Annotated in this window: 62 protein-coding genes and 1 tRNA gene (2 of these 63 cut by a window edge); 45 read left to right on the top strand and 18 right to left on the bottom strand. The window is 60.4% G+C overall.

From position 1 onward, the window contains the following. Positions 1 to 238 carry the beginning of a Maf family protein gene (locus HX868_RS24375; protein ID WP_177004641.1) on the bottom strand. It extends 341 nt beyond the left edge of the window, so the window shows 238 of its 579 coding nt (coding positions 1-238); its start codon is at positions 236 to 238; its stop codon lies beyond the left edge, outside the window. A 105-nt stretch (positions 239 to 343) separates the two neighbouring features. Between HX868_RS24375 and HX868_RS24370 the strand changes: the two genes are divergently transcribed. The 20 genes from HX868_RS24370 (at position 344) to HX868_RS24275 (ending at position 17,972) form a co-directional block, all read left to right on the top strand. Beyond that, positions 344 to 874 carry a YceD family protein gene (locus HX868_RS24370; protein ID WP_177004640.1) on the top strand — a complete coding sequence of 177 codons (531 nt, stop codon included), beginning with the start codon at positions 344 to 346 and terminating at the stop codon, positions 872 to 874. A 13-nt stretch (positions 875 to 887) separates the two neighbouring features. Then, a complete protein-coding gene (gene rpmF / locus HX868_RS24365) occupies positions 888 to 1,070 on the top strand; it encodes a 50S ribosomal protein L32 (protein WP_008152339.1) in 183 nt (60 codons plus the stop codon). Between the two features lie 4 nt (positions 1,071 to 1,074). After that, positions 1,075 to 2,085 carry a phosphate acyltransferase PlsX gene (gene plsX, locus HX868_RS24360; RefSeq protein ID WP_177004639.1) on the top strand — a complete coding sequence of 337 codons (1,011 nt, stop codon included), beginning with the start codon at positions 1,075 to 1,077 and terminating at the stop codon, positions 2,083 to 2,085. A 126-nt stretch (positions 2,086 to 2,211) separates the two neighbouring features. After that, on the top strand, positions 2,212 to 3,150 hold the full coding sequence (gene fabD, locus HX868_RS24355) for an ACP S-malonyltransferase (RefSeq protein ID WP_021491483.1): 939 nt from the start codon (positions 2,212 to 2,214) through the stop codon (positions 3,148 to 3,150). Positions 3,151 to 3,174: 24 nt separating this feature from the next. After that, complete coding sequence (gene fabG / locus HX868_RS24350; protein ID WP_005790544.1) at positions 3,175 to 3,918, top strand: 3-oxoacyl-ACP reductase FabG; 744 nt, start codon at positions 3,175 to 3,177, stop codon at positions 3,916 to 3,918. A 191-nt stretch (positions 3,919 to 4,109) separates the two neighbouring features. After that, positions 4,110 to 4,346 (top strand): acyl carrier protein, encoded by a 237-nt coding sequence (acpP, locus tag HX868_RS24345; protein ID WP_003175607.1) that lies wholly within the window; start codon positions 4,110 to 4,112, stop codon positions 4,344 to 4,346. 128 nt (positions 4,347 to 4,474) lie between these two features. Beyond that, complete coding sequence (fabF, locus tag HX868_RS24340) at positions 4,475 to 5,719, top strand: beta-ketoacyl-ACP synthase II (protein WP_016979749.1); 1,245 nt, start codon at positions 4,475 to 4,477, stop codon at positions 5,717 to 5,719. Continuing rightward, complete coding sequence (gene pabC / locus HX868_RS24335; protein ID WP_177004638.1) at positions 5,719 to 6,534, top strand: aminodeoxychorismate lyase; 816 nt, start codon at positions 5,719 to 5,721, stop codon at positions 6,532 to 6,534. The genes fabF and pabC overlap by 1 nt, the downstream gene beginning before the upstream one ends. Before the next feature lies 1 nt (position 6,535). Further along, positions 6,536 to 7,669 (top strand): endolytic transglycosylase MltG, encoded by a 1,134-nt coding sequence (gene mltG, locus HX868_RS24330; protein WP_177004637.1) that lies wholly within the window; start codon positions 6,536 to 6,538, stop codon positions 7,667 to 7,669. Positions 7,670 to 7,688: 19 nt separating this feature from the next. Then, positions 7,689 to 8,321: a dTMP kinase gene (gene tmk / locus HX868_RS24325; protein WP_177004636.1), complete on the top strand. Its 633-nt coding sequence runs from the start codon at positions 7,689 to 7,691 to the stop codon at positions 8,319 to 8,321. After that, positions 8,314 to 9,303 (top strand): DNA polymerase III subunit delta', encoded by a 990-nt coding sequence (locus tag HX868_RS24320; protein WP_177004635.1) that lies wholly within the window; start codon positions 8,314 to 8,316, stop codon positions 9,301 to 9,303. The genes tmk and HX868_RS24320 overlap by 8 nt, the downstream gene beginning before the upstream one ends. 63 nt (positions 9,304 to 9,366) lie before the next feature. Beyond that, the gene (locus HX868_RS24315; RefSeq protein ID WP_177004634.1) at positions 9,367 to 10,152 is read left to right on the top strand and encodes a TatD family hydrolase; all 786 of its coding nucleotides are present in this window, start codon (positions 9,367 to 9,369) and stop codon (positions 10,150 to 10,152) included. A gap of 445 nt (positions 10,153 to 10,597) precedes the next feature. Continuing rightward, positions 10,598 to 11,251, top strand: coding sequence for a TetR/AcrR family transcriptional regulator (locus HX868_RS24310; RefSeq protein ID WP_016979740.1), 654 nt, complete (start codon positions 10,598 to 10,600; stop codon positions 11,249 to 11,251). A gap of 115 nt (positions 11,252 to 11,366) precedes the next feature. Beyond that, on the top strand, positions 11,367 to 12,335 hold the full coding sequence (locus HX868_RS24305; protein ID WP_033901261.1) for a GTP 3',8-cyclase MoaA: 969 nt from the start codon (positions 11,367 to 11,369) through the stop codon (positions 12,333 to 12,335). Positions 12,336 to 12,434: 99 nt separating this feature from the next. Beyond that, complete coding sequence (locus tag HX868_RS24300) at positions 12,435 to 13,040, top strand: DUF4823 domain-containing protein (protein WP_016979738.1); 606 nt, start codon at positions 12,435 to 12,437, stop codon at positions 13,038 to 13,040. A gap of 16 nt (positions 13,041 to 13,056) precedes the next feature. Beyond that, positions 13,057 to 13,617 (top strand): DUF1285 domain-containing protein, encoded by a 561-nt coding sequence (locus HX868_RS24295; protein WP_177004633.1) that lies wholly within the window; start codon positions 13,057 to 13,059, stop codon positions 13,615 to 13,617. Positions 13,618 to 13,687: 70 nt separating this feature from the next. Further along, positions 13,688 to 14,401, top strand: a complete 714-nt coding sequence (locus HX868_RS24290; RefSeq protein WP_177004632.1) for a GntR family transcriptional regulator — start codon at positions 13,688 to 13,690, stop codon at positions 14,399 to 14,401. Then, positions 14,398 to 15,399, top strand: coding sequence for an ADP-ribosylglycohydrolase family protein (locus tag HX868_RS24285; RefSeq protein WP_177004631.1), 1,002 nt, complete (start codon positions 14,398 to 14,400; stop codon positions 15,397 to 15,399). Before HX868_RS24290 ends, HX868_RS24285 begins: the two co-directional genes overlap by 4 nt. A gap of 178 nt (positions 15,400 to 15,577) precedes the next feature. Next, the gene (locus tag HX868_RS24280) at positions 15,578 to 17,044 is read left to right on the top strand and encodes a purine-cytosine permease family protein (protein WP_177004630.1); all 1,467 of its coding nucleotides are present in this window, start codon (positions 15,578 to 15,580) and stop codon (positions 17,042 to 17,044) included. Beyond that, positions 17,037 to 17,972: a PfkB family carbohydrate kinase gene (locus HX868_RS24275; RefSeq protein ID WP_177004629.1), complete on the top strand. Its 936-nt coding sequence runs from the start codon at positions 17,037 to 17,039 to the stop codon at positions 17,970 to 17,972. Before HX868_RS24280 ends, HX868_RS24275 begins: the two co-directional genes overlap by 8 nt. A gap of 141 nt (positions 17,973 to 18,113) precedes the next feature. Here the strand turns inward: HX868_RS24275 and HX868_RS24270 are convergent, their stop codons facing one another. The 3 genes from HX868_RS24270 to HX868_RS24260 all read right to left on the bottom strand — a co-directional run bounded on the left by HX868_RS24270 (position 18,114) and on the right by HX868_RS24260 (position 20,040). Beyond that, positions 18,114 to 18,380 (bottom strand): hypothetical protein, encoded by a 267-nt coding sequence (locus HX868_RS24270; RefSeq protein ID WP_028617565.1) that lies wholly within the window; start codon positions 18,378 to 18,380, stop codon positions 18,114 to 18,116. Positions 18,381 to 18,431: 51 nt separating this feature from the next. Then, complete coding sequence (locus HX868_RS24265) at positions 18,432 to 18,764, bottom strand: hypothetical protein (RefSeq protein WP_095017287.1); 333 nt, start codon at positions 18,762 to 18,764, stop codon at positions 18,432 to 18,434. Positions 18,765 to 18,849: 85 nt separating this feature from the next. After that, a complete protein-coding gene (locus tag HX868_RS24260) occupies positions 18,850 to 20,040 on the bottom strand; it encodes an MFS transporter (RefSeq protein ID WP_177004628.1) in 1,191 nt (396 codons plus the stop codon). A 184-nt stretch (positions 20,041 to 20,224) separates the two neighbouring features. Between HX868_RS24260 and HX868_RS24255 the strand changes: the two genes are divergently transcribed. The 6 genes from HX868_RS24255 (at position 20,225) to HX868_RS24230 (ending at position 26,190) form a co-directional block, all read left to right on the top strand. Continuing rightward, on the top strand, positions 20,225 to 20,704 hold the full coding sequence (locus HX868_RS24255; protein ID WP_010208407.1) for a GNAT family N-acetyltransferase: 480 nt from the start codon (positions 20,225 to 20,227) through the stop codon (positions 20,702 to 20,704). 157 nt (positions 20,705 to 20,861) lie between these two features. Further along, the gene (locus tag HX868_RS24250; protein ID WP_177004627.1) at positions 20,862 to 21,683 is read left to right on the top strand and encodes an SDR family oxidoreductase; all 822 of its coding nucleotides are present in this window, start codon (positions 20,862 to 20,864) and stop codon (positions 21,681 to 21,683) included. Between the two features lie 32 nt (positions 21,684 to 21,715). Continuing rightward, the gene (locus HX868_RS24245) at positions 21,716 to 22,696 is read left to right on the top strand and encodes a substrate-binding domain-containing protein (RefSeq protein ID WP_177004626.1); all 981 of its coding nucleotides are present in this window, start codon (positions 21,716 to 21,718) and stop codon (positions 22,694 to 22,696) included. Then, a complete protein-coding gene (gene araG, locus HX868_RS24240) occupies positions 22,693 to 24,192 on the top strand; it encodes an L-arabinose ABC transporter ATP-binding protein AraG (protein ID WP_177004625.1) in 1,500 nt (499 codons plus the stop codon). Before HX868_RS24245 ends, araG begins: the two co-directional genes overlap by 4 nt. 17 nt (positions 24,193 to 24,209) lie before the next feature. Continuing rightward, complete coding sequence (gene araH, locus HX868_RS24235; protein WP_028617559.1) at positions 24,210 to 25,175, top strand: L-arabinose ABC transporter permease AraH; 966 nt, start codon at positions 24,210 to 24,212, stop codon at positions 25,173 to 25,175. Positions 25,176 to 25,386: 211 nt separating this feature from the next. Next, positions 25,387 to 26,190 carry an IclR family transcriptional regulator gene (locus HX868_RS24230; RefSeq protein WP_016979999.1) on the top strand — a complete coding sequence of 268 codons (804 nt, stop codon included), beginning with the start codon at positions 25,387 to 25,389 and terminating at the stop codon, positions 26,188 to 26,190. Here HX868_RS24230 and HX868_RS24225 read toward each other — a convergent pair whose 3' ends face one another. Next, a complete protein-coding gene (locus HX868_RS24225; protein WP_177004624.1) occupies positions 26,191 to 27,243 on the bottom strand; it encodes an NAD(P)-dependent alcohol dehydrogenase in 1,053 nt (350 codons plus the stop codon). 180 nt (positions 27,244 to 27,423) lie between these two features. Here HX868_RS24225 and HX868_RS24220 point away from each other — a divergent pair, with 180 nt between their 5' ends. After that, positions 27,424 to 28,317: an AraC family transcriptional regulator gene (locus HX868_RS24220; RefSeq protein WP_177004623.1), complete on the top strand. Its 894-nt coding sequence runs from the start codon at positions 27,424 to 27,426 to the stop codon at positions 28,315 to 28,317. A 162-nt stretch (positions 28,318 to 28,479) separates the two neighbouring features. Here the strand turns inward: HX868_RS24220 and HX868_RS24215 are convergent, their stop codons facing one another. Beyond that, complete coding sequence (locus tag HX868_RS24215) at positions 28,480 to 30,144, bottom strand: 4Fe-4S dicluster domain-containing protein (protein WP_177004622.1); 1,665 nt, start codon at positions 30,142 to 30,144, stop codon at positions 28,480 to 28,482. A gap of 506 nt (positions 30,145 to 30,650) precedes the next feature. Here HX868_RS24215 and HX868_RS24210 point away from each other — a divergent pair. From HX868_RS24210 to HX868_RS24145, 14 genes are all read left to right on the top strand, one after another. After that, a complete protein-coding gene (locus tag HX868_RS24210) occupies positions 30,651 to 31,400 on the top strand; it encodes an electron transfer flavoprotein subunit beta/FixA family protein (RefSeq protein ID WP_028617555.1) in 750 nt (249 codons plus the stop codon). 2 nt (positions 31,401 to 31,402) lie between these two features. Then, positions 31,403 to 32,332, top strand: a complete 930-nt coding sequence (locus HX868_RS24205) for an electron transfer flavoprotein subunit alpha/FixB family protein (protein WP_177004621.1) — start codon at positions 31,403 to 31,405, stop codon at positions 32,330 to 32,332. 70 nt (positions 32,333 to 32,402) lie between these two features. After that, positions 32,403 to 33,218 (top strand): substrate-binding periplasmic protein, encoded by an 816-nt coding sequence (locus tag HX868_RS24200; RefSeq protein ID WP_177004620.1) that lies wholly within the window; start codon positions 32,403 to 32,405, stop codon positions 33,216 to 33,218. Between the two features lie 9 nt (positions 33,219 to 33,227). After that, a complete protein-coding gene (locus HX868_RS24195) occupies positions 33,228 to 33,590 on the top strand; it encodes a DUF4398 domain-containing protein (protein WP_095017278.1) in 363 nt (120 codons plus the stop codon). After that, positions 33,587 to 34,402, top strand: a complete 816-nt coding sequence (locus HX868_RS24190; RefSeq protein ID WP_033901243.1) for an OmpA family protein — start codon at positions 33,587 to 33,589, stop codon at positions 34,400 to 34,402. Before HX868_RS24195 ends, HX868_RS24190 begins: the two co-directional genes overlap by 4 nt. A 277-nt stretch (positions 34,403 to 34,679) precedes the next feature. Beyond that, positions 34,680 to 36,119: an aminotransferase-like domain-containing protein gene (locus tag HX868_RS24185; protein WP_015885400.1), complete on the top strand. Its 1,440-nt coding sequence runs from the start codon at positions 34,680 to 34,682 to the stop codon at positions 36,117 to 36,119. A gap of 104 nt (positions 36,120 to 36,223) precedes the next feature. Next, positions 36,224 to 36,709, top strand: coding sequence for a translation initiation factor 2 (locus HX868_RS24180; protein ID WP_177004619.1), 486 nt, complete (start codon positions 36,224 to 36,226; stop codon positions 36,707 to 36,709). A 162-nt stretch (positions 36,710 to 36,871) separates the two neighbouring features. Continuing rightward, positions 36,872 to 37,126, top strand: coding sequence for a YkgJ family cysteine cluster protein (locus tag HX868_RS24175; RefSeq protein ID WP_016979374.1), 255 nt, complete (start codon positions 36,872 to 36,874; stop codon positions 37,124 to 37,126). A 54-nt stretch (positions 37,127 to 37,180) separates the two neighbouring features. Beyond that, positions 37,181 to 37,786, top strand: coding sequence for an START domain-containing protein (locus HX868_RS24170; protein WP_177004618.1), 606 nt, complete (start codon positions 37,181 to 37,183; stop codon positions 37,784 to 37,786). Positions 37,787 to 37,889: 103 nt separating this feature from the next. Beyond that, positions 37,890 to 38,126, top strand: coding sequence for a hypothetical protein (locus HX868_RS24165; RefSeq protein WP_025999984.1), 237 nt, complete (start codon positions 37,890 to 37,892; stop codon positions 38,124 to 38,126). A 212-nt stretch (positions 38,127 to 38,338) separates the two neighbouring features. Continuing rightward, positions 38,339 to 38,680 (top strand): ribonuclease E inhibitor RraB, encoded by a 342-nt coding sequence (locus tag HX868_RS24160; RefSeq protein ID WP_010208429.1) that lies wholly within the window; start codon positions 38,339 to 38,341, stop codon positions 38,678 to 38,680. A 415-nt stretch (positions 38,681 to 39,095) separates the two neighbouring features. After that, positions 39,096 to 40,505 (top strand): circularly permuted type 2 ATP-grasp protein, encoded by a 1,410-nt coding sequence (locus HX868_RS24155; RefSeq protein ID WP_177004617.1) that lies wholly within the window; start codon positions 39,096 to 39,098, stop codon positions 40,503 to 40,505. Positions 40,506 to 40,509: 4 nt separating this feature from the next. Next, complete coding sequence (locus tag HX868_RS24150; protein WP_016979378.1) at positions 40,510 to 41,460, top strand: alpha-E domain-containing protein; 951 nt, start codon at positions 40,510 to 40,512, stop codon at positions 41,458 to 41,460. Then, on the top strand, positions 41,457 to 42,239 hold the full coding sequence (locus HX868_RS24145; RefSeq protein WP_177004616.1) for a transglutaminase family protein: 783 nt from the start codon (positions 41,457 to 41,459) through the stop codon (positions 42,237 to 42,239). The genes HX868_RS24150 and HX868_RS24145 overlap by 4 nt, the downstream gene beginning before the upstream one ends. Before the next feature lie 96 nt (positions 42,240 to 42,335). Here HX868_RS24145 and HX868_RS24140 read toward each other — a convergent pair whose 3' ends face one another. Next, the gene (locus HX868_RS24140) at positions 42,336 to 43,142 is read right to left on the bottom strand and encodes a c-type cytochrome (protein ID WP_177004615.1); all 807 of its coding nucleotides are present in this window, start codon (positions 43,140 to 43,142) and stop codon (positions 42,336 to 42,338) included. 647 nt (positions 43,143 to 43,789) lie between these two features. Here HX868_RS24140 and HX868_RS24135 point away from each other — a divergent pair. The 3 genes from HX868_RS24135 (at position 43,790) to HX868_RS24125 (ending at position 47,968) form a co-directional block, all read left to right on the top strand. Beyond that, positions 43,790 to 44,995 carry an acetyl-CoA C-acetyltransferase gene (locus HX868_RS24135; RefSeq protein ID WP_177004614.1) on the top strand — a complete coding sequence of 402 codons (1,206 nt, stop codon included), beginning with the start codon at positions 43,790 to 43,792 and terminating at the stop codon, positions 44,993 to 44,995. Positions 44,996 to 45,011: 16 nt separating this feature from the next. Further along, positions 45,012 to 47,159, top strand: a complete 2,148-nt coding sequence (locus tag HX868_RS24130; RefSeq protein ID WP_177004613.1) for a 3-hydroxyacyl-CoA dehydrogenase NAD-binding domain-containing protein — start codon at positions 45,012 to 45,014, stop codon at positions 47,157 to 47,159. A gap of 83 nt (positions 47,160 to 47,242) precedes the next feature. Then, positions 47,243 to 47,968 carry an amidotransferase gene (locus HX868_RS24125; RefSeq protein ID WP_177004612.1) on the top strand — a complete coding sequence of 242 codons (726 nt, stop codon included), beginning with the start codon at positions 47,243 to 47,245 and terminating at the stop codon, positions 47,966 to 47,968. Here HX868_RS24125 and HX868_RS24120 read toward each other — a convergent pair. The 3 genes from HX868_RS24120 to HX868_RS24110 form a co-directional block, all read right to left on the bottom strand. Next, complete coding sequence (locus HX868_RS24120; protein ID WP_016979227.1) at positions 47,965 to 48,936, bottom strand: magnesium and cobalt transport protein CorA; 972 nt, start codon at positions 48,934 to 48,936, stop codon at positions 47,965 to 47,967. The genes HX868_RS24125 and HX868_RS24120 overlap by 4 nt on opposite strands. 42 nt (positions 48,937 to 48,978) lie before the next feature. Then, positions 48,979 to 49,725: a 1-acylglycerol-3-phosphate O-acyltransferase gene (locus HX868_RS24115; protein ID WP_177004677.1), complete on the bottom strand. Its 747-nt coding sequence runs from the start codon at positions 49,723 to 49,725 to the stop codon at positions 48,979 to 48,981. Between the two features lie 212 nt (positions 49,726 to 49,937). Then, positions 49,938 to 50,630: a crotonase/enoyl-CoA hydratase family protein gene (locus tag HX868_RS24110; RefSeq protein WP_015885385.1), complete on the bottom strand. Its 693-nt coding sequence runs from the start codon at positions 50,628 to 50,630 to the stop codon at positions 49,938 to 49,940. Between the two features lie 336 nt (positions 50,631 to 50,966). On the opposite strand from HX868_RS24110, the gene HX868_RS24105 reads away from it, so the two are divergent. Then, a tRNA-Ser gene (locus HX868_RS24105) sits at positions 50,967 to 51,056 on the top strand. A gap of 133 nt (positions 51,057 to 51,189) precedes the next feature. Here the strand turns inward: HX868_RS24105 and HX868_RS24100 are convergent. The 8 genes from HX868_RS24100 to HX868_RS24065 all read right to left on the bottom strand — a co-directional run. Further along, the gene (locus tag HX868_RS24100; RefSeq protein ID WP_177004611.1) at positions 51,190 to 52,383 is read right to left on the bottom strand and encodes an Arm DNA-binding domain-containing protein; all 1,194 of its coding nucleotides are present in this window, start codon (positions 52,381 to 52,383) and stop codon (positions 51,190 to 51,192) included. Between the two features lie 94 nt (positions 52,384 to 52,477). Further along, positions 52,478 to 52,687: a hypothetical protein gene (locus tag HX868_RS24095; protein ID WP_177004424.1), complete on the bottom strand. Its 210-nt coding sequence runs from the start codon at positions 52,685 to 52,687 to the stop codon at positions 52,478 to 52,480. A 2-nt stretch (positions 52,688 to 52,689) separates the two neighbouring features. After that, positions 52,690 to 52,986: a P-loop NTPase family protein gene (locus tag HX868_RS24090; RefSeq protein ID WP_177004610.1), complete on the bottom strand. Its 297-nt coding sequence runs from the start codon at positions 52,984 to 52,986 to the stop codon at positions 52,690 to 52,692. A 39-nt stretch (positions 52,987 to 53,025) separates the two neighbouring features. After that, the gene (locus tag HX868_RS24085) at positions 53,026 to 53,277 is read right to left on the bottom strand and encodes a hypothetical protein (RefSeq protein ID WP_177004609.1); all 252 of its coding nucleotides are present in this window, start codon (positions 53,275 to 53,277) and stop codon (positions 53,026 to 53,028) included. Then, positions 53,274 to 53,864, bottom strand: coding sequence for a hypothetical protein (locus HX868_RS24080; protein WP_177004608.1), 591 nt, complete (start codon positions 53,862 to 53,864; stop codon positions 53,274 to 53,276). The genes HX868_RS24085 and HX868_RS24080 overlap by 4 nt, the downstream gene beginning before the upstream one ends. A gap of 2 nt (positions 53,865 to 53,866) precedes the next feature. Further along, positions 53,867 to 54,130, bottom strand: coding sequence for a hypothetical protein (locus HX868_RS24075; RefSeq protein ID WP_177004607.1), 264 nt, complete (start codon positions 54,128 to 54,130; stop codon positions 53,867 to 53,869). Positions 54,131 to 54,188: 58 nt separating this feature from the next. Then, positions 54,189 to 54,395 (bottom strand): hypothetical protein, encoded by a 207-nt coding sequence (locus tag HX868_RS24070; protein WP_177004606.1) that lies wholly within the window; start codon positions 54,393 to 54,395, stop codon positions 54,189 to 54,191. Then, on the bottom strand, positions 54,392 to 54,570 hold the 3' portion of the coding sequence (locus HX868_RS24065; RefSeq protein ID WP_177004605.1) for a DUF7673 family protein. The gene runs 169 nt beyond the window's last position; 179 of the gene's 348 nt are visible here — the last part of the coding sequence; the start codon falls outside the window, past its right edge — the gene reads right to left on this strand; the stop codon is at positions 54,392 to 54,394. Before HX868_RS24065 ends, HX868_RS24070 begins: the two co-directional genes overlap by 4 nt.

The raw sequence follows: 54,570 nt of genomic DNA, 5'->3' as shown, positions 1-54,570 counted from the left end.
CGATGATCCGGCCGTCGAGCGCCGCGACCTGGTCGGAGCCTATAATCAGGTGCCCTGGGTGGCTGGCGGCGAGTGCGCGGGCTTTCTGCTCGGCCAGGCGCTTGACCAGTTCTACGGCGGTCTCATTTTCACGGTGGCTTTCGTCGATATCCGGCGAGCTGCAGATGAACGGCAGGTGCAGGCGGCTCAGCAATTCCCGGCGATAAACCGAGCTGGATGCGAGTAATAAAGGCAGCATGGGCGTCTCCTCAGGGCAGCCGGGGATTCTAGCGGGGCGACCGGCTGACGCACAGGGCTGAATTTCCTTTGACATGGCTGGGTGCATCCCTATAATGCTGCGCCTATGTTGAATGACCCGATTCCACCTCACGTTGACCCGCGCAAATTGGCTGATCGTGGCACTTCCCTTCAAGGTGAGTTGCTGCTGGCCGATTTGGAGAGACTCTGCGACCCGCTTTCCGACACTGTCGGTACGGTGCAGGCCAAATTCGTTTTTGAACGAGATGAACGTAAGTCTGTGGTAATCCACAGCTTTATCGACACCGAGGTCAAAATGGTTTGCCAGCGTTGTCTTGAGCTGGTCACCCTGCCGATCCACAGCGAGTGCAGTTATGCTGTGGTGAAGGAGGGTGCGAATACCCAGTCGTTGCCGAAAGGTTATGACGTGCTGGAACTGGGCGAAGATCCTTTGGATCTGCATGCACTGATCGAGGAGGAGCTTCTGCTCGCCTTGCCCATTGTGCCTGCTCATCATCCGGAAGAATGCCAGCAGCCGGCGGGTCTCGATGACGAGCCCGATCCGAGCGAGGACGAGGTAACGCGGTCCAACCCGTTCAGTGTATTGGCGCAGTTAAAGCGTGACCCAAACGTTTAGGAGTTAATCAATTATGGCTGTTCAGCAGAACAAAAAATCCCGCTCTGCCCGTGACATGCGTCGTTCGCACGATGCCCTGACGGCAAGCACTCTGTCTGTAGAAAAAACCACCGGTGAAATTCACCTGCGTCACCACGTATCGCCAGAAGGCGTATACCGTGGTCGTAAAGTGATCGACAAGGGCGCTGACGAGTAATCACTTGTCTGCTCTAGTCATCGCGATAGACGCAATGGGCGGGGACTTCGGTCCCCGCAGCATTGTTCAGGCCTGCATTGCCAGCCTGTGTGCAACACCCTCGCTGCACCTGACCCTCGTCGGTCAACCCTCCCTACTTGAAGAACTGATTGCCAGCCATCCGGCGGTGGATCGTGCGCGCCTGACGATTACGCCAGCCAGCGAAACCATCACCATGGATGAAAAGCCAGCGGCGGCCCTGCGTGGCAAGCCTGACTCTTCGATGCGGGTGGCGCTGGAGCTGCTGCGTGATGGCAAGGTGCAAGCCTGTGTCAGCGCCGGCAATACCGGGGCGTTGATGGCGTTGTCGCGGTTTGTGCTCAAGACGTTGCCTGGCATTGACCGGCCGGCGATGGTGGCGGCGATTCCGACGCAGAAAGGCTATTGCCAACTGCTGGACCTGGGCGCGAACGTCGATTGCAGTGCCGAGCACTTGTTCCAGTTTGCCGTGATGGGCTCGGTGGCCGCCGAGGCACTGGGCGTGGCCCGCCCTCGTGTGGCGTTGCTGAATATCGGTACCGAAGACATCAAGGGTAACCAGCAGGTCAAGCTGGCCGCCACCTTGCTGCAAGGTGCGCGCGGCTTGAACTATATCGGCTTTGTCGAGGGTGACGGCTTGTATCGCGGTGAGGCGGATGTAGTGGTGTGCGACGGGTTCGTCGGCAATATCCTGCTCAAGTCCAGCGAAGGCCTGGCGACCATGATTGCCACGCGCATTGAGGCCTTATTCAAGCAGAACCTGGCGTCGCGCATGGTTGGCGCCCTGGCGCTGCCGTTGATGCGCCGCCTGCAGGCCGACCTGGCCCCGGCGCGGCATAATGGCGCGAGTTTCCTGGGTTTGCAGGGCATTGTGGTGAAAAGCCATGGCTCGGCTGGCGTGGAAGGCTTTCAAAGCGCGATCGCGCGGGCCCTGATCGAGATCCAGGAAAACCTGCCGCAACGCTTGCACGGCCGTCTTGAGGACCTGTTGCCTTAGGCGAATCGGCCCGAGAGTGCTTAAATGTGACCGGCCAGTTCAATTGACCATCCAATCTGTCAGTTTCGTGCGCTCCCACCGTAGGAGTGTGCATTTTTGACGACCAGATCATTAGGGGCTTGTTACATGTCTACATCCCTCGCATTCGTCTTTCCAGGGCAGGGTTCGCAGTCCCTCGGCATGTTGGCCGAGCTGGGCGCGCAGTACCCGCTGATCCTGGACACCTTTAAAGAAGCTTCCGACGCCCTCGGTTACGACCTGTGGGCGTTGACCCAGCAAGGGCCGGAAGAGCAGCTCAATCAAACCGATAAAACCCAGCCGGCCATCCTGACCGCTTCGATCGCCCTGTGGCGCTTGTGGCTGGCGGAAGGCGGCGCGCGTCCGGCATTCGTTGCCGGTCACAGCCTGGGCGAATACAGCGCTCTGGTGGCGGCGGGCAGCCTGACCCTCGGTGAGGCCGTCAAGCTGGTCGAGCGCCGTGGTCAACTGATGCAAGAAGCCGTTCCGGCCGGGCAGGGCGGCATGGCCGCTATCCTGGGCTTGGACGACGCCGTGGTGATCGAAGCCTGCGCCGAAGCGGCCCAGGGCGAAGTGGTCAGCGCCGTGAACTTCAACTCCCCTGGCCAGGTGGTGATCGCCGGTGCCAAGGCTGCAGTCGAGCGTGCCATCGAAGGCTGCAAGGCCCGTGGCGCCAAGCGTGCGCTGCCGTTGCCGGTGAGCGTGCCGTCGCACTGCGAGCTGATGCGCCCGGCGGCCGAGCGTTTTGCCGAGTCCATCGCTGCCATCAACTGGCAGGCGCCGCAGATTCCGCTGGTACAGAACGTCAGCGCAGCCGTGGCTGCCGACCTCGACACCCTCAAGCGCGACTTGCTGGAGCAACTCTACAAGCCCGTACGCTGGGTTGAATCGGTCCAGACCCTGGCCGCCAATGGCGCCACCGAGCTGGTCGAGTGCGGTCCGGGTAAAGTCCTGGCCGGCCTGAACAAGCGCTGCGCCGACGGCGTGTCGACTGCCAACCTCAATACCCCGGATGCCTTCGCTGCCGCTCGCGCGGCACTGGCCTAATCCCCGAACTAAGGAGAAGCCTGCATGAGTCTGCAAGGTAAAGTTGCACTGGTTACCGGCGCAAGCCGTGGCATTGGTCAGGCGATCGCCCTGGAACTGGGCCGTCAGGGCGCCGTTGTGATCGGCACCGCCACGTCCGCTTCGGGCGCCGAGCGTATCGCCGCGACCCTGAAGGAAAATGGCGTGCAAGGCACTGGCCTTGAGCTGAACGTGACCAGTGATGAGTCCGTGGCTGCCGTACTGGCCGAGATCACCGCACAGTTCGGTGCACCGGCGATTCTGGTGAACAACGCCGGCATCACCCGCGATAACCTGATGATGCGCATGAAAGACGACGAGTGGTACGACGTGGTCGACACCAACTTGAACAGTCTGTTTCGCCTGTCCAAGGGCGTTTTGCGCGGCATGACCAAGGCGCGCTGGGGCCGAATTATCAATATTGGCTCCGTAGTGGGTGCCATGGGCAACGCAGGCCAAGTAAACTACGCCTCCGCCAAAGCCGGTCTGGAAGGTTTCAGCCGTGCCTTGGCACGTGAAGTCGGCTCGCGGTCGATTACGGTCAACTCGGTGGCCCCAGGGTTCATCGACACCGATATGACCCGCGAACTGCCGGAAGCACAGCGTGAAGCCTTGCTGACGCAGATTCCGCTGGGCCGTCTGGGTCAGGCTCAAGAGATCGCGAATGTGGTCACTTTCCTGGCATCCGACGGTGCGGCATACGTGACTGGGGCTACAATCCCGGTGAACGGCGGGATGTACATGAGTTAAATTGTGACGGATCGCTTCAAAAAAATGTCATACGAGCTGTCTAAAATCCGTTATAAAGCTGCAACTTAATTTATAGGCAGGTGGCCGACCGGGTACAGGGTGAAGCTTTCAGTTGAAAAGCTGAAAAGGCTTTCTATACACTTACCCACTGGCCAGCTGCCTGAATTTGTCCATTAGGAGTTAAACAAGGTATGAGCACCATCGAAGAGCGCGTCAAGAAAATCGTCGCCGAGCAACTGGGCGTTAAAGAAGAAGAAGTGGTCAACACTGCTTCCTTCGTAGAAGACCTGGGTGCCGATTCCCTTGACACCGTTGAGCTGGTGATGGCTCTGGAAGAGGAATTCGAGACCGAAATCCCGGACGAAGAAGCTGAAAAAATCACTACTGTTCAAGCTGCTATCGACTACGTTACTAGCCACCAGGCGTAATAGTTTGTAGTCGTCGCTTGCTGTCAGGGAAAAACCGCACTGCTGTAACGGCGTGCGGTTTTTTCTTTAGCCCTGATGAAAAACAAGCGCTGAAGCAAAAGTGTCGTCATTAGAAAAAGGAGAGTGCTGTGTCGCGTAGACGCGTCGTAGTCACCGGTATGGGTATGTTGTCGCCACTGGGCACGGATGTGCCGAGCAGTTGGCAGGGCATTCTGGCTGGCCACAGTGGTATTGGTCTGATCGAACACACGGACCTTTCTGCCTATTCCACCCGTTTTGGCGGCTCGGTAAAGGGTTTCAATGTCGAGGAATATCTCTCGGTCAAAGAATCCCGCAAACTCGACCTGTTCATTCAATACGGCCTGGCAGCCGGTTTTCAGGCAGTGCGTAATGCCGGCCTGGAAGTCACCGACGCCAACCGTGATCGCATCGGCGTGGCCATGGGTTCGGGTATTGGCGGTTTGACCAATATCGAAGAAACCAGCCGCACGTTGCACGATTCCGGCCCCCGTCGAATTTCACCGTTCTTCGTTCCGGGCTCGATCATCAACATGATTTCCGGCTTCCTGTCGATCCACTTGGGTGCACAGGGGCCTAACTACGCCATCGCCACGGCGTGCACCACCGGCACGCACTGCATCGGCATGGCTGCGCGCAACATCGCTTATGACGAAGCCGACGTGATGATCGCTGGTGGCGCCGAGATGGCGGCCTGCGGCCTCGGCATGGGCGGCTTCGGCGCGTCCCGTGCGCTGTCGACGCGCAACGACGAACCCACCCGCGCCAGCCGTCCATGGGACAAAGGCCGTGACGGTTTTGTACTGTCCGACGGTGCCGGTGCCCTGGTGCTGGAAGAGTTGGAACACGCCAAGGCGCGTGGCGCCACTATCTACGCCGAGCTGATCGGTTTCGGCATGAGCGGCGATGCTTACCACATGACTTCGCCACCGTCCGACGGTGCCGGTGCTGCGCGTTGCATCACCAATGCCCTGCGCGATGCGAAGGTCAATGCGGACCAGGTGCAGTACATCAACGCCCACGGCACGTCGACTCCGACTGGCGACTTGGCGGAAGCCGAAGCCATCAAGTCGGTGTTCGGCGCGCACGCCTACAACCTGGCGGTCAGTTCCACCAAGTCCATGACCGGCCACTTGTTGGGTGCGGCGGGCGCGGTCGAAGCGATCTTCAGCGTCATGGCCATCAAGGATCAGGTCGCTCCGCCGACCATCAACCTGGATGAGCCGGACGAAGGCTGCGACCTGAACTTCGTGCCTCACGAAGCGCAGCCAATGCCGATCGACGTGGTGATTTCCAACTCGTTCGGTTTTGGTGGCACCAACGGTTCCCTGGTGTTCCGCCGGTTCGCCGAGTGATGCACAGCTGGGTCGACGGTCAGCCAGCGGACAGCGTGCCCCTGAAAGATCGCGGCCTGGCGTATGGTGATGGGTTGTTCGAGACCATCGCCGTCAGGGCCGGGCAGCCGGTGCTGCTCGACCGTCACCTGCAACGCCTCGATGAGGGTTGCAGGCGTCTCGCCTTGGTTGCGGACCCAGTGGTGATCCGCAGCGAAGTGCTGGCCTATGCCGCCGCCCTCGGCGACGGTGTCCTCAAGTTGATCCTCACCCGTGGCGACAGCCTGCGCGGTTATGGCATCAACCCTGGCGCGCCGGTGCGCCGTATCTTGCAGGGCAACCCGCCCGCTACCTATCCCCACGCCCATGCAGTCGACGGTATCCGTCTGTTTGCGTGTGCGACCCGCTTGGCCGAACAGCCGTTGCTGGCCGGTCTCAAGCACCTCAATCGCCTCGAACAGGTAATCGCCCGTGCCGAGTGGCAAGACGCCGAGCACGCTGAAGGCTTGATGCTGGATATGTCCGGGCGTGTCATCGAGGGCGTATTCAGCAACCTGTTCCTGGTGCGCAACGGCTTGTTACTAACCGCTGATCTGACCCGTTGCGGCGTTGCCGGCGTGATGCGCGCCGAGATTCTGGCCCAGGCAGATGGCCTGGGCCTCCCGGTGGCCGTGGCTGACATCGATCTTGAGCAGTTGCAGCAGGCCGACGAAGTCTTCGTGTGCAACAGCGTTTATGGCATTTGGCCGGTGCGCGGTTGCGCTGGGATGAGCTGGCCGGTTGGGCCGCTCACCCGTAAACTGCAGGGCATTGTTCGCGCGCTATTGGAAATTTGAGTTGATACGAAAACTGGTTGTACTGCTGCTGATCGGTCTGTTCTCGGCGGCGTTGCTGTTGGGCTATGGCGCCTGGAAATACGACGCGGCCCTGAAGCAGCCCTTGAACCTGACCCAGGAGCAATTGCTCGACGTACCGGCCGGGGCAACCCCCTCCGGTACCTTCAATCGCCTGGAAGCCGAGGGTGTGCTGGATGGCGCCTTCTGGTTACGCCTGTACTGGCGCTTCAACCTCGACGGCCAACCTCTGCACAGCGGCGAATACCGCATGACCCCTGGCATGACGGCGCAAGGCCTGATCGGCCTGTGGCAGCGTGGCGAAGTGGTGCAATACAGCCTGACGCTGGTGGAAGGCTGGAACTTCCGCCAGGTGCGTTCGGCGCTGGCCAAGCATGAAAAGATCGTGCAGACCCTCGCAGGCCTGAGCGACACGGAGGTGATGGACAAGCTCGGTCACCCCGGCGTGTTTCCCGAAGGGCGGTTCTTCCCGGATACCTACCGCTTCGTACGTGGGATGACCGACGTCGAATTCCTGAAAAAAGCCTACAACCGTCTGGACGATGTACTCGCCCAGGAGTGGAGCAAGCGTGCGGCTGATGCGCCGTACACCGACCCTTATCAAGCGTTGATCATGGCCTCCCTGGTGGAGAAAGAGACGGGCGTGCCTGAAGAGCGTGGGCAGATCGCCGGCGTCTTTGTGCGCCGCCTGAAGGTCGGCATGCTGTTGCAGACTGACCCGACGGTGATCTACGGCCTGGGCGAACGCTACAACGGCAAGTTGACCCGCGCCCACCTCAAGGAAGCCAACCCCTACAACACCTATATGGTCGCCGGCCTGCCGCCGACGCCCATCGCCATTGTCGGCCGGGAGGCGATCCATGCCGCGCTGAACCCGGTGCCGGGCAGCAGCCTGTATTTCGTTGCCCGAGGCGATGGCAGCCATATTTTCTCCGATAACCTGGATGCGCATAATGCCGCCGTGCGGGAGTTCCAGCTCAAGCGCCGCGCCGATTACCGCTCCAGCCCGGCGCCAGCGGTGAAACCTGCGGAAGACGTCGCGCCATCGCCCGATGCGTCTGCTGATAAACCGGCCGAAGCTGCGCCGGACACCACCGCACCGCAAAGCCTGCAATAATTCTGACTAAGGACTGCCTGTGACTGGCTTGTTTGTTACCCTGGAAGGCCCCGAAGGCGCCGGCAAAAGCACCAATCGTGATTACTTGGCTGAGCGTCTGCGCAGCGAAGGCATTGAGGTGGTGTTGACCCGTGAGCCCGGCGGCACACCGCTGGCCGAGCGTATCCGCGAAGTGCTGCTGGCGCCGGGTGAAGAGCAGATGAACCCGGATACCGAGCTGCTGCTGGTGTTCGCCGCCCGTGCCCAGCACCTGGCCGAAGTGATTCGTCCGGCCCTGGCACGCGGTGCCGTGGTGATCTGCGACCGGTTCACCGATTCCACCTATGCCTACCAGGGCGGTGGTCGGGGCCTGTCCCTGGAACGCATCGCCACCCTGGAAACCTTCGTTCAAGGCAGCCTGCGCCCTGACCTGACCCTAGTCTTTGACCTGCCGGTGGAAGTCGGCCTGGCTCGCGCCAGCGCCCGGGGTCGCCTGGATCGCTTCGAGCTGGAAGGCCAGGCCTTCTTTGACGCCGTACGCACCGCGTTCCTCAAGCGTGCCGCGGCCGAACCTGCGCGCTACTACCTGCTGGACGCCGCCCAACCGCTGGCCCAGGTGCAGCAGGCCATCGACGCGCTGTTGCCGACACTGCTGGAGCGCGCCCGTGGCTGAAGCCTACCCGTGGCAGGACAGCCTGTGGCAACAACTGGCCGGGCGCGCGCAGCACGCCCACGCCTACCTGTTGCATGGGCCGGTCGGGATCGGCAAGCGTGACCTGGCCGAGCGTCTCATGGCCAGCCTTTTGTGCCAGCGCCCGGTCAGCCTGGAAGCTTGCGGCGAGTGCAAGTCCTGCCTGCTGCTCAAGGCCGGTAGTCACCCGGATAACTACCTGTTGGAGCCCGAGGAGGCCGACAAGGCGATCAAGGTCGACCAGGTGCGCGACCTCGTCAGCTTCGTGGTGCAGACCGCGCAGATGGGCGGGCGCAAGGTTGTGCTGATCGAGCCGGTGGAGGCGATGAACATCAACGCCGCCAACGCCTTGCTCAAGAGCCTGGAAGAGCCGTCTGGCGATACTGTGTTGTTGCTGGTCAGTCACCAGTCCAGCCGTTTGTTGCCAACCATCCGCAGTCGTTGCGTACAGCAGGCATGTCCGCTGCCGAGCGAGGCCATGAGCCTTGAGTGGCTGGCGCAGGCGTTGCCGGAGTGCAGCCAGGACGAGCGGGTCGAACTGCTGACCCTGGCGGCCGGTTCGCCATTGGCGGCGGTCAAGCTGCAAGCCCAGGGCGTGCGTGAGCAACGCGCGCTGGTGGTGGAGGGCGTCAAGAAACTCATCAAGCAGGAAGTTTCCGCCACCCAGCTAGCCGAAACTGCCTGGAAGGACATTCCCCTGCTGCTGCTGTTCGATTGGTTCTGCGACTGGTCGAGCCTGATCCTGCGCTACCAGCTGACCCAGGATGAAAACGGCCTGGGCCTGCCGGATATGCGCAAAGTGGTGCAGTACCTGGCGCAGAAAAGTGCCCAGGACAAGGTGCTGACGATCCAGGACTGGATCCTCGCCCAGCGCCAGAAGGTACTCGGCAAGGCCAACCTTAACCGCGTGCTGTTGCTTGAGGCGCTGCTGGTGCAGTGGGTTGGCTTGCTCGGCCGCCGTTAAATTATGTGGCCGACAGGTGTATCGTCGGCCAGACACTTTTCGTGACTGAAGTTGTAGATCCCTATGCTCGTAGATTCCCATTGCCACCTCGATCGCCTTGACCTGACCCAGCACGGCGGTTCACTTGATGTTGCCCTCGAAGCCGCACGCCAGCGCGGAGTAGGGCACTTCCTGTGCATCGGCGTCAGCGCCGAAAACGCGGCCGACGTCAAGGCCCTGGCTGATCGCTACGCTGATGTGGATTGCTCGGTGGGCATTCACCCGCTGGACCTCAAGCCCGGTGAAGCGCCAGCGCTTGATTGGCTGCTGACTGAGCTCAATCACCCACGCGTGGTGGCTATCGGCGAAACCGGCCTGGATTACCACTACGAGCCCGAAGCCGCCGAGTTGCAGCAGGCTTCGTTCCGCCTGCACTTGCAAGCCGCCCAGCAGACCGGCAAACCGGTGATCGTCCACACCCGTGGCGCCCGTGCCGACACTCTGACCCTGTTGCGCGAAGCTGCGCTGCCCCAGGCTGGCGTGTTGCATTGCTTCACCGAGGACTGGGACATGGCAAAGGCTGCCCTGGACCTGGGGTTCTACATCTCTCTGTCGGGCATTGTGACCTTCCGCAATGCCGACGCCCTGCGCGACGTCGCCCGCCAAGTGCCGGCGGACCGCTTGCTGGTGGAAACCGACTCACCGTACCTGGCGCCCATTCCTCATCGTGGCAAGCCGAACCTGCCCGAGTACGTGCGTGATGTGGCGGATTACCTGGCGATGCTGCGGGGTGAGTCCTATGAGCGCTTTGCCGAGCAGACCACCGAGAACTTCAAACGCCTGTTCCCGCTGGCTCACGTCGCTGGCTGACGCGGCCAAAACGCAGGCAAAAAAAACCCGGGTTCTGGGGGGTGAATCCGGGCTAAGACCATTAGGAGTAAAACAAGGGTACGCGGTCCGTTGGTACCCAGGTCGGCGCGTCACTTGGGGGAGATGTCACGCCGACAGTTCAAGTATTGATCAGTATCCGATTCAGTCCAGTCGCGCCTGGTCGTTTTTTAAACAGATTTGGAATACGCGCGCTTCGCTTGAGTTCTCATTGGGCCGGTGCACGGCGGCAGTTGTTGCGTATTATTTCTGACTGAGATTCATGAAAACGTTGGCGCGCTGAAAGTAAAGTGCGTTTGCGGTTCACATAGGCATTGCCCAGCGACCGTTCAGTCGGGATAATCCCTCGCACCGGGTAAATCGTATCGCCGCGTATCCGTGGCCCTGCGTCACCCTCCCTATTTTGACCTTTGCAGACCTCTTCCTCATGCACAAAGAACCCCGTAAGGTCCGTGAGTTTCGCCGCCGTGAGCAGGAAATTCTCGACACCGCCCTCAAGCTGTTCCTCGAACAGGGTGAAGACAGCGTCACCGTCGAGATGATCGCGGATGCCGTGGGTATCGGCAAAGGCACGATCTACAAGCACTTCAAGTCCAAGGCCGAGATCTATCTGCGCCTGATGCTCGACTACGAGCGCGACCTGAACGAACTGCTGCATTCGGCCGATGTGGACAAGGACAAGGAAGCGCTGTCCCGCGCCTACTTCGAGTTCCGCATGCGCGACCCGCAGCGCTATCGCCTGTTCGACCGCCTGGAAGAGAAGGTGGTCAAGGGCCATCAGGTGCCGGAGATGGTCGAGGAGCTGCACAAGATCCGTGCGTCGAACTTCGAACGCCTGACCCTGTTGATCAAGGGCCGCATCAGCGAAGGCAAGCTCGAAGACGTACCGCCGTATTTCCACTACTGCGCCGCCTGGGCGTTGGTGCATGGCGCCGTGGCGCTGTATCACTCGCCGTTCTGGAGCAATGTGCTGGAAGATCAGGAAGGGTTCTTCCAGTTCCTGATGGACATCGGCGTGCGCATGGGCAACAAGCGCAAGCACAGCACCGAGCAGCCGCCGCTGGAATCGCCTTCCACGTAATGATTTGCTGCCACGCGTAGTACCCCAGGAATATACTCAGGCAAGGACTCTTGCTAAAAGCTGATTTATCAGTCAGCTTTTAGCGCGCCCGAATCATCCTCTGCCGGAGTGATCCATGATCGTTGATCGTCAAGGCAGGCGTTTTCGCAATTTGCGGATCAGCCTGACCTCAGCCTGCAATTACGCGTGTACCTACTGCGTGCCCAACGGCAAGCGGCTGGTGGCTGCCCAGGACGAACTCTCGGCCGAGGCCATGGCCCGTGGCGTGGCTTACCTGATCGAGGCCGCCGGCATCGACCGCCTGCGCATCACCGGCGGTGAACCGCTGGTCAGTCCCAAGCTGGAAGCCTTCATGGGCGCCGTCGGGCAGATGGGCCTCAGTGACATCAGCCTGACCACCAATGGCCAACTGCTGGCGCGCAAACTGCCGCTGTTGGTGGACGCTGGGATCAAGCGCATCAACGTCTCCCTCGATACCCTGGATGCGGATGCCTTCCGCAGCATCGCCCGTGGCGGCGACCTGGCCACTGTGCTCGACGGCATGGACCAGGCTCGCGCCGCCGGGATCAAGATCAAGGTCAACATGGTGCCATTGCGCGGCCAGAACCTCGACCAGGTGATGCCGCTGCTTGAGTACTGCCTGGAGCGGGGTTATGAACTGCGCTTTATCGAGTTGATGCGCATGGGCCACCTGGCCAAGGACTCCAACGCGTTTCTGCAGCAGTTTGTCAGCCTGCAACAACTGCTCGGCCTGATTGGCGAACAGCATGAGTACCTGCAAGCCAGTGCGCCCATTGACGCGACGGCGGTGCGTTATGAAATACCCGGCAAGGGCTATTTCGGAGTCATTGCCAACGAAAGCGTGCCGTTCTGTCGGACCTGCTCGCGGTTGCGGTTGTCGTCCACCGGCTGGCTGCATGGCTGTTTGTCGTCGAGCAATCGTCACTATGTCGGCGACCTGCTGGACAAGCCACGTCATCAAGCACTGCCTGCGTTGCAAGGCTTGTTGATGAAAGCGTTGGGAGACAAGCAGGAAGTGGCTTTCTCCGGCGGCGCGACCATCATGAAGATCATCGGCGGCTGATTCACCGCGATCGCCGGCAAGCCGGCTCCTACAATGGCCTGAATTCTGCATCTCACGCCCATTCGCCGGTTTTCCGTCACCGGCTTCTGGAGGATTAGGATGCGTAGTCTGGTTTTGTTGCTGGCGTCGTTGACGCTGAGTGGTTGCATGACCGTCAGCGATATGGCCGAAGGCACCCGCTATCAGATGAGCGATGCCGGTTTGCTGGATCACAGCGATACCCGTCGCACCGCCTCGGTTCGCATACAGCCGGATTCTTTCGTGTTTATCGCCCAGGGCGCCTTTGTGCCGCCGGGCAGCGCTTATCCGCGTCCAAACGTGGTGGCCGAGGAAGCCTTCAACGGCTTTATCGAATATTTCCCCATGGTGCGCCGCGCCCGTCAGCCGGAAGGCTTGGAGCAGGCAATGTCCGAAGCCCGCGCGGCTGGCGCTCACTACCTGCTGTACTGCCGTTTCGCCAAGGCGGATGACCGGATCGGCAACGCCGATGAGTGGGCCGACCAAGAAGCCCTCGACCGCGTTGGGCTGGACAGCGGCGTCATCCAGATCATGTTGATCGAGACCAGCACCCAGTATTTGATCGATACTGCACGTATTCGCAGTCGTGGCGGTTTGCTGACGTTCCACGACAACAAGCCACAAGATCTGATTGCCCGTCCGCTGCGCCAGTACGCCCGTAGCCTGTTGGGCATGAGTGATCAATAAGCACCAGGAGAACCCCATGACCGATTCCGCCAAAGCCAACGACCTGTTGGCCCAACTGCCCAAGGGCAAGGGACCGGCGCCGGTACACCTGTGGAACCCGGACTTCTGCGGCAACATCGACATGCGCATTGCCCGCGACGGTACCTGGTTTTACCAGGGCACGCCGATCGGACGTAAGCCGATGGTCAAACTGTTCTCCAACATCATTCGCCGCGATGGTGATGATTACTTCCTGGTCACTCCCGTGGAAAAGGTTGGCATCAGCGTCGATGATGCGCCGTTCGTGGCGCTAACGCTGGAGGTCGAAGGGCAGGGCGAAGGCCAGTTGCTGCGCTTTACCACCAACGTGGACGATCAGATCGAAGCGGGCCTTGAACACCCCTTGCGTGTGGTGATCGACCCTGACACCCAGGAACCCGCGCCCTATCTGCGGGTGCGCACCAACCTCGAAGCCCTGGTGCATCGCAACGTGTTCTACCAATTGGTGGAGTTGGCGGTGAGCCGTCCGATCAACGGTCAGAACTGGCTGGGCGTCTGGAGCGGCGGGGAGTTTTTCCGTATTGGCCTGGAACCCTGAGGCCGGTTTCTTCATCTCTCTGAAATAATTCGCTTGCTGTAAATAGGCGCTTTCGGTTATCAATTTGTACATGATTAGACATGTTCGATTTGATAAGAAAAAACGCGTCGTCGACGAGCTCATCCGCCGTATCGAGGGTGGAGTGATGGCCGACGGTTTCCTGCTGCCGGGCGAGCACCAGTTGGCCGAAGAGTTTGCGGTCAGCCGTGGCACCCTGCGCGAAGCCCTCGCCGAGTTGAAGCGCCGAAACTACATCGCGACCCAGAGCGGCGTCGGCTCGATTGTCACCTTTGACGGCATGGTGCTCGACCAACGCAGCGGTTGGGCCCAGGCCCTGGCCGACACAGGGGCGCGAGTGAACACCGACATCCTGCGCTTGGAAGCGGTGACCCGTCCCGACCTGTTCAGCCGTTTCGGCAGCGACCAATTCATTGCCCTTGATCGCCGTCGCCGCACCACCGACGGCACAGCGGTCTCCCTGGAACGCTCGTTGATGCCCGCATCTGGCGGCCTGGAAAGCCTGCCTAAAGTCGGCCTGATCGATAACTCCCTGACCATCACCCTGGCCGCCTACGGTTACGTCGGCGCCGAAGGTGACCAATGGATCGGCGCCGAACCCCTCAGCGACGAAGACGCCGAGTTGCTCGGCCGTCCTGCAGGCACGGTGTTTCTCAAGGCCTCACGGACCACCTACGACCGTCGCGAACGTTTCATGGAGCATGTCGAAAGCTTGCTCGACCCGCTGCACTTTCGCCTGCACCTCCAGTTTGGAAACTCGAAATGACCCCGCACACTCGCGCCCTCGGCGCTTTCTACGGCCTGGCATTGGGCGATGCCCTGGGCATGCCGACCCAGTCCTTGAGCCGCGAGCAGGTCCGGGCGCGTTTCGGCGCCATCACTGGCCTGGAAGATGCCGACGCCGACCAGCCGATTGCGCCGAACATGCCTGCCGGTTCCATCACCGATGACACCGAGCAGGCGATCCTGGTGGGTGAGTTGCTGGTGGAGGGGCAGGGCGTCATCGAACCGACGGTGCTCGCCCAGCGTTTGATCGATTGGGAAGCAGTGATGCGCGCCAAGGGCTCGCAGGATTTGCTCGGCCCCTCCACCAAGCGTGCCATCGACATGATCCTCGCCGGTCACACGCCGGAAGAGTCTGGCCGCTACGGCACCACCAACGGCGCTGCGATGCGCATCACCCCGGTGGGGATCGCCGCCGACGTCAGCGACCCGGCGCGGTTTATCCAGGCGGTGATCCAGGCCTGCCAGGTCACCCATAACACCACCCTGGGAATTTCCAGTGCGGCGGCGGTGGCGGCGGTGGTGTCGGCCGGCATCAACGGCGCGGACCTGGGCGAAGCACTGAACATCGGCACCCAGATTGCCCAGCAGGCTGAAGGCCATGGTCACTGGATTGCCGGCGGGCGTATTTCCACGCGCATCAGTTGGGCACGCACCCTGAGCGTCGGCAGCGGCGACAAAGCCCTGTTCGCCGACCTGCTGTACGAATTGATCGGTACTTCCGTCGCGTCCCAGGAGTCGGTGGTGGTGTCGTTTGCCCTGGCCCAGCAAGTGGCGGTGGGCGAGTTGAACGCCTTCGAAGCGCTGTGTCTGGCCGCCAGCCTTGGCGGCGACACTGACACCATTGCCGCCATTCTCGGCGCCATGCTGGGCGCGTGCCTGGGCATGCAGTGCTGGCCTGACGCGATGATCGAACAGGTCAAACAGGTCAATGGCCTGGAGTTGCAGCCGCTGGTTCAAGGGTTGCTCAAATTGCGCTGAACCTTGTAGGAGCCGGCTTGCCGGCGATGGCGATTGGTCAGTTGGCGATGCAGTGGCTGGAACATCGCAATCGCCGGCAAGCCAGCTCCTACATAGGTTGCGTCGAGTCAGGATGACCGGTTAACGCTTTGATTTTCTGCCACAACCACAACAATACAGGCACCAGGAGCACCCCCTCATGAGCAGCACCTCTTCCGGCCAAAGTGCCGGGCAATTGGAAACACGCGGCATCGAACCGGTCCCTGAAGGCGAGTGCAACGGGCACCCGCTGCAACTGTTCTGGGTGTGGTTCGCCGCCAACATCAGCATCCTCGGTTTGCCGCTCGGCGCCACGCTGGTGGCGTTTCGCGGCCTGGCGATCTGGCAGGCAATCATCGTGGCGATCCTCGGCGCTGCCGGTTCGTTCGCGGTGGTGGGCATCATCTCCATCGCTGGCCGCCGTGGGCGTGCGCCGAGCCTGACGCTGTCCCGTGCCATCTTCGGTGTGCGCGGCAATATCGGGCCGACGCTGGTGTCGCTGATGTCGCGCCTGGGCTGGGAAACCGTCAACACCACCACGGCCGCGTTTGTGCTGCTGTCGCTGTGCTCGATCCTGTTTGGTTCGCCGGTCGAGGCGAAAAGCGCGCCGGTGCTGACCCTGATCTTTATCGCCATCTTCGTGTTGCTGACCTTGTCGGTTTCCGGCCTGGGCCATGCCACGTTGCTGGTGATCCAGAAGTGGGCCACGTATGTGTTTGGCGCCCTGAACATTCTGGTCGGCGGCTTCCTCTGCGCCACCATCGATTGGAGCGCAGTGTTCAACGCCACCCCGGCGCCGTTGAGCGCGATGATCATCGGCGTCGGCACCATGGCTGCCGGTACCGGTATTGGCTGGGCGAATGCCGGTGCCGACATGTCGCGCTATCAGCACCGCAGCGTCACCGCCGTGCGCCTGGTGGCATCGGCCGCGTTTGGCGCGGGCATTCCGCTGGTGTTGCTGATCACCCTTGGCGGCTTGCTGTCGGTGGGCAACAACGACCTGGCCTCCGCCACTGACCCGATCGTCGCGATCCGCGACATGCTGCCGACCTGGATGGCGGTGCCGTACCTGATCACCGCGTTTGGCGGGCTGCTGCTGTCCAACAACTTGTCGGTGTACTCGGCGGGTCTCACCACACTGACCCTCGGCTTGAAGGTCAAGCGTGTGCATGCGGTGATCGTCGACATCGTGGCGATCTTCGCCGGCTCGATCTACTTCATGTTGATCGCCGACAGCTTCTACGGCCCGTTCATCACGTTCATCTCGTTGCTGGCGGTGCCGATCACGGCGTGGGTCGGCATCTTCGTGGTTGACCTGATGCACCGTCACCACTACAGCCCCAAGGACCTGCTGGACGTGAGCCCAAGCAGCGCCTACTGGTACCGCGGTGGTGTGGAATGGCGTGCGTTCGGCGCCTGGGCGGTGGCGATCGTGCTGGGTTTCAGCTTCACCACCATCGGCACCACTGCCGAAAACATCTGGTTCGCCGGGCCTTTGTCCGACTCCTGGCTGGGCCACAACGGCCTCGGCTGGATCGTCACCTTTCTGGTGGCCGGCGGAATTTATGCAGTACTGGGTGGCGCGGCTGACCGTCGCCCGGCTTTGGTAGAGCGTCCTAATGTCTAGATTGCTGCACACAGGCCAGGTCATCGTCGACCTGGTCATGGCTCTCGATACCCTGCCCGCCACCGGCGGCGATGTGCTGGCGCAATCGGCCAGCTTTGAGGCCGGAGGGGGCTTCAATGTGATGGCGGCCGCGCGGCGCAATGGGTTGCCGGTGGTTTACCTCGGGCGTCATGGCAATGGGCGCTTTGGTGACCTGGCCCGTGCGGCGATGCAGGCCGAAGGGGTCGAAATGGCCCAGGCGGCCAGCACCGATAAAGACACCGGTTTGTGTGTATCGCTGACCGAGGCCACCACTGAGCGCACCTTCATTTCCCATATCGGCGCTGAAGGTGACTTGAGTGCCGATGACTTGGCGCGAATGGTCCCGCAAGCGGACGATTACGTGTATGTCAGCGGCTACAGCCTTTTATTGGAAGGCAAGGCGCAGGCATTGCTCGACTGGCTGCTGACGCTACCGCGAGCGATCACCGTGGTGTTCGACCCGGGCCCGTTGGTCAAGGCGCCGGATTCAGCGCTGATGGTGGCGTTGTTGCCGCGCATCGATATCTGGACCAGTAATGGCCCGGAAGCCCTGGCGTTTACCGGAGCGGGTACGTTGGCGGATGCGCTGGTCGATCTCAATCGTCACCTGCCCGTTGATGCCTTGCTGGTGGTGCGTGATGGGCCGAATGGTTGCTGGGTCAGTCGTCAGAGCCAGGCTGAACATGTACCGGGCTTCAAGGTTACGGCGGTGGACAGCAACGGCGCGGGGGATGCGCATGCAGGGGTGTTTATTGCTGGCCTTGCCAAAGGTTTGAAACCTGCTGAAGCGGCACGCCGTGCGAATGCGGCAGCGGCGTTGGCGGTGACACGCTGGGGACCTGCAACTTCCCCGGGCACTGCCGAAGTTGACATACTCCTCACTGAGCAAACGCAGCAAAACCTGTAGGAGCTGGCTTGCCAGCGATGGCGGTTTATCTGCAACCGTTACGGTGACTGATGCGCCGCCATCGCCGGCAAGCCGGCTCCTACAGTGGGTTTGTGTTCAGCCGGTTTTTTCAGCGCTTCGATCAGACCAGCCAACAACGTATTACTGGGAGCTGGCGCTATCCAACTTACGCGCCTCATCCACCCCAGACGCCGTCAGCTTGATCGGCAGATTCAACGCATACTCACCGGCAGCGTCAGTGGTCACATGCCCATCCTTGATCAACCCGCGGTCCTGCAGGAACGCCAAGACACTGGCCACCTCTTTTTCGCCGCGGTAGTTATCCAGCACCTCCTTGCCCAGGCCTTGCGGATGGGCGTGCAGCAGGCGGGTGAGGACTTCTTTTTCAAGGTTTCTATCGACGTTCATGCGTACCTCTTCACTGGGAAATGATCGGGTGTTCGTCTTGCGTTCGATGGATCAAGGCGCAGGTTGTTTCGGGGCACCTGGGACGTTGGAGTCATCGCCTTTGTTGATGTTGGGCTGGTTGATCGCCGGGCCCATTTTGCCGTTACCGACGGCAGCAGGCGCTTGACGCTGGGTATCGTTGCCTTGGGTGCGCGGGTCAGCACCGGGCTCAATGACCGCGCCACCATTGGTGTCCATGCCGGTACCCATGGATTTCTGCGACTCGGTGGTGGCATTCGGCGTTGGATCGGTGGGCCCGGTGGTCGAGCTGGCGGCAAAGGCGCTCAGCGATGCAGCAGACAACAGGCCTGTGAGGGCGAGGGCAGCAAACTTGGAATTTTTCATGAGGGTGTCTCCATATGATTAATGTCCTTACCCTCTATTGGTCAGCCAGGCCTTGGCGTTCGTGCCTTGATGGCGACGAACGGTCTTAGCTCACCTGTAAGATTTTGTGTGCCGAGGCCCGCCGCCAGATCAGTCTCGCGAGGCTGATCAACCAATTGAGCAACGCCACGGCCGTCACACTCAGCAGCAGCGATTGCAGGCCATACTCGACGATGATCCGCCCCGCCAGCATCGGGAACCCGAACACCCCGACGAAGTACCCGAGGCTGAACAGCAGCAACGCTTGGGACGTGGTGCCAGCGGGGGCTTCATTGGCCACCAGCCCGTTGATCACCGAGTACGTCAGCCCATAACCCACGCCTAGAGTGATGGCGGCGAGCAGGTAGCTGAAGGTCCCCGATACCGTGAAGCCGAACATCAACACCGACACCAGCATCAGCCCCGACAGTACGCACGCCGAGCGATAGGCATCACGCCTGACGACAAACCCTGCAATCAACAAGCGGCTGGTAATCGCCGCGCTCAGGAAACCCACGAAAAATAGCGAATAGTCCAGGGAATGCGCCGCTGCGTAGCTGGTCTGGAATGAGGACAACCCGCCGAACACACAACCGCCCAGGCCGACCATGATGATTGCGAACACCGCCCGCGATGACAGCACCTGGCGGGTGGCACGCCAGGAAATTTTTGCCACAACCGTGTCTTGTTTGAGATGGGCGCCCAGTCGCCAGAACATCACCACGCCCATCAGGCTGGCGAAGGCGGCGATGTAAAACGCGCTGGTCAGCGGCAGCTCCAATGCGCTGGCCGCACGCCCGAGCAAGGGGCCGGCCCCGATCCCGCTCATCATGCTGCCGGACAATAACGCAAAGTATTTGGCCCGCTGCTGTGGTTCCACCAGCATGGCCACGATGATCGGCCCTAAGGTATAGAACACCCCCCAACCGAGTCCCAGGGCCAGGCCAAACCCCATCAAGCCCAGGCCGAAACCTGGCATCAGGGCAAAACCCAGGCATGCCACCACCAACAACAGGCCCAATCCCGCAATCGCCCGCGCCGCGCCCAGCGCATCAGCCAAATGCCCGGAGACCACCACCGCCACGAAGGTGCTGAGCATCGCCATGGAGATCACACTGCCTGCATCGTGCTCGTTACCGCCGCGCGTATGAATCAGCAACGACAACAGAAAAGTCGAGCCGTAAGACAGCGATAACAGAAAACTGGCAAGGCAAAAAAGGGCGAACAGCGGCGTGCTCACCGCAGACTTGGAATGCATAAGAGGGCCTGGAAGTCATTGGAGTTATGCCGGACTTTTTACCATGCACCGCTTTGCCGATTGTTGTGTGGTTGGTGGTGCCAGCGTTAGCCGTGGACGGAGTAAGGGTATGCAGTGAAATTGCACTGCAATCCGTCACGAAAGCGTCTTAGTATGTGTGCTTTGAAATTGCCAAGGCTCGCCCATGACCATCGAGATTCGCCCCGCCGTGCCCAGCGATGCTGCGCAGATCCTGACGTTCATCACCGAGCTTGCCGAGTACGAGAAAGCCCGGCACGAAGTGATCGCCAGTGTGGTGGACATCGAGCGTAGCCTGTTCAGTGAAGGCGCCACCGCCCATGGCCTGATCTGCCTGCGCGACGGCTTGCCGATTGGCTTTGCGGTGTTCTTTTTCAGCTATTCCACCTGGCTGGGCAGCAACTGCCTGTACCTGGAGGACCTCTACATCAACCCGGAACAGCGCGGCGGCGGGGCGGGCAAGAAGCTACTGCGCCACCTGGCGAAGATCGCCTTTGATAACGGTTGCGGGCGCTTTGAGTGGAGCGTGCTGGACTGGAACGAACCGGCGATTGCCTTCTACAAATCCATCGGCGCCCAGCCGCAGGAAGAGTGGGTGCGCTATCGCATGGAAGGCGACGCACTGCGTGACTTCGCCCTCGGCTGACGGAGAAGGCCCTACAAATAACCGGCGACGATTCGCCGGTTTTTTTGTTTTTATGCTCACTATGTGGGATGCAAATTTATATATTGAGATATTTCAAATGATGGGTTTATAGTCGGCTGCATCAGCACTCACTACCAAAAATAAAACAGGTGAAGCGATGCAGGCACAACCCTTGTCACTCCCCGCCGTGCCCGAGCCAACCTATGGCGAGCGGCTCAAAGGCAAAGTGGTGATCATCACCGGCGCCGCCCAGGGCATTGGCGAGGCCATCGTCGCGTGTTTCCAGGCCCAACAGGCACAGTTGATCATCGCGGATATCCAAGGCGAAAAGGTCGAAAAGGTCGCCGCTCACTGGCGTGAACGCGGCGCAGAGATTCACGCGCAAGCCGTCGACATCACGTCCAAGGATCAATGGCAGGCACTGGTCAACCTGGCCCTCGAGCGCTTCGGCCGCGTGGATGTGCTGATCAATTGCGCCGGGGTCAACGTGTTCCGCGACCCGCTGGAGATGACCGACGAAGACTGGCGCCGCTGCTTCGCCATCGACCTTGACGGTGCCTGGTTCGGCTGCCGCGCGGTGTTGCCGCACATGATCGAGCAGGGCATCGGCAACATCATCAACATTGCGTCCACCCATTCCAGCCACATCATCCCCGGCTGCTTTCCCTATCCCGTGGCCAAGCACGGCCTGCTCGGCCTGACCCGCGCCCTCGGCATCGAATACGCGCCCAAGGGCATCCGCGTGAATGCCATCGCGCCGGGTTACATCGAAACCCAGCTCAACGTCGACTACTGGAACGGTTTTCCCGACCCCCACGCCGAGCGCCAGCGCGCCTTCGACCTGCACCCGCCCAAGCGCATTGGCCAGCCGGTCGAGGTAGCGATGACGGCACTGTTCCTGGCGACCGACGAGGCGCCCTTTATCAATGCAACCTGCCTGATGATCGATGGCGGGCGTTCTGTGATGTACCACGACTAAACCGTTTTCCAATAACAAGAAGGAGGTGGTCCATGTTCAAGAAGACTCTAGGCACTTTGGCGCTGGCAATGGCGTTCAGCAGCGTGGCGCTCGCTGAAGAAGTGAAGATTGGTTTCCTGGTCAAGCAGGCCGAAGAACCCTGGTTCCAGACCGAATGGGCCTTCGCCGAAAAAGCCGGCAAGGACCAGGGCTTCACCGTGATCAAGATCGCCGTGCCGGACGGTGAAAAAACCTTGTCGGCCATCGACACCCTGGCCGCCAACGGCGCCAAGGGCTTTGTGATCTGCCCGCCAGACGTGTCACTCGGCCCGGCGATCATGGCCAAGGCCAAGCTCAATAACCTTAAAGTGCTGGCGGTCGACGACCGTTTTGTCGACGCCAAGGGCAAGCCTATGGAAGACGTGCCCTACGTCGGTCTGGACGCCTACAAGATCGGCCAGAAACAAGGCGAAGCCATGGCTACCGAAGCCAAGCATCGCAACTGGGACTGGAAGGAAACCTACGCCGTCATCAACACGTTCGACGAGTTGGAAACCGGCAAGAAACGCACTGACGGTTCGGTCGAAGGCCTCAAGGCTGCCGGCCTGCCCGCTGACCACATCCTGTTCAGTGCGCAGAAAACCCTCGACGTGCCCGGCAGCATGGATTCCACCAACTCGGCCCTGGTGAAACTGCCCAGCGGTGCGAAAAACCTGATCATCGGCGGCATGAACGACAGCACGGTGCTGGGTGGCGTACGTGCCACCGAAAGCGCCGGGTTCAAGGCGGCCAATGTGATCGGCGTCGGCATCAACGGCACCGATGCGATTGAGGAACTGAAGAAGTCCGACACCGGCTTCTATGGCTCGATGCTGCTAAGCCCTGACGCCTCCGGCTACAAAACCGCCAGCGCGATGTTCGAGTGGGTTACCAAGGGCACCGAGCCGGCCAAGTTCACCGCGCTGGATAACGTGACCCTGATCACCCGCGCCAACTTCAAGGAAGAGTTGAGCAAAATCGGGCTGTGGAAATGACCGGCGCGGCCCTGCGTTTCAACGGCATCGGCAAGGAATTTCCCGGTGTGAAAGCCCTGGCGCAGATCAGCTTTGAAGCGCGGCCGCGCGAGGTGCACGCGTTGATGGGCGAGAACGGCGCTGGCAAGTCGACGCTGCTGAAGATTCTCGGCGGCGCCTACCTGCCGAGCAGCGGAACACTGCAGATCGGCGAGCAGACCATGGACTTCAAGTCCGCCGCCGACAGCATTGCCAGCGGCGTGGCGGTCATCCACCAGGAGCTGCACCTGGTGCCGGAAATGACCGTCGCCGAGAACCTCTTTCTTGGGCATTTGCCGACCCGTTTCGGCGTGGTCAATCGCGGCCAGTTGCGCAAGCAAGCGTTGGCCTGTCTCAAGGGCCTGGCCGATGAAATCGATCCGGACGAAAAGCTCGGACGCCTGTCCCTTGGCCAGCGCCAACTGGTGGAAATCGCCAAGGCGTTGTCCCGTGGCGCCCATGTGATTGCCTTCGACGAACCCACCAGCAGCTTGTCGGCGCGGGAGATCGACCGCTTGATGGCGATCATCACGCGCCTGCGTGACGAGGGCAAAGTCGTGCTCTATGTGTCGCACCGTATGGAAGAAGTGTTCCGCATCTGCAACGCCGTGACGGTGTTCAAGGACGGCCGCTATGTACGCACCTTCGACGACATGAGCGCGCTGACCCATGACCAGTTGGTGACCTGCATGGTCGGTCGCGATATCCAGGACATCTACGATTACCGGCCACGGGAAAAAGGTGAAGTGGCGCTGAAGGTCGAGGGCTTACTCGGGCCTGGCCTGCGTGAACCGGTCAACCTTAACGTGCACAAGGGTGAGATTCTTGGCCTGTTCGGATTGGTCGGGGCGGGGCGCACGGAACTGTTTCGGCTGCTGAGCGGTTTGACCCGCAGCACCGCCGGCAGCCTGGAACTCTGCGGGCAAACACTGCAATTGCGTTCACCCCGCGATGCCATAACCGCCGGCGTGCTGCTGTGCCCGGAAGACCGCAAGAAGGAGGGCATCATCCCGCTGTCCAGCGTGGCCGAGAACATCAATATCAGCGCGCGCGGTGCCCATTCCACCTTCGGTTGGCTGCTGCGCGACGGCTGGGAAACGACCAACGCCGACCGGCAGATCAAGGCGATGAAGGTCAAGACGCCCAACGCTGAACAGAAAATCATGTACCTCTCCGGTGGCAACCAGCAAAAGGCCATTCTCGGCCGCTGGCTGTCGATGCCGATGAAGGTGCTGCTGCTGGACGAGCCCACCCGTGGTATCGACATCGGCGCCAAGTCGGAGATCTACCAGATCATCCACAACCTGGCCGCCAGCGGTATTGCGGTGATCGTGGTGTCCAGCGACCTGATGGAAGTGATGGGCATCAGCGACCGCATCCTGGTGATGAGCGAAGGCGCCCTGACCGGCGAACTCACCCGCGACCAAGCGGACGAAGCACGGCTGTTGCAACTGGCTCTCCCGCGTTCGCGGGCTTGAAGAATTCGAGGTGAATGATGTCTGAGGTAAAAACTGCAAAGGGCTTCTGGCCGGGTTTCAACCAGCGCAAGTTCCTCGATGACTGGGTGATGCTGCTCGCCGCGTTGAGCATCTTTGTGCTCAGCGCGTTGTTTATCGATAACTTCCTTTCGCCGTTGAACATGCGTGGGCTGGGCCTGGCGATTTCCACCGTGGGCATCGCGGCGTGCACCATGCTGTTCTGCCTGGCGTCGGGGCACTTCGACTTGTCGGTGGGCTCGGTGATTGCCTGTGCCGGCGTGGTCGCGGGCATTGTGATCCGCGACACCGATAGCGTGGTGCTTGGCGTGTCCGCTGCGTTGGCCATGGGCCTGGTGGTGGGGCTGATCAACGGCATCGTCATCGCCAAACTGCGCATCAACGCATTGATCGCGACCTTGGCGACCATGCAAATCGTACGTGGACTGGCGTACATCTTTTCCAACGGCAAGGCCGTCGGCGTGATGGACGAAGGTTTCTTCGTGTTCGGCAACGGCCAACTGATGGGCGTGCCGGTGCCGATCATCATCACCGTGCTGTGCTTTGTGTTCTTTGGCTGGCTGCTCAACTACACCACCTATGGGCGCAACACCATGGCCATCGGTGGTAACCAGGAAGCGGCGTTGTTGGCCGGGGTGAACGTTGATCGCACCAAGATCATCATCTTTGCCGTGCACGGCTTGATCGGCGCCTTGGCCGGGGTAATCCTCGCCTCGCGCATGACCTCGGGCCAGCCGATGATTGGCCAGGGGTTTGAGCTGACCGTGATCTCGGCGTGTGTATTGGGCGGGGTGTCGTTGAGTGGCGGCATTGGCATGATCCGTCACGTGATTGCCGGGGTGCTGATTTTGGCGATCATCGAGAATGCGATGAACCTGAAGAACATCGACACTTTCTACCAGTACGTGATCCGGGGTTCGATCCTGTTGCTGGCCGTCATCATCGACCGCATGAAACAACGCTGATCTTTGCGGCTGATGAGCTTGTTGTGGCGAGCAGGCTTGCCCTGCGTTGGGCTGCGAAGCGGCCCTAAAACCAGGCAACCTGTTTTACCTGGCAAACCGCAGTGAATTTACCGGGGCCGCTGCGCAGCCCCAAGCAGGGCAAGCCTGCTCGCCACGGAAGGCACCAGAGATCATAATGCTCGCCGTTTTCGTACCACCACATAGGCCCGATATGCAGGAAAACGCCCACACCCCCGTCAAAGACGCCGCCCCCACTGGCACCCAGACCCTGCTGCGTGGCCTGGGCGTGGTGCAAGCGGTGGCGGCAGGTGCGCGGGATCTGAAAGAGATCGCCAAGCGCATCGGTACCACCCGCAGCACCACCCACCGCCTGGCCAGTTGCCTGGTGGAAGAGCGTTACCTGCGCGTGGTGCCGCAGGTCGGTTACCTGTTGGGGCCGAAGTTGATCGAGCTGGGTTTTCAGGCACGCGAAGAGCTGCCGCTGGTGACCTTGGCCATTCCGTATCTGGATGAGTTGTCGGCGCTGACCGGCGACACCATCCACTTGGCCATCCGTGAATACGACGACGTGCTGTACCTGCACAAGAATCCTGGCCGCAACGGCCCGGAAATGCGCTCACGGGTCGGCCATCGCATGCCGCTGGCGCGTACCGGGATCGGCAAGGCATTGCTGCTGGATGACACGGTTGCGGAGTGGCAACGTCTGTACGAAGTCAGCCTGCCAGCGGGTGGGAAAAGCCTGCAATGGCCGCAGCACCCAGAACAGTCATGGGCACAGTTCGAGCAGCGCATGCATGAATACGTGGTGGGCGGTTATGCGTTCGACCTGGAAGACAACGAACCGTCGATCCGTTGCGTGGCGGCACCGGTGCGCGATGCCAGCCGGCGCATCGTCGCCGGTATCAGCATCGCCAGTACCGTGCCCTACATGCCGCTGGAGAAAATGGCCGAGCTGATTCCTGTGGTCAAACAGGTCGCAGCCCGGCTGTCAGCGGAGTTGGGCGCGAAGGCCTGATCAGGCCTTCAGCGTCGCCATGTCGATGACAAAACGGTACTTCACGTCGCCGGCGATCATGCGGCTGTAGGCTTCGTTGATATTGCGGATGTCGAGCATTTCGATGTCGCAGGTGATGCCGTGCTCGGCGCAGAAATCCAGGACTTCCTGGGTTTCGGCAATGCCGCCGATCAACGAACCGGCCAGTACCTTGCGGCCCAGCACCAGCTTGGCGGCGTTGACGGGCGGGTCTACCGGCTCGATCAGGCCGACCAGGATGTGCACGCCGTCAAAGCGCAGCACGTCGAGGTAGGGGTTCAGGTCGTGCTGCACCGGAATGGTGTCCAGCAGGAAGTCGAAGTGCCCGGCGGCGGCTTTCATCTGGGCTTCGTCGGTGGACACGATCACATGATCGGCGCCCTGGCGACGGCCTTCTTCGGCCTTGCTCGCCGAGCGGGTAAACAAGGTCACTTCCGCGCCCATGGCCTTGGCAAACTTGATGCCCATATGGCCCAGGCCGCCCATGCCGAGCACGCCGACTTTATCGCCGGCCTTCACGCCGTAGTGCTTGAGCGGCGAGTAGGTGGTGATGCCAGCACACAGGATCGGCGCGGCGCTGGCCAGGTCGAGCTTGGCCGGGATCTTCACCACGAAATGTTCGCTGACCACGATGCTGTCGGAGTAACCGCCCATGGTGTTGCTGCCGTCAACGCGGTCCGGGGTGGCGTAGGTCATGGTCGGGCCTTCGAGGCAGTATTGCTCCAGGTCCGCTTGGCACGCGTCGCAGTGACGGCACGAATCGACCATGCAGCCCACGCCGACCAGATCACCGATTTTGTGCGCGGTGACGTTGGCGCCAACGGCGGTGACCTTGCCGACGATCTCGTGGCCGGGCATCAGTGGATACACGGCGATGCCCCATTCGTTGCGCGCCTGGTGGATGTCGGAGTGGCAGACGCCGCAGTACAGGATCTCGATCGCCACGTCATCGACGCGCGGGCTGCGGCGCTGGAACGACATGGGGGCGAGGGGAGTGGTGGCCGACTGGGCGGCGTAACCGATGGCGGTGTACATGGGGAGACCTCGCAAAAGCAATGACAGGTGAGGTGGCGCATTCTCCGCGCCGGGTCCTGATGCGGCCATGGCGATTGCTCCGAGTCTCATGCCTATTCGTCCGGGAGTGCCCCGTGTTTGGATCCATGTGACGCCAGACCTGCGATGATGCTCTCATCCCCTTTTCGCGAAGTTTTTGCCATGTTGCTCACCCGCCATCTCGACGCCAACGCCACGCTGGTTGCCTTGATTGAAGGGCTCACGCCCTGCGACGGTTTCTCGCCGACGAACCTGCCCGGCGTGCAGGTGTTGCGCGCCAGTTGCGACGTGGCGCGTGGGCCGCAGATCTACGAGCCAAGCCTGATGTTCGTGGCCCAGGGCAGCAAAGTCGCCTACCTGGGCCCGCGCACGCTGGAATATGGCGCCGGGCATTACCTGATCCAGGCGATGCCGGTGCCGTTCGAATGCGAGACGTTTGCCATGGCGTCCGATGCGCCGTTGTACGGCGTCACGGTTGGCATTGATCGCGTGGTGCTGGGTGAATTGGTCATGGCCATGGGCATTCAGGCCGGGCCGCCACCGACCGCACAGACGCTGGAGTCAATGAGCTCGGTGATGCTCGATGACGCAATGCGCGGTGCTGTCGAGCGGCTGTTGGAATGCCTGCACGATCCGCTGGAAAGCCGGATCATGGGCCCGGCGCGGGTCAGGGAAGTGTTGTTCACCGCATTGCGTGGCCCGCAAGCGGATGTATTGCGGGCGCTGGTGGAACAACAGGGGCAGTTTTCGCGGATCGCCACGTCGCTGAATCACCTGCATGCCCATTACGCCGAGCCGCTGAATATCGAGACGCTGGCGGGCTATGCGCACATGAGTGCGTCGACGTTTCATGAACACTTCAAACGCTGCACGTTGCTATCGCCGGTGCAGTATTTGAAGCGATTGCGCCTCCTCAAAGCTCAGCAACTGCTACTGGTGGACGGCATGGGTGTGGCGCAGGCGGCGCATAACGTGGGGTATCAGAGTACGTCGCAGTTCAGTCGGGAATATAAACGCTATTTCCTGCGCAATCCCGGTGAAGAACGCGCGGCCTGATCCTACGCCAACCCTGTAGGAGCCGGCTTGCCGGCGATGGCGCCCGCAAGATCATTGCAGGACTTGAAGGCCTCATCGCCGGCAAGCCGGCTCCTACAGGTATGGTTGTGTTGGCTATAAAAAAGGCTCCCATTTGGGAGCCTTTTTGTTCGAGCCGCGAGCTTACATATTCGGGTAAGTCGGCCCACCCGCGCCTTCCGGCGTGACCCAGGTGATGTTCTGCGAAGGGTCCTTGATGTCACAGGTCTTGCAGTGCACGCAGTTCTGGGCGTTGATCTGGAAGCGCTTCTCGCCGTCTTCCTTGGTGATCACTTCATACACGCCGGCCGGGCAGTAGCGCTGCGCCGGTTCATCGTAGAGCGGCAGGTTGGTGCCGATCGGGATGCTCGGGTCTTTGAGCTTCAAGTGGCACGGTTGCTCTTCTTCGTGGTTGGTACCGGAGATGAACACCGAGCTCAGCTTGTCGAAGCTCAGCTTGCCGTCGGGTTTCGGGTAGTCGATTTTCTTGCTGTCCTTGGCCAGCTTGAGGCAGGCGTAGTCCGGCTTGGTGTCGTGCAGGGTGAACGGCATTTTGCCGCCCAGGATGTTCTGGTCGAACCAGTTGAAGCCGGCGCCGAGGATCGGGCCGAACTTGTGCATGGCCGGGCCGAAGTTGCGGCTGGCGAACAGTTCTTCGTAGAGCCAGCTGGACTTGAAGCTGTCGACGTAAGCGGTCAGTTCATCACCGCCTTCGGATTCGGCGAACAGGCGGTCGGCCACCGCGTCGGCGGCGAGCATGCCGGACTTCATCGCGGTATGGCTGCCTTTGATCTTGGCGAAGTTCAGGGTGCCGAGGTCGCAACCGATCAGCGCGCCGCCCTTGAAGACCATCTTTGGCAGCGAGTTCAGGCCGCCTTTGCAGATGGCGCGTGCGCCGTAGCTGATGCGCTTGCCGCCTTCCAGGTACTGGGCCAGCACCGGGTGGTGCTTGAGGCGCTGGAACTCATCGAACGGCGACAGGAAGGTGTTGCTGTAGGACAGGTCGACGATCAAACCGACCACCACTTGGTTGTTTTCCAGGTGATAGAGGAACGAGCCGCCGGTGTTTTCGGCGCTCATGATGTCCAGCGGCCAACCAGCAGTGTGGACGACCAGGCCAGGTTGGTGCTTGGCGGGGTCGATTTCCCAGATTTCCTTCAGCCCGATGCCGTAGTGCTGGGCGTCGGCGTCGCTGTCCAGGTTGAAGCGCTGGATCAGTTGCTTGCCGATGTGGCCACGGCAACCTTCGGCGAACAGCGTGTACTTGCCGCGCAGTTCCATGCCGGGGGTGTAGACGCCTTCTTTCGGGTTGCCTTCACGGTCGACGCCGAGGTCGCCGGTGATGATCCCGCGCACCACGCCGTTTTCGTCGAACAGCGCTTCCTGGGCGGCGAAGCCTGGGTAGACTTCCACGCCCAGGTTCTCGGCCTGCTGGGCCAGCCAGCGGCACAGGTTGCCCAGGGAGATGATGTAGTTGCCTTCATTGTGCATGGTCTTGGGCACAAAGAAGTCAGGCACCTTGGTGGAGGCTTCGGGGCTGCGCAGTACATAGATGTCGTCGCGCACCACCGGGGTGTTGAGCGGGGCGCCGAGTTCTTTCCAGTCCGGGAACAGTTCGTTCAGGGCGCGTGGTTCGAACACGGCACCGGAGAGGATATGCGCGCCGACTTCGGAGCCTTTCTCGACCACGCAGACGCTGATTTCCTTACCGGCTTCGGCGGCCTTCTGCTTCAGTCGGCAGGCGGCAGACAGTCCCGCCGGGCCAGCGCCGACGATGACCACGTCGAATTCCATGTATTCGCGTTCCACAGGCTATCTCCTACTCAAGGCTCAACAGGCTTTTTTTTCTAATGGGTGGAGGTTCGGTGTTGTCTTGCGGCAACGGCAAGACCCACCTTTCTCTCTAGGTGGCGCATTATATCTACACCACTGCTAGCGTCCAATACAAACGTTTGTTTGAATTGCCCGCAGGCTAGGTAAATCAAAGTGGTGCGGCTTATGACTGGCTATTTTGCCGTATTGACCAGAATAGGTGTTCCGGTCAATATACGGTCGGTTTTGCGCTAACCGTAGGCAGACTGCAGGTTTCAAGAGCACGTCCAAAAGCAAGACAGGTGGCGCGCGTCCAGCCAATGGCGCGCAGTTTACACGCTGCGATAAAGAATGACCTCTCAGTCACCACTGACGAACGGTCATCATTTCCCGTGAGCAAGGTCACCGCCTGCGTTTTTGGAGGTGCCCTTGTGTGCCGATGAGCATCAACCGCCAGGTTCGCCTAGGCGACTTTCTTTTCACCGGAGAGTAACGAGGAATCCATGAAGGTTCTTGTAGCTGTCAAACGCGTTGTCGATTACAACGTGAAAGTTCGCGTCAAGGCGGACAATTCCGGCGTCGACCTTGCTAACGTCAAGATGTCGATGAACCCTTTCTGCGAAATCGCTGTGGAAGAAGCCGTCCGCCTGAAAGAGAAAGGCGTGGCGACTGAAATCGTCGTGGTTTCCATCGGCCCTACCACTGCTCAAGAGCAGCTGCGTACCGCCCTGGCACTGGGTGCCGACCGCGCCATCCTGGTCGAGTCCGCTGAAGAGCTGACCTCCCTGGCCGTGGCCAAGCTGCTCAAAGCCGTTGTCGACAAGGAACAGCCTCAGCTGGTGATCCTCGGCAAACAGGCCATCGACAGCGACAATAACCAGACTGGCCAGATGCTGGCTGCGCTGACCGGTTACGGCCAGGGCACCTTCGCTTCCAAAGTCGAAGTGAGCGGCGACAGCGTAGCTGTAACCCGTGAAATCGACGGCGGCGCGCAGACCGTTTCCCTGAAGCTGCCAGCCATCGTCACCACCGACCTGCGTTTGAACGAGCCGCGCTACGCGTCCCTGCCAAACATCATGAAAGCCAAGAAGAAGCCGCTTGAGTCGGTTACTCCTGAAGCTTTGGGCGTTTCCACCGCCTCCACCAACAAGACCGTCAAGGTTGAAGCACCGGCTGCACGCAGCGCGGGCATCAAGGTCAAGTCGGTGGCCGAACTGGTCGAGAAACTGAAAAACGAAGCGAAGGTGATCTGATCATGACTATCCTCGTAATCGCCGAACACGATAACAAGGTGCTGGCCCCGGCCACCCTGAACACCGTGGCTGCCGCCGCTAAAATCGGTGGCGACATTCACGTGCTGGTCGCTGGCCAAGGCGCTGGCGCCGTGGCTGAAGCCGCTGCGAAAATCGCGGGCGTGAGCAAAGTCCTGAACGCTGACAACGCCGCCTACGCGCATCAGTTGCCAGAAAACGTGGCTCCGCTGGTTGCAGAGCTGGGCGCTGGCTACAGCCACATCCTGGCTGCTGCTACCTCCAACGGCAAAAACATCCTGCCACGCGTTGCCGCGCAACTGGACGTTGACCAGATCTCCGAGATCATCTCGGTTGAAAGCGCCGACACCTTCAAGCGCCCGATCTACGCCGGTAACGCCATCGCTACCGTACAGTCCAACGCTTCGGTCAAAGTGATCACCGTGCGTGCTACCGGTTTCGACCCGGTTGCCGCCGAAGGTGGTTCGGCCGCCGTTGAAGCCGTTGCTGCAGCTCACAACGCTGGCACTTCCAGCTTTGTTGGCGAGGAACTGGCCAAGTCGGATCGTCCTGAGCTGACCGCTGCCAAGATCGTCGTTTCCGGCGGCCGTGGCATGCAGAACGGTGACAACTTCAAGCACCTGTACGCCCTGGCCGACAAGCTGGGCGCTGCGGTTGGCGCTTCTCGCGCGGCCGTCGACGCAGGTTTCGTACCCAACGACATGCAGGTCGGCCAGACCGGCAAGATCGTTGCGCCACAGCTGTACATCGCCGTCGGTATCTCCGGCGCGATTCAGCACTTGGCCGGTATGAAAGACTCCAAAGTGATCGTTGCGATCAACAAGGACGAAGAAGCGCCGATCTTCCAGGTGGCCGATTACGGCCTGGTGGCGGACTTGTTCGAAGCCGTCCCTGAGTTGGAGAAGCTGGTCTAATCCAGTCGCTTCACTTATAAAGAGCCCGGTCCTTGTGACCGGGCTTTTTTTTGACTTGGAGACACACGCCATGGAATTGCGCGCTTGGGCTCTACTGCTGGGCCTCACGTTGCTGCCTACGCTGTCGTTGGCCGCCGGCAAATGCGACCGCCTGGTGATCACCGGTAGCCCGGACGCACCGCCGTTGCTGTGGCGCGACCCACAAGACCCCACGCACCTGATCGGCGCCACCGCCGATGTATTGCAGCAAGTGGGCAAAGACCTCGGCTTGAAAGTCGACCTGCTCTACGGCGGTAAGCGTTCCCTGGCCCTGGAGGAAGTGCGCAGCGGGCGCATGGACATCCTTGCCGACGCACCGCTGAACCTGGGCGAGCTGGAAACCCTCGACTACATCCACCCGGCGCTGGTGCAGCTCGACTACCTGGTGTGGACGCGCAAGGACTCAGCGCTGGCCTATGCCTCGGCCGCCGACCTGCACGGCCACAAAGGCGCGGTGTCAGAGCGCGCGCGTTTGAGCGCGGCTTTCGAAACCTTTGCCCGTGAGCAACTGAGCCTGCAACGCCTGCCGTCGCTGACGCCGGCGTTCCAGAAACTGCTGCTGGGTGAAGTCGACTACGTGCTCGCCGGGCGTTATTCCGGCATGGCCATGGCGCAGACCTTGGGCATGAGCAACGACCTGGTTGCCCGCGATATCCCCATCGACCAGCCGGGTCTGTACCTGGCGATTTCCCATAACTCGGCCTGCAATGATCCGTGGCTACGCGGACAGCTGGCCAAAAAGATGACAGAATTGCCCGCGTCCGGTGTGGCGCAAGCTGCGTTGCAGAGCAATCTGGAGCGCTGGAAAGCGCAATTGCAGCAACCCGTCGGCACCCCAACAAAGTAGGGATTTTCAGTGACTCTTCGACCTCTTTTCGCGGCCCTCGCCGTTGTCGCTCTGGCGGGATGTGCAGCCGATCCTGCGCCGAATGAACAAATGCGCCTCACCCAGCAAGCCCTGGAGCAAGCCAGTGCCGTGGGGGCCAACGCGGATGAATCGCCTGAATTGAAACTGGCCGAAGCCAAGTTCGCCCGGGCCAAGTCGAGCATGGCCGACCAATCCTACAAAAACGCCCGTATGCGTTTCGAGCAATCCGAGCTGGACGCACGCCTGGCCGAAGCCAAGGTGCTGACGCGCAAGAGCCAGGAACAACTGAACGTGCTCAACACCCGTATTACCCGCCTGCGCAAGCAATTGCAGTTGGGGGAAGCCCAATGAGCCCGATGATCCGTAGTTTGAGCTGTGCGGTGCTGTTGGGCACCGCCGTGTTGGGCGGTTGCGCCAGCCATCCCGACAGCGAGCAGGCCTTGCAACAGGCGGGCAACGACTTCCAGCAGGTCAAGGAAGATGCCAACGTGTTGCGCTTTGCGCCCAAGGACGTGATCCGCGCCGGTGAGTCCCTGGCCCGTGCCGACCGTTTGTCCAGCTACTGGGGCAGCGGCGCCGACGTGGTGCATTACGCTTACCTGAGCCAGCGTTACAGCGCCATCGCCCGCGAACACACCGAGCAGGGGCTGAACGAAGAACGCCGCGTCAAGCTCGAACTGGAGCGCCAGCGCCTGCAATTGGCCCTGCGGGAAAACAAGCTGACCAGTGTGCAGCAGCAGGGCAAGTGGCTTGAAGAACAGATCGCCAGCCTGGCCACTACCCAGACCGATCGCGGCCTGGTGATGACCTTGGGCGATGTGCTGTTCGATACCGGTGAAGCAGAGCTAAAAAACTCGGCCAATCGCACGGTGCTGAAAATCGTGCAGTTCCTGCAACTCAACCCCAAGCGCGTGGTGCGCATCGAGGGGTATGCCGACAACACCGGCGGCGAACGCGAAAACCTCAAACTGTCGCGTGACCGCGCGCAGTCGGTGGCGGATGTGCTGGTTGACCTTGGGATCGACGAAAAACGCATCCAGGTCGAGGGTTATGGCGACCAGTACCCGGTGGAGGCCAATGCGTCCGAGCGGGGCAGGGCGCAGAATCGTCGCGTTGAAATCGTTTTCTCCGACGAAAAAGGCCAACTCGGCGCCGCCCGGTAGGCAACTGACACAGATCAACCTGTAGGAGCTGGCTTGCCAGCGATAGCATCACCTCGGTTTACCTGATAGACCGAGTTGCCTGCATCGCTGGCAAGCCAGCTCCTACAGGTGGCGTAAGCCGGTCAATGATCGGTTTTTTTATGCGCCTTAGCATTACAGTTTTTACTGTCACTCCCGCCCGCGCTCGACTATTGTGGCAACTGTCCCCGTACACTTCTAAACTGTGCCGGTATGTTTCACACAAAAATAAAATACCCGTGAAATCGAGTGCTGCGTCATGACCAATCTGTTGCTTTACCAACGTATCGCCCAGCAACTGGCTGAGGATATCCGGCGCGGTGTCTATCAACCGGGTGAACGCGTGCCTTCGGTGCGCAAGATGAGCTCGCAGTTGAACGTGAGCCACGCCACGGTGTTGCAGGCCTACGCCAACCTGGAAGACCAGGGGCTGATCCGGGCGCGGCCGCAGTCCGGCTATTACGTGCACCAGACGCCAGCACTCACCGCGCCGACGCCTGATATTGCACGGGTCGAGCGTCCGGGGTTGGTTACCCGCAGCAGCATCATTCAGCAGGTATTGGGCGAGTCGCGCCGCGAAGGGGTGTTCCCGCTGGGTGCCGCCGTGCCGAGCGTGGACTACTTGCCGGTACGCGCGCTGCATCAGCAACTGGCCAAAGTCACGCGCTTCCAGAGCCCACGGGCGTTCAGCTATATGTTCAGCCCCGGTTTTGAACCGCTGCGCCGCCAGGTGGCGATCCGCATGCGCGATGCGGGCGTGGTGGTGGACCCTTCCGAAGTGGTGATCACCCACGGTTGCGTCGATGCTTTGCAGATGTCGCTGCGCGTGCTGACGCGGCCGGGCGACCTGATTGCCGCAGAGTCACCGACCTATTACGGTTTGCTGCAACTGGCTGACCTGTTGGGCCTCAAGGTCATTGAGATCCCCAGCGACCCGTCCACCGGCATGAGCCTGGAAGCCCTGCAACTGGCGGCCAACCAGTGGTCGATCAAGGCGCTGGTGCTGACCACGCGGCTGAGCAACCCGCTGGGCGGCACCATGCCCGAAGAGCGGCAGAAACAGTTGCTGCGCCTGGCGTCGGACTTCGATATCCAGATTGTCGAGGACGATATCTACGGCGAGTTGATGTTCGAACTGGGCCGCACCAAGGCCTTGAAGGCTTATGACCGCTTGGATCGGGTGATCTATTGCTCCAGCTTTTCCAAGACGCTGTCTCCCGGCGTGCGCATCGGCTGGATGATCGCCGGCAAGTATCAGCAGGAAATCCAGCGCTTGCAGATGTTCAGTACCCACTCCGCCTGCAGCGTGACCCAGATGGGCGTCGCCGCGTACCTGGAAAACGGCGGCTACGATCGGCACCTGCGTTACATCCGCCAGGAGTACCGCAAGAACCTCAGCGCCTTCCAACTGGCCGTGCAGCAATACTTCCCGGAAGGCACGCAGATGACCCGTCCGACGGGCGGCTTCATCCTGTGGGTCAGTTTGCCCGGGCGGGTCAATACCCAGGAACTGCACGTGCGTGCACTGCAACAGGGCATCAGCATCGCGCCGGGGCTGATCTTCAGTAACACCGAGCAGTTCAACCACTGTATTCGCCTTAACTGCGGTACGCCGTGGAACCGCGAGGCAGAGCGGGCGCTGATGACTTTGGGGATGCTGGCGAGCCAGCTCTGCCAGGAGACGGCAGCCGGACTGTGACGCTCAGAAAGGGGACAAATCCTATAGCACGCTAATCACCGCGCTTGTCATGCCGCGCACAACAAGCGAGCATATGGCCCTCTGCCGTTAATGCTGTAGGCAATATGACTTTGATTGTTCGCGCGGTTTTGGTGATTGGCTTGTTAAGCCTGTGCAACGTCGGCACAGCGCTGGCGGCAGCCCCTGTGAGCGAAACCAAGCCCGCGGCCAGTACCGAGCAGAAGCCCCCCGCGAAAAAGCCTGCCCCTGTAAAAAAAGCGCCAGAGGTGAAGAAACCCACCGCCGCCGCCAAAAAGCGCGCGGCCAGCAAGTCCAAGGCGTCTCGCGAAGTGACGCAGACGCAATTGCCACCGGCACAGTTGGACCTGTCGCTGCCATCCGACATGGTCAGACACTTGCAGCCCATCGGCACCATGCCAAAACCCAAGAGTGTGCCACTGTTGCCGCCGATGTTTGGCGAGAAGCCCGCCGACAACAGCGCCTTCCAGATCAACGGCCGCTTGCTCAGCAATGAAATGAAGCTGCAGTTGCGCAACGAAGAACGGCGCGACGTGGAAGGCGCGGCGCTGGAATTCGAGTTCAAGCAGTAAACTTTTCCCACAAAGGTGACGTCGACCGCCGACCATGTGTCGGAGACTGGTCAGTCACTTTTGTTTTCTGCGAAAAACCCCTGTTAGACCATTTTAAAACGGCTGTTTTAGGGCGTACTCTAGCCCGGCCATCCACATTGAGTCGTCGAGGACCTGCTGGTCATGAATTGCCGTGAAGGCTGTGGCGCATGCTGCATCGCCCCCTCCATCAGTTCGCCATTACCCGGAATGCCACAGGGCAAACCGGCAGGCGTTCGCTGCGTGCACCTGTCGGTCGAACTGTTATGCCAGATTTTCGGCCAGCCGGAGCGCCCGGCAGTGTGCAGTGATTTCAAGGCGGATCTCGAGGTCTGCGGCACCGACCAGGCCGATGCGATCCGCTTGATCGGCTGGTGGGAGCAGATGACGGCGGCTTGATGGGCTTTACTATCGGAACTTTTTTTCGGAACTTCGACAATAAGGAATACAACAATGGGTTCGCTGAAACGAATGGCTGTGTTGTGCGGTTTTACGGTGTTGTTTGCTGCCACTGCCCAGGCTGAAGATTGGCAAGTCGCCAAGGACGAAGATGGTATCAAGGTGTCCCTGAGCGAGATTGCCGGCTCCAAATACAAGGCGTATCGCGGTGTGACCGTGATCAAGGCGCCAGTAGCCAAAATCGTCGCACTCCAGGAAGACGTCGCCGGTGCCTGTGCCTGGATCCACGAGTGCAAGTCCCAGAAGCTGGTCGACAAAAAAGGCGACGAGAGCTGGACCTACACCCAATTCAAAGCCCCGTTCCCTGTGACGGATCGTGATTCCTACCTGCACATCACCACCACCAAGGCGGCCGACGGCACGTTGACCCGTAAGCTGGAAGGCGTGCCGACCTACAAGCCTGAAGAAAATGGCTACGTACGTGTCGCCCAAGTGGACGGTTTCTGGAAACTGGTGCCCAAAGGCGACAACCAGACCGAGGTCACCTACCAGGTGCACACCGAACCAGGCGGCAGCGTGCCCTCGTGGCTGGCCAACAAGTTCGTGGTGGATGCGCCGTTCAACACCTTGAAAGCGTTGAAACAACACGCTGAAAAGTAAGCGCAGCTGATCAGGTGTCTCCTGCCATGGGTGGAACGTTTGCCGAGCCCCCAAGGTCCAGATAGAGGTAAGCCTACACATGGGTTTTATCGAGGAGGCACCGATGCAAAAGTGGCAGATTACCTTCGTTGATGATCACGGCGTGAAGTCCGTCGAGCAGTTCACCTGCGAGCAGAAGCCCAGCCTCGAAGATGCGGCACACATGATTCGCAACAAGCTGGTGCCCGTTGCCGCCGAGCTGGACCTCAATGACCTTGAGGGCCGCAAGCCCGAGCCTACGGTCAAGATCCTCAAAGACCAGAACAGTATCCAGATCCTCGACATCTCTCCCGCCGCCTGAACATTCCCTGTCCACCCTTCAAGCACCTCTGGTGGAGGTGATAGCTTCGCGCTACTCTGCAAGTGAGATCAGCGAATGAATCGCTAGTTCTGGTCTTGTCAGCTACATGCTTGTTTTCCAGCGGTGATGTTGTTGCCGTAGTTCCCACGCCAGTAAGGCGTGGGCTTCGGGAAGCACGGAAAGTCTATCCATCAATTCGAGGAGCACTTTTCATGAGCACAGCCTATCAAGAAGACATCAGCACCAACGTTCTGCGCCGCATGAAAGAAGGCGGTTTCGACTTCTCGCGTTTCCACCCCATCGAGTTCTACGCCATTTTCCCGGATGAGGAACGTGCGCGCCGGGCTGCGGGTGAGTTTCGTGGGGAATCCCTGAATGCCCAGGTCAGTGCGCGCGACGATGGCGCCTGGTACCTGGAGCTGAGCAAGATCATGTCCGCTACCTACGACGGCATAGGCGACTTCGAGCAAGACTTTGGGGCGGTGGTCGAGCCGCTGGGCGGGATCATCGAGGGATGGGGCGTGAAGCAGGAGGTGCGTGGGTTACCCATGTAGCAGCTTGAAGTATGAGAAACGCAGCGTATCGGCTGACCTTTGGGTCGGCCGATTTTGTTTGTGCCGTGGGAAAATATTCGGAACTTGCGCGCTATTTTTGCGCACCAAAAAAAAGGCCACCCAAGAGGGTGGCTTAAAGGGAAGAGCGGTTCGCTGGAACTGTAGGACGCGTCCTGTTCAGCAGATGGGGCCGATTATCCGCAGGCTTGGCCGGGCAGTGAAATCAACTCTGACTATGCTGTTGATAGTCAAAGCCCGCATTGCGATGAAGCGTCGGGCCATGCACCGGGCATTCTGCGCACCAGGACGGTGCGGCTGGATTCTGGTTGTAATTCAACTCACTGATTTTTAAGTGTTTATGCCGCTGGCACGGGCCTTGCGATGGTTCTAGCGCCCGGGTGACAAGGAGTTCGGCATGATCCGCACTTATTACGATGAAATGTACGATGGGGCAGGCCAGGTCCGGCCTCATTACCGTGAGTTCGCCCGTTGGTTGGCCGACACCCCAGATGATCTGTTGGCCCAGCGCAGGCGTGAAGCCGATCTGCTGTTTCACCGCGCCGGAATCACCTTCACGCTGTACGGGGACGAGCAGGGCACCGAGCGCCTGATTCCCTTCGACACCATCCCGCGCAGCATTCCGGCCAGCGAGTGGCGGATTGTCGAGCGCGGCTGTATCCAGCGGGTCAAGGCGCTGAACATGTTTCTCGCCGACCTGTATCACGAACAGCGCATCATCAAGGCCGGAATCATTCCTGCTGAACAGGTGCTGGCCAACGAGCAATACCAGTTGGCGATGCAGGGGCTGGACCTGCACCGCGACCTCTATTCCCACATCTCCGGCGTCGACCTCGTACGCGATGGTGACGGCACGTACTACGTGCTCGAAGACAATTTGCGTACGCCGAGCGGCGTCAGCTACATGCTCGAAGACCGCAAGATGATGATGCGCCTGTTCCCCGAACTGTTCGCTGCCCAGCGCATCGCGCCCATCGACCACTACCCCAATCTGCTGCTGGATACCCTGAAAAGCTCAAGCTCCCTGGATAACCCCAGCGTGGTTGTACTGACGCCAGGTCGCTTCAACAGTGCGTTCTTCGAGCATGCCTTTCTCGCCCGAGAAATGGGCGTGGAACTGGTGGAGGGCGCCGATCTGTTCGTGCGTGATGATCGCGTCTTCATGCGCACCACCGACGGGCCCAAGGCCGTGGATGTGATCTACCGTCGCCTGGATGACGCGTTCCTCGATCCGTTGGCCTTCAACCCGGACTCCATGCTCGGCGTGCCCGGCCTGCTCGCGGCCTATCGCTCTGGCCATGTGGTATTGGCCAATGCCATCGGCACCGGCGTGGCGGATGACAAGTCGGTGTACCCCTTCGTCACCGAGATGATCCGTTTTTACCTGGATGAAGAACCGATTTTGAAGAATGTTCCGACCTTCCAGTGCCGTAAGCCCGACGAATTGTCCCACGTGCTGGCCAACCTGCCCGACCTGGTGGTGAAGGAAACCCAGGGCTCCGGCGGCTACGGCATGCTGGTGGGCCCGGCGTCCACAGCGGCAGAAATCGAAGCCTTCCGCGCCCGCATCAAGGCCAAGCCCCACGCCTATATCGCCCAGCCGACCTTGTGTTTATCCACCTGCCCGACCTTTGTCGAAAACGGTATTGCGCCGCGTCATATTGACCTGCGTCCGTTCGTGTTGTCCGGCAAGGAAACCCGTGTGGTCCCCGGTGGCTTGACCCGCGTGGCGTTGCGCGAAGGCTCGCTGGTGGTCAACTCGTCTCAGGGCGGCGGCACCAAAGACACTTGGGTGGTGGAGGACTGATGCCATGTTGAGTCGAACTGCCTCGGACCTGTACTGGATGTCGCGCTACCTGGAACGCGCGGAAAACCTCGCGCGCATGCTCGATGTCAGTTATTCGCTGTCGCTGATGCCCCAGGACGGGCGCGGCGATGGCCTGCACGAACTGGCCATGCCGCTGTTGATCACCGGCACTCTGGAGGATTACCACGAACGCCACGGCGAACTGCACGCAGAACGTCTGTTGCACTTCTTTGCACTGGATGCCGCCAACCCGGCCAGCATCTACAGTTGTCTCGGCGCTGCGCGGGCCAGCGCCCATGCGGTGCGTGGGCGAATTACCGCCGACATGTGGGAAAACATCAACGCGACATGGCTGGATATTCGCGACATCGCCCAGCAGGGCTTGAGCCGCTATGGCATGAGCCGTTTCTGCGAGTGGGTAAAAGAGCGTTCCCATCTGTTTCGCGGCGCCACCTACGGCACCATCATGCGTAACGATGCGTTTCGCTTCATTCGCCTGGGCACTTTTATCGAGCGTGCCGACAACACGCTGCGCTTGCTGGACGCCCGCTATGAAATGGCCGGCGATCGCGCCGAAGCCGTCACCGATGGCACCGCCCATGCCTACTATCAGTGGAGCGCCTTATTGCGTGCGCTGTCGTCGTTCGAGGCCTACACCGAGATTTACCGCGATGCCCCCGGCGCGCGGCAAGTGGCGGAGTTGCTGCTGTTGCGCGCCGATGTACCGCGCTCACTGCGTGCCTGCAGCGAAGAGATCGACCAGATCCTCGCCAGCCTGCCGGGCCTCAACGGTCGACCGGCCCAGCGCCTGGCCGCCGAGATGGACGCGCGCCTGCGCTTCACCGCCATCGATGAAATCCTCGAGGAAGGCCTGCATGCCTGGCTGACCGACTTTATCCCCTTGGTCCGCCAGTTGGGCGACGCCATCTACAGTTCCTACCTGGAGGCGGCATGAGACTCTCCATCAGCCACGAAACCACCTACCACTACGAAGACCAAGTACGTGCCAGCATCCAGTATCTGCGCCTGACGCCCCACGACAGCGAACGCCAGCACGTACTCAGCTGGCAGCTCGACCTACCGCGCCCGGTGCGGGCGCAGGTGGACCCGTTCGGCAACATCCTGCATGTGCTGACTCTGGATGAACCCCACGACGCCATCATCATCGGCGCCCGTGGTCAGGTGGATATCGACGAACTACGCGAGGCCGAACATGAGCACCAGTCGGCATTCCCATTCCTGCGTTGCACCCGCCTGACCGAACCTGACGAAGCCTTGCGCGGTTTTGCCGACCAGCAATGCCATCAACGTCGTGATCGCACCGCGTTGATCGACCTGATGCACGCGCTCAACCAGGCGATGGTCTACACACCCGGCGCCACCGAAGTCGACACCTGCGCCGCCCAGGCCTTCGCTGGCCGCGCAGGCGTTTGCCAGGACCACACGCATGCGTTCCTGGCGTGCGCGCGTAGCCTGGGGATTCCAGCGCGGTATGTGTCGGGGTATTTGTACTCGGAGGACAGCACGCACCTGGCCAGCCACGCTTGGGCTGAAGCCTGGCTGGATGACGCCTGGTACAGCTTTGACGTGACCAACCAGCTTGCGCGGCCGGAGCGGCATTTGAAGTTGGCGGTGGGGCTGGATTACCTCGACGCCTGCCCAGTGCGTGGGATGCGGCGTGGCGGGGGGCATGAGCAGATGCATGCCAAGGTGTTTGTGGCGCCGCAGCAATGACTGTAGGAGCGAGCTTGCTCGCGAAAAACGTCATCGCTAACGCAGCGCTTATGATCGCCCGCGGTGTCTGAAGGTTCTTCGCGAGCAAGCTCGCTCCTACAGAGGATGTTTACGGCCCGCCATATGCTTCAAGTAGCCCACCAACAAATCCAGCTCACCGTCCGGTAACACACTGGCAGTAAACGCCGGCATTTTCGCCTGCGGCCAATGCCGCAAGCTTTGCGGGTCACGGATATAGCGCTTGAGGAAATCACCGCCAAAATACTCAGTGGGATTATACGGAATGTTCAAATCCGGCCCCACCTGCGCGTCGCCGGCGCCATTTAGGCGATGGCAAACCAGGCAATTTTTCTGGAACAGGACAAAGCCTTGGTTGATCGGGTCATTGGCTGCCAGCTTTGGATCCGGCAACAGTGCGGGAAAGCGCTCGGCAATCGTCTTCAACTGTTTGATCCCGGAGATCTGGAACGGCCACTGCTCAGGGCTGATGTGCCCGGCTTGCGGGTCAGTCCACACCAGGTAGAACGGCCCGGCACTCGGTTTGCCTTCCGCCAGTGCAGGCCATGGCTGGGCAGGATCCTCCACCGCCAGCCAGGCGCGTGATCCTTGGGTTTCCAGCAGCGGCGCAGCGGTGAGTTCGGCAGCGAAACCATCCAGGGCAACGGCCTGCAAGTGGCTTTCAGGTTTCAGCCCCGGTAGGAGCGCGGCCAAGGGCACTGCGCGATAGCTCATGGTGCGCTTGTAGGAAACGTCATCGACAATTTGCACCGTTTGCGCCTGCGGGTGCTTGAGCAGGTCAGCGGTCTGCCACGTCTTGCGGGTGTGGTCGAGTTCGATGGTCAATTGTGCTGCCGAAGCGGGAAGCGCGATCAGCAAGGCGAGGAGGGCGAAGATCGGTTTCAAGAGGTAGGCCCGGTGTGAGGTGGCGATGGCGCTCACGATACCGGAAATTGGCGCGCAAAAAGGCAGCCCCTGCAGGACCGCTATGCGCAATGTCCCGGCAGGTGCTGCCAAAAGCTGCAAACCCGGTGCTGTGAAGGCACGGAATGTGGGCGTTGGGGGGTCACCCAATGACCTTGGTCAAGTTGGGCAAGATCAGAATCAGTGTGGTGGCGAACAGAATGAGTCCCGCCTGACGTACTTTCGAATGTTTGAACATGGCTGACTGCCTTTTGTTGTTATTCCTGAGCGTCAAATGCGTGCCGGTTTTATTTCAGTATGGCGAGATGACGTGTCGCTTTTCTTACAGCCGCTCCAGCAAAACCCGGCAGTGGCTTCCTACTGATTCAACCTTAGAGCCCTCGTTCTTCGTGGCTTAGACTCATTTCATATCAGCTAATGAATATTTCAGCTTAAAAAGGCATGAGGCATATCGCCATCTTGGCGCCAATGCCTTGGCTAGACAGCTAAAACGATTAACCCGGCGATTAGCTTAGGAGACTACCGTTCGTCCGAGCGAGGGGGTCAAAAGCAATGAGCGCATCCGTCATTGAAACCGTGTCAATCGGGCCTAAGGTAGAGGCACACATGCACAGCGGTTCGAGGACGTCATGACCCAAGCTTTGATCTTTGATGCGATACGCACGCCCCGTGGCAAAGGCAAGGCCGACGGTGCCTTGCAGAGCGTCAAGCCGGTAAACCTGGTGGCCGGCCTGCTCACGGCGCTGGCCCGGCGCAGCGACCTCGACACACACCACGTAGACGACATCGTGCTCGGCTGCGTGACCCCAGTAGGCGACCAAGGCGCTGACATCGCCAAGACCGCGGCCTTGGTAGCGGACTGGGACATCAGCGTCGCCGGTGTGCAGATCAACCGCTTCTGCGCCTCAGGCCTGGAAGCGGTCAACCTGGGCGCGATGAAAGTGCGCTCCGGCTTCGAAGACCTGGTGGTAGTCGGCGGCGTCGAGTCCATGTCCCGCGTGCCCATGGGCAGTGACGGCGGCGCCTGGGTACTCGACCCGCAGACCAATATGCACAGCCACTTCACTCCCCAGGGCATCGGCGCGGACCTGATTGCCACCCTGGAAGGTTTCACCCGTGAGGACGTCGACACTTTCGCCCTACACTCCCAACAGAAAGCGGCCAGGGCGCGTGCGGACGGTTCCTTCAACAAATCGCTGATCGCGGTGCAGGACCAGAACGGCATTGTGCTGCTGGACCATGACGAATTCATCCGGAGCGACTCGACCCTGGAAGGCCTGGGCAAGCTCAAGCCCAGCTTTGAAATGATGGGGCAGATGGGCTTCGACGCCACCGCGTTGCGGGTCTACAGCCATGTGGAGCGCATCCAGCATGTGCACACACCGGGCAACAGCTCCGGCATCGTCGATGGTGCCGCGTTGATGTTGATCGGCTCTGAGGCCAAGGGGCGGGAACTGGGCCTGCAACCCCGTGCGCGTATCGTCGCCACGGCGGTCACCAGCACTGACCCGACCATCATGCTCACCGGCCCCGCGCCCGCTACGCGCAAGGCCCTGGCCAAGGCTGGGTTGCGCGTCGAAGACATCGACCTGTTCGAGGTCAACGAAGCCTTCGCCTCGGTGGTGCTCAAGTTCATCAAGGACATGGGCATCGACGCGGCGCGGGTCAACGTGAATGGCGGCTCCATCGCCATGGGCCACCCGCTGGGTGCCACCGGTTGCGCCATCCTCGGCACCTTGCTCGACGAACTGGAAGTGCGCCAGCAGCGCTACGGCCTGGCCACCCTGTGTGTCGGCGGTGGCATGGGCATCGCCACCATTATCGAACGCCTCTGAGCCCAAGGAATCAGTCATGACCCAAGCCATTCGTTACGAAAAAGGCCAGGACGGCATCGTGGTGCTGATCCTCGACATGCCCGGCCAGAGTGCCAACACCATGAACGGCGTGTACCGCGAGGCCATGGCGGCCACGGTGGAGCGCCTGGAGGCGGAAAAGGATGACCTTGCCGGCGTGGTGATCACCTCGGCCAAAAAGACATTTTTTGCCGGCGGCGACCTCAATGAATTGATCAAGGTCGACAAGGCCCACGCCAAGGATTTCTACGACGGCGTGCTGGTGCTGAAAGCGCAACTGCGCCGCCTGGAAACCCTCGGCAAACCCGTGGTCGCCGCGATCAATGGCGCGGCGCTGGGGGGAGGCTGGGAGATTTGCCTGGCATGCCATTATCGCGTGGCGCTGGACGAAAAATCGGTGCAGCTGGGCCTGCCGGAAGTCACCTTGGGCTTGCTGCCGGGCGGTGGCGGGGTGGTGCGCATGGTGCGCATGCTGGGGTTGGAAAAGGCTTTGCCGTATCTGCTGGAAGGCAAGAAGGTGCGGCCGCAACAGGCGTTGCAAGCCGGGCTGGTGAATGAGCTGGCGGCGGATCGCGATGAACTGCTGGCCAAGTCCCGCGCCTGGATCCTGGCCAATCCGGACGCCAAGCAACCGTGGGATAACAAGGGCTACCAGATCCCCGGCGGTACACCGTCGAGTCCAAGAGTTGCGCAGATGCTGGCGATTGCGCCTTCGATTTTGCGCAGTAAGACCCAGGGCTGTTTTCCCGCGCCGGAGAAGATTCTCTGCGCCGCCGTCGAAGGCGCCCAAGTGGATTTCGACACCGCGCACCTGATCGAAACCCGGTATTTCACCGAACTGGTGACGGGGCAAGTGGCGAAGAACATGATCGGCACGTTCTGGTTTCAGCTCAATGAGATCAACGCAGGCAGTTCTCGGCCGCAAGGTTTTGCGCCTTACGTTACACGCAAAGTCGGCGTGCTCGGTGCAGGCATGATGGGCGCAGGCATCGCTTACGTCAGCGCCAGTGCCGGTATCGACGTGGTGCTCAAAGACATCAATCTTGCGGCCGCCGAGAAGGGCAAGGCGCATTCGGCGGCGTTGCTGGACAAGAAAGTCAGCCGTGGGCAATTGACCGCCGAACAGCGGGAAATCACCTTGGCGCGGATTCTTCCTACGGCTAGCGATGACGACCTAGCCGGTTGCGACCTGATCATCGAGGCGGTGTTCGAAGACCGCGCACTCAAGGCCAAGGTCTCCGCTGCCGCGCAAAACGTGGTCGGCGCCGACGCTGTGATTGCCTCCAACACCTCCACCTTGCCCATCAGTGGGCTGGCCACGGCGGTGCCGGATCAAGCCAAGTTCATCGGCCTGCACTTCTTCAGCCCGGTGGACAAGATGCCCCTGGTGGAAATCATCAAGGGCACGCGTACCAGCGACGAAACCCTGGCCCGTGGTTTCGATTTCGTCCTGCAAATCAAGAAAACCCCGATCGTGGTCAACGACAGCCGTGGCTTCTTCACCTCGCGGGTGTTTGGCACCTTTACCAACGAAGGCATCGCCATGCTGGGGGAGGGCGTGGCCGCGCCGATGATCGAGACCGAAGCGCGCAAAGCCGGCATGCCGGTGGGGCCGCTGGCGGTGTCGGATGAAGTGTCCCTCAGCCTGATGAGCCATATCAGGCAGCAGACGGCCAAGGATCTGCAGGCGGAAGGCAAGGCTGCGCCGACACATCCGGCGACGGCGGTCATCGATCTGTTGGTCAACGAATACAAACGCGTGGGCAAGGCGGCAGGGGGCGGTTTTTATGAGTACCCCAGCGGCGGGCAGAAATACCTGTGGCCAGAGCTGAAAAGCCGCTTTGAACGGCCCGACCAACGTATCTCGCCACAGGATGTGCGCGACCGCCTGCTGTTCATCCAGGCCATCGAGACCGTCCGTTGTGTGGAGGAGGGCGTGTTGATGTCCACGGCAGATGCGAACGTGGGGTCGATCTTCGGTATTGGCTTCGCGGCCTGGAGCGGCGGCGCGTTGCAGTTCATCAACCAATATGGGTTAAACGACTTCATTGCCCGCGCCCGCTACCTGGCCGAGCAATATGGCGAACGCTTCACGCCACCGGCGTTACTGCTCGAAAAAGCGGCGCAAGGTGACACGTTCAGGTGATTAAAGGGGGCTTGCCTTGAAGGGGTATTTCAAGGCAGGCTCTGGGGTGTGCAATATTCCCATCACCGTGTCAGGTATTTTTTATGTCGCTACGCGTCTGTATCCTGGAAACCGATATCCTGCGTCCAGGCTTGATCGATCAATACCAAGGGTACGGGCAAATGTTCAAGCGCCTGTTCGCCAAGCAGCCCATTCCCGCCGAGTTTGTCGTGTACAACGTGGTGAACGGCGAGTACCCGTCGGACGATGAAGTGTTCGACGCCTACCTGGTGACCGGCAGCAAGGCCGACTCCTTTGGCACCGACCCGTGGATCCAGACCCTCAAGACCTACCTGCTTGAACGTTACGAGCGCGGCGACAAGCTGCTCGGCATCTGCTTCGGTCACCAACTGCTGGCACTGTTGCTCGGCGGCAAGACCGAACGCGCCGGCCAGGGCTGGGGCATGGGCATCCACGACTACAAGCTCGATGCCAAGACGCCGTGGATGAGCCCCGAAGTGGAAGAACTGACGCTACTGATCAGTCACCAGGACCAAGTCACTACGCTGCCGGAGAATGCCACGGTCATTGCCTCCAGCGCCTTTTGCCCGTTCGCCGCGTACCACATCGGTGACCAGGTCCTGTGCTTCCAGGGGCACCCGGAATTTATTCACGACTATGCCCGCGAGTTGCTGGAGATTCTTCAGACGACGTTGGGCGAAAAGGTCTACACAAACGGCGTGGCCAGCCTTGAGCGCGACCACCACGGCGCCACCGTGGCTGAATGGATGATGCGTTTCGTCGCGCACAAGCCCGAGGCCCAGGTTTAAAGCCAGCCCGAACGCTTGAAACTGGCCCACAGGCTGGTGCAACCCACCGCGATAAACCCGAGCACCGCAAAATAGCCGTAGTGCCATTGCAGCTCGGGCATGTTCTGGAAGTTCATTCCGTAGATCCCTGCCACTGCGGTGGGGAACGCGAGGATCGCCGCCCATGCGGCGAACTTGCGCTGCACCACACTCTGGCGTGACGCCTCCAACAGCACACCGATCTCGATGGTCTGGCTGGCGATATCGCGCAGGGTGGTCAGGTCTTCCATCTGCCGCGTCACGTGGATCTGCACATCACGGAAATACGGGCGCATGTTCTTGTCGATAAACGGAAAGCTGAGTTTTTGCAGCTCCTGGCTGATCTCCACCATCGGTGCCACATAACGCTTGAGCCGCAGTACGTCGCGCCGCAAACCGTGAATTTTCTGGATATCCCGCTCGCTCAACGAACTGCACAGCACATTGCGCTCCAGCTCATCGATCTCGGCATGGATCGCTTCGCTCACCGGCTGGTAGTTCTCGGTGACGAAATCCAGCAGCGCATAAAGTACGAAATCTTCTCCATGCTCCAACAACAGTGGCCGCGCCTCACAGCGCTGGCGCACAAAACCGTAGGACGCCGAGTGACCGTTGCGGGCGGTAATGATGTAGCCGTTGCCGGCAAAGATATGCGTCTCGATAAACTCCAGCTTGCCGTTCTCACGCACCGGTGAATAGGTGACGATAAACAGCGCATCGCCGAAGGTTTCCAGCTTCGGACGGCTGTGTTTTTCCAGGGCGTCTTCGATGGCCAATTCATGCAGGTTGAACTGGCGTTGCAGGTTGGCCAGTTCCTGGGCGTCGGGTTCTTCCAGGCCGATCCATACAAAGTGGTCGGGTTTGGCGGCCCAGGCCGCGCCTTCATCGAGGGTGATATCCGTGACTTTCTTACCGGCGCTATAAACGGCGGCCGCAACAACTCTACCCATGGTGCTGATCGCTTCTTATTGGGAGGACAGGTGTTGGGCAGCTTAGCTGGAAGGGAGTTCTATTGTTGCGGGACTTAGCAATTCGCGGTCCATCTCGGCGATGCATTCATCCATCTGCGTATGACACGCCTGCATCAACGCCGGTATGTCATCCGCAGTCATCCCAGTGGTAGGAATCGGCGGCAACGACCGTATGAGCACATCCCCGCTGTTCCAGCGATTGAGCTGCATGCGAGTGACGTAATTGCTGACACACACCTGCACAATCGGCACACCGGCCGCAATCGCCATGTGAAACGCGCCTTTCTTGAACGGCAGCAAACCTTTGCCCAGGTTGCGCGTGCCCTCCGGGAACACCCAGATAGACGTGTCTTCGTGCTGCAAAGTGTGAGTCGTGGTGAGCATCGCGCGGCGCGCCTTGTGCGCATTGCCTCGGTCGATCAGCACGTTGCCCGCCAGCCAGAACAATTGACCGAACAGCGGCACCCATTTCAGGCTTTTCTTGGCGATGCATACCGTGCGGTAGGGCACCACGTTGCCGAACACAAACAGGTCATAGTTGGACTGGTGGTTGGCGATGATCACGCAGGTGCCAGGCTTGTGGCGCAGCGAGTCCACATCGGCCTTCACGTTCAGCCGCAAAATCCACATGGCCGGCAGCGCGTAGAGACGAGCACACAGGCGACTGTTGTCCGGATTGAACGGTCGACACAGACCGACCAGCACTCCCAGCACACCAGCGAGCATAAAGTGCAGGCCCATCAACAACATACGCAACAGAAAAAGCATCGACACGGCCTATCCGGACAAAAGGTGGCGCAGTGTACGGATGTGCACTGTATTCGGCAATTACCCCTGCAGAGGTAGGAGATAGCCGATGTTTAAGAGCATGTTTCAACATCTACCGGCACGGGCAGGCTAGAGCGGCTAAAGAGGATTCTGATTTATTTGTAAGAAAAAGCCCGACTCAAGGTCGGGCTCTGGTGCATCAGGCGTAGGACTTAGCTCAGGATATGTCCCTGGTCCTGGATGATTGCATCGTCCAAGGCTTCCAGCAGCTCTTTACGCACCTTCAACTTGGTGTGCTTATGGGCATTCATGTTCAGCTTCTTCAACTGACGCGCCGCTTCCAGCGCCGCGGCATGCAATTCCTCCGGCGCCACCACCTTGTCGAGGAAACCGGCTTGTAACGCGCCCTGCGGGTCAAACATCTCGGCATTGATCACCGAACGATGGAACGCCGACTTACGCAGACGATCCCGCGCCAGCTCGATCCCAGCGTGGTGCATGGTCATGCCAATCGCCACTTCGTTCAGACCAATGCTGAACGGGCCTTCCACCCCGATCCGATAATCCGCCGACAACAGCAGAAACGCACCCTTGGCCACCGCATGCCCAGGGCACGCCACGATCACCGGGAACGGGTGCGACAACAGACGACGCGCCAAGGTCGAACCCGACGTAACCAGACCGATCGCCTCTTTAGGGCCGGCGGTCATCACCTTCAAATCATAACCACCCGACAGAATCCCTGGCGTGCCGGTGATCACCACCACCGCCCGGTCCTTCTCGGCCTGATCCAGCGCTTCATTAAAGGCACTGACCACGGCCGGAGAAATGGCATTCACCTTGCCGTTGCTCAAGGTCAGGGTCGCGATACCGTCTTCGAGGTGGTAGGCAATCAACTCACTCATGACGCGGTTCCTTATAGGATTTGTTATAGAAGGCTTGTTAATAGCAGTGCATGCGCAGACGTTACCCACCACGTCCGCCCCGGTAAAGCGCCGTGACTGACTACCCAGTCAGACTTTTCCCGCACACAGGCGTAGGGAAAGCCTGGGGCAGGGCGCAATCGCCGCCCCAGACCCATCCTGGCGATGCCTGAGAATGGCACAATCACCGCCCCTTGCCGGACGCGGATCGGCACAACCGGCTAACCGCATGAAAATTCTGAAAAAAACCTTTGCCATCAGAAAGGCTTTCGACTACATTAGCGCGCCTCGACAGACTGAACTGGTTTGACGAGATACGGTGAAGTGTCCGAGTGGCTTAAGGAGCACGCCTGGAAAGTGTGTATACAAGAAATTGTATCGAGAGTTCGAATCTCTCCTTCACCGCCAAATTTGAAACGACTAAACCCCTGAAAACGTTGAAGTTTTCAGGGGTTTTGTGTTTTCAGAGAGTCAAAAAAGGCCCATATGGGAACATCCATGGGAACACGGGTTGCCGGATTGCCTACGTTCGAACCCCGGTTTACGGGGCTTTGTCACCACCGGGTGGCTGGATGCCCAGGGCGTGCTGCAGCATGCCGATGACGTCCGGGCCGTCCTCGTTGATCCACATGCCGTAGTGCTGTCGGATCATGTTCGCGCTGGTGTGGCCCATTTGCTCCGCGATCCAGTCAACCGACGCCACTCCGGTGGTAAGCAACTGGCTGGCGTAGGTGTGTCGGCACTGGCCAGGACCGCGATAACGAACGCCGGCCGCTTTCAAGTGCGCTTTGAAGAACCTGTCCCTCACGACGAAGTCGCTGACGTGTGGCAGGCCGCTCTTGGTGTTCAGGAATACAAAGTGCAGCTTGTGCTTGCGAATGGTCTTGTTGTCCCGCTCTACGACGTCGACAGTGTCCACGGTCTTGAGCTGGTTGATCGCGTCCAGCTTGCGCAGGGCATCCCATGCGGGCTCCAGCAGACGCACTTTGCGCGTAGAGCGCCGGGTTTTCGTCACGCGATAGGCTCCACGCACCTTGGACCGCCGGAAAGTCACCGTCCCTTGTTTCAGGTCGACGTCCTCCCAGGCCAGCGCGATGGTCTCAGACACCCTTGGTCCAGCCCAAATCATGAACTGCACCATCAGCAGCTCCTGCGTGCGGCTGGTGTGCGTATTGAGGATCTGCTTGATTTCCGCCCTGGTGAAGGGATCCGGCGCTTCTGGGTCCGGCAGGCGCACAAATAACCCTTCGGTTGGGTCGTGTGCGACCTTCTTCCGGGTGCGGTACAGACGGAACACCTGGCGCACATTGCTGATGATGTCGCGGATGGTTTTGTTCTTCAGCCGCTTCGACAGCGGCCCCTGAATCCACTCCTGCAGGTCCAGGTGGTCAATCTGATCGATCTGAACGTCACCCCAGCGCGGCCGTACATGGACCTCAGCCTTGTTCTTGTACCCACGGAAAGAGGTCGCGGCCACGCTGTTGCTCTTGATGGTCAGCCACAGGTCTAGGTAGTGCCCAAAGCTGTTCTCGGCCAGTTTGGTCGACTCGGGAAAATGTCGGCGGTAATCGAAGGTACCGGCCTGGATCTCGTACTCGATCACCGTGACCAGGCGCTTTGCATGCTCGCGGTTGGCCGGTGTGTTGCCGCCGGGCACCAGCTCCCGGCAAAGCTCGCCATTAAAACGAAAATAGACCCGTACCGAATTGCCACGGGCCTCTACGCCATCTGCCATATGCGTCCCCACGCGATGTATCGAAAGATTCTGCCAACAGGAAGAAAAAAGGCCCGTCGCCGGGCCTGATGTATTGCGGTTTAAGTGTTGCCGATCACTGCTGGCGAAGTAACCAGAACAGTCCGGCACTTTTTCTAGGCGCCGGTGTGGCCCCGGCTTGGGCTTCCTCGGCCCGCCGCTTGGCGTTGATGGCCTGGCGCGCTTTACTGCATTTTTGATGGTTGCCGTGGGCGCGGGATCTACCGCACTGGTCACAGACGCCGGTCAGATCGAGATTCCAAGGGAAGGATTTACCATTGTTCATGGTTACACCCCCGGTCGGCTTTTGAAGGCAAGCCAAATGTAGTGGCGACCTTTGGCGGTGACCTTGATCTTGCTGGTCTGCTTGTTCCAGCTGATCAGGCGCAACTCGTCGAGGATCGTTGTCAATGTGTGGCCCTGGTGCCAGCCGGCCAGCGATTTTATGCAGCCCTGGGCCAGAAGCCCGCGGAAGTCTGTGTGCCCGAAGTTGGTGCCTTGGAAAGCGGCTTGCATTTGCTCATCGCTCACCAGATCGGTGATGACGCGCACGGACGGATCGCGGCGATAGCACTTATGCGTCATCGTGGTTGACCGGTGATGTAATCGTCATTGGTTCCCCCCTCACATCCGAAACGATTGATGAATGCGAGCCGGCTGAGCCGTATGTTCGGCAGGTTTCGCCACGGCGCCCTGAGTCTCGCAAACGAACTGGTGCCGCTCCCGGTTGGGCGCAGTCAGTGCCTTGGTCAGGCCTGGCACGGCGGCGGCGCATTGTTCGTTGGCGTAAGGGCCGCTCCAGCTATCAGCCTTCACCACCTGGCAATCTGTGCGGGTCGCATCCGCGCACAGGTAAAGCAGCAGGAAAACAGTCATGACCGTTGCTCCATCTTCGCCACGCGTGCGGACTCGTATTGGCTTGCCAGTATTTCTACCGCGCCGTCAATCCACCCACAGGATGGTTTCCCAGCCGCCACGTTGGCCAGGTGCTCGGCTTCATTGATTTGAAAGCCCAGGTGAAAGTACGCGGTGCCGTCGAGTTCAAGCTTGACTCCGCCGCTCATGAGCAAATTGCCCGTGTTTACCCCCAACCGCTGCCAATACTCATGGGCGCTGAGCCTTTTTGGGCAATGCTCTGCCCACAAGGCAACCAGGCGTTCATGCTCAGCCCGAACTGCTGCGCGATCTTCCTTCGACATGCCTTTGGCAAGCTTGGCGGTGCTGCGCAGTGAGCGATAGCCATAGTCATCAGGGCGGCACCAGTGCGCATCCAGCTCAGCACCGCCTGTAAGTTTCACACCACCAGCAAAGTGAGAAGTGATGTCTCGCATCGGTGCAACCTTTCCGCCGAACATTGAGCCAAGCACAGCCATTTGGGCGATCAGGATGTCCTTCTGTGCGTAAAACTCGCGAACGATGGCAACTGTTGCGGGCTCGCTGGACTTGTAGAAAAAATCGGACATGATCACTGCCCTCCCATGAGCATGCGTGTCAGCGCGTTGGGCTGGCCGTCTGGTGTCAACTCGCTCAGCGGTTTCTTGGTGGTGCGGCCATTGGCGCTACGCAATGTCGCGACGTTGCCGTCGATTGCCTGGATCACGGCCTTTCGTGCGCTGAAACGGTAGCTGCGGCCGCCACCGCTGATTGCGACGTAGCTGACCTTGTCGCCGACGGCGAGTGGGGTTGTGTTAGCCTCTACGGCGCTGCTGCTTGGGTTCTGTACTTGCATGGTGCTGCTCCTTTGTAGTGGTAGGTGTCGGGGAGTTGGCGCTCCTCGACACCATCTTTCAGGCCGGTTTGGCCTGGTCTTGCTCAATGATTGTTATGACTTCGTCACGGTCTTTCGCGTAAGCGAAGGGCAGTTCGCCCCCAGGCCGAGTAACGGGGTAACGCGACTCGGGCAACCGACACAGCGCGACGGTGTAGCCACTGTCGGTAACCCAGCAGTTCTGCTGGAGATGACCGTCCCTATTGCGTTTCGGCGCCCATTTCATGCCCACACCCCGATCAGTTGCTCCCAGATCGCATCGCCGTCAGGCAGGTACGTGTGCACCTCTTGCTCTGGCGAGTAGTCCAGTTGCAGCACCGCAAGGCAGTCGTCGAACAATGCGGTGTCGAGGCCGCGCAGACTAGTCAGGACGAAGGGGTAGTCGCGGCCGTTGTAGAGCC

Source organism: Pseudomonas reactans (genome assembly GCF_013385825.1).
In the GTDB taxonomy this organism is placed as follows: domain Bacteria; phylum Pseudomonadota; class Gammaproteobacteria; order Pseudomonadales; family Pseudomonadaceae; genus Aquipseudomonas; species Aquipseudomonas reactans.
Note: the sequence above shows the minus strand (reverse complement) of the source record. Positions and strands in the feature narration are given on the sequence as shown.

Coding starts and splice junctions, on each gene's coding strand:
- HX868_RS24370 (WP_177004640.1), top strand. CDS start 344: ATGTTGAATGACCCGATTCCACCTCACGTTGACCCGCGCAAATTGGCT.
- rpmF (WP_008152339.1), top strand. CDS start 888: ATGGCTGTTCAGCAGAACAAAAAATCCCGCTCTGCCCGTGACATGCGT.
- fabD (WP_021491483.1), top strand. CDS start 2,212: ATGTCTACATCCCTCGCATTCGTCTTTCCAGGGCAGGGTTCGCAGTCC.
- fabG (WP_005790544.1), top strand. CDS start 3,175: ATGAGTCTGCAAGGTAAAGTTGCACTGGTTACCGGCGCAAGCCGTGGC.
- acpP (WP_003175607.1), top strand. CDS start 4,110: ATGAGCACCATCGAAGAGCGCGTCAAGAAAATCGTCGCCGAGCAACTG.
- pabC (WP_177004638.1), top strand. CDS start 5,719: ATGCACAGCTGGGTCGACGGTCAGCCAGCGGACAGCGTGCCCCTGAAA.
- HX868_RS24315 (WP_177004634.1), top strand. CDS start 9,367: ATGCTCGTAGATTCCCATTGCCACCTCGATCGCCTTGACCTGACCCAG.
- HX868_RS24310 (WP_016979740.1), top strand. CDS start 10,598: ATGCACAAAGAACCCCGTAAGGTCCGTGAGTTTCGCCGCCGTGAGCAG.
- HX868_RS24305 (WP_033901261.1), top strand. CDS start 11,367: ATGATCGTTGATCGTCAAGGCAGGCGTTTTCGCAATTTGCGGATCAGC.
- HX868_RS24300 (WP_016979738.1), top strand. CDS start 12,435: ATGCGTAGTCTGGTTTTGTTGCTGGCGTCGTTGACGCTGAGTGGTTGC.
- HX868_RS24295 (WP_177004633.1), top strand. CDS start 13,057: ATGACCGATTCCGCCAAAGCCAACGACCTGTTGGCCCAACTGCCCAAG.
- HX868_RS24290 (WP_177004632.1), top strand. CDS start 13,688: ATGATTAGACATGTTCGATTTGATAAGAAAAAACGCGTCGTCGACGAG.
- HX868_RS24285 (WP_177004631.1), top strand. CDS start 14,398: ATGACCCCGCACACTCGCGCCCTCGGCGCTTTCTACGGCCTGGCATTG.
- HX868_RS24280 (WP_177004630.1), top strand. CDS start 15,578: ATGAGCAGCACCTCTTCCGGCCAAAGTGCCGGGCAATTGGAAACACGC.
- HX868_RS24275 (WP_177004629.1), top strand. CDS start 17,037: ATGTCTAGATTGCTGCACACAGGCCAGGTCATCGTCGACCTGGTCATG.
- HX868_RS24270 (WP_028617565.1), bottom strand. CDS start 18,380: ATGAACGTCGATAGAAACCTTGAAAAAGAAGTCCTCACCCGCCTGCTG.
- HX868_RS24265 (WP_095017287.1), bottom strand. CDS start 18,764: ATGAAAAATTCCAAGTTTGCTGCCCTCGCCCTCACAGGCCTGTTGTCT.
- HX868_RS24260 (WP_177004628.1), bottom strand. CDS start 20,040: ATGCATTCCAAGTCTGCGGTGAGCACGCCGCTGTTCGCCCTTTTTTGC.
- HX868_RS24255 (WP_010208407.1), top strand. CDS start 20,225: ATGACCATCGAGATTCGCCCCGCCGTGCCCAGCGATGCTGCGCAGATC.
- HX868_RS24250 (WP_177004627.1), top strand. CDS start 20,862: ATGCAGGCACAACCCTTGTCACTCCCCGCCGTGCCCGAGCCAACCTAT.
- HX868_RS24245 (WP_177004626.1), top strand. CDS start 21,716: ATGTTCAAGAAGACTCTAGGCACTTTGGCGCTGGCAATGGCGTTCAGC.
- araG (WP_177004625.1), top strand. CDS start 22,693: ATGACCGGCGCGGCCCTGCGTTTCAACGGCATCGGCAAGGAATTTCCC.
- araH (WP_028617559.1), top strand. CDS start 24,210: ATGTCTGAGGTAAAAACTGCAAAGGGCTTCTGGCCGGGTTTCAACCAG.
- HX868_RS24230 (WP_016979999.1), top strand. CDS start 25,387: ATGCAGGAAAACGCCCACACCCCCGTCAAAGACGCCGCCCCCACTGGC.
- HX868_RS24225 (WP_177004624.1), bottom strand. CDS start 27,243: ATGTACACCGCCATCGGTTACGCCGCCCAGTCGGCCACCACTCCCCTC.
- HX868_RS24220 (WP_177004623.1), top strand. CDS start 27,424: ATGTTGCTCACCCGCCATCTCGACGCCAACGCCACGCTGGTTGCCTTG.
- HX868_RS24210 (WP_028617555.1), top strand. CDS start 30,651: ATGAAGGTTCTTGTAGCTGTCAAACGCGTTGTCGATTACAACGTGAAA.
- HX868_RS24205 (WP_177004621.1), top strand. CDS start 31,403: ATGACTATCCTCGTAATCGCCGAACACGATAACAAGGTGCTGGCCCCG.
- HX868_RS24200 (WP_177004620.1), top strand. CDS start 32,403: ATGGAATTGCGCGCTTGGGCTCTACTGCTGGGCCTCACGTTGCTGCCT.
- HX868_RS24190 (WP_033901243.1), top strand. CDS start 33,587: ATGAGCCCGATGATCCGTAGTTTGAGCTGTGCGGTGCTGTTGGGCACC.
- HX868_RS24185 (WP_015885400.1), top strand. CDS start 34,680: ATGACCAATCTGTTGCTTTACCAACGTATCGCCCAGCAACTGGCTGAG.
- HX868_RS24180 (WP_177004619.1), top strand. CDS start 36,224: ATGACTTTGATTGTTCGCGCGGTTTTGGTGATTGGCTTGTTAAGCCTG.
- HX868_RS24175 (WP_016979374.1), top strand. CDS start 36,872: ATGAATTGCCGTGAAGGCTGTGGCGCATGCTGCATCGCCCCCTCCATC.
- HX868_RS24170 (WP_177004618.1), top strand. CDS start 37,181: ATGGGTTCGCTGAAACGAATGGCTGTGTTGTGCGGTTTTACGGTGTTG.
- HX868_RS24165 (WP_025999984.1), top strand. CDS start 37,890: ATGCAAAAGTGGCAGATTACCTTCGTTGATGATCACGGCGTGAAGTCC.
- HX868_RS24160 (WP_010208429.1), top strand. CDS start 38,339: ATGAGCACAGCCTATCAAGAAGACATCAGCACCAACGTTCTGCGCCGC.
- HX868_RS24155 (WP_177004617.1), top strand. CDS start 39,096: ATGATCCGCACTTATTACGATGAAATGTACGATGGGGCAGGCCAGGTC.
- HX868_RS24150 (WP_016979378.1), top strand. CDS start 40,510: ATGTTGAGTCGAACTGCCTCGGACCTGTACTGGATGTCGCGCTACCTG.
- HX868_RS24145 (WP_177004616.1), top strand. CDS start 41,457: ATGAGACTCTCCATCAGCCACGAAACCACCTACCACTACGAAGACCAA.
- HX868_RS24135 (WP_177004614.1), top strand. CDS start 43,790: ATGACCCAAGCTTTGATCTTTGATGCGATACGCACGCCCCGTGGCAAA.
- HX868_RS24130 (WP_177004613.1), top strand. CDS start 45,012: ATGACCCAAGCCATTCGTTACGAAAAAGGCCAGGACGGCATCGTGGTG.
- HX868_RS24125 (WP_177004612.1), top strand. CDS start 47,243: ATGTCGCTACGCGTCTGTATCCTGGAAACCGATATCCTGCGTCCAGGC.
- HX868_RS24120 (WP_016979227.1), bottom strand. CDS start 48,936: ATGGGTAGAGTTGTTGCGGCCGCCGTTTATAGCGCCGGTAAGAAAGTC.
- HX868_RS24115 (WP_177004677.1), bottom strand. CDS start 49,725: ATGCTTTTTCTGTTGCGTATGTTGTTGATGGGCCTGCACTTTATGCTC.
- HX868_RS24110 (WP_015885385.1), bottom strand. CDS start 50,630: ATGAGTGAGTTGATTGCCTACCACCTCGAAGACGGTATCGCGACCCTG.
- HX868_RS24100 (WP_177004611.1), bottom strand. CDS start 52,383: ATGGCAGATGGCGTAGAGGCCCGTGGCAATTCGGTACGGGTCTATTTT.
- HX868_RS24095 (WP_177004424.1), bottom strand. CDS start 52,687: ATGAACAATGGTAAATCCTTCCCTTGGAATCTCGATCTGACCGGCGTC.
- HX868_RS24090 (WP_177004610.1), bottom strand. CDS start 52,986: ATGACGCATAAGTGCTATCGCCGCGATCCGTCCGTGCGCGTCATCACC.
- HX868_RS24085 (WP_177004609.1), bottom strand. CDS start 53,277: ATGACTGTTTTCCTGCTGCTTTACCTGTGCGCGGATGCGACCCGCACA.
- HX868_RS24080 (WP_177004608.1), bottom strand. CDS start 53,864: ATGTCCGATTTTTTCTACAAGTCCAGCGAGCCCGCAACAGTTGCCATC.
- HX868_RS24075 (WP_177004607.1), bottom strand. CDS start 54,130: ATGCAAGTACAGAACCCAAGCAGCAGCGCCGTAGAGGCTAACACAACC.
- HX868_RS24070 (WP_177004606.1), bottom strand. CDS start 54,395: ATGAAATGGGCGCCGAAACGCAATAGGGACGGTCATCTCCAGCAGAAC.